The 56,269-nt window shown below is 73.2% G+C and carries 52 protein-coding genes (1 of these 52 cut by a window edge); 26 read left to right on the top strand and 26 right to left on the bottom strand.

Translation table 11 applies throughout. The features are described 5' to 3' along the window. From ABT023_RS22835 to ABT023_RS22820, 4 genes are all read right to left on the bottom strand, one after another. Positions 1-499, bottom strand: the start of a protein-coding gene (locus tag ABT023_RS22835; protein WP_350888420.1) for an ABC transporter substrate-binding protein. Its footprint begins 569 nt before the window's first position; only the first 499 of its 1,068 coding nucleotides appear in the window; it begins with the start codon at positions 497-499; the stop codon falls past the left edge of the window. 584 nt (positions 500-1,083) lie between these two features. Next, positions 1,084-1,383: a BON domain-containing protein gene (locus tag ABT023_RS22830; protein ID WP_350888419.1), complete on the bottom strand. Its 300-nt coding sequence runs from the start codon at positions 1,381-1,383 to the stop codon at positions 1,084-1,086. Between the two features lie 38 nt (positions 1,384-1,421). Further along, on the bottom strand, positions 1,422-1,691 hold the full coding sequence (locus tag ABT023_RS22825; protein ID WP_350888418.1) for a GlsB/YeaQ/YmgE family stress response membrane protein: 270 nt from the start codon (positions 1,689-1,691) through the stop codon (positions 1,422-1,424). 31 nt (positions 1,692-1,722) lie between these two features. Next, entirely contained in the window at positions 1,723-2,169 is a 447-nt protein-coding gene (locus tag ABT023_RS22820) for an STAS domain-containing protein (RefSeq protein WP_350888417.1), read from the bottom strand. Positions 2,170-2,322: 153 nt separating this feature from the next. Here ABT023_RS22820 and ABT023_RS22815 point away from each other — a divergent pair, with 153 nt between their 5' ends. Genes ABT023_RS22815 through ABT023_RS22805 form a run of 3 tightly spaced genes read left to right on the top strand, consistent with a single transcriptional unit; the run spans position 2,323 to position 4,963 of the window. Further along, the gene (locus ABT023_RS22815) at positions 2,323-3,009 is read left to right on the top strand and encodes a response regulator transcription factor (protein WP_350888416.1); all 687 of its coding nucleotides are present in this window, start codon (positions 2,323-2,325) and stop codon (positions 3,007-3,009) included. Further along, a complete protein-coding gene (locus ABT023_RS22810) occupies positions 3,006-4,385 on the top strand; it encodes a sensor histidine kinase (RefSeq protein WP_350888415.1) in 1,380 nt (459 codons plus the stop codon). The genes ABT023_RS22815 and ABT023_RS22810 overlap by 4 nt, the downstream gene beginning before the upstream one ends. Continuing rightward, positions 4,382-4,963 (top strand): GerMN domain-containing protein, encoded by a 582-nt coding sequence (locus tag ABT023_RS22805; RefSeq protein WP_350888414.1) that lies wholly within the window; start codon positions 4,382-4,384, stop codon positions 4,961-4,963. The genes ABT023_RS22810 and ABT023_RS22805 overlap by 4 nt, the downstream gene beginning before the upstream one ends. Before the next feature lie 91 nt (positions 4,964-5,054). Here the strand turns inward: ABT023_RS22805 and ABT023_RS22800 are convergent, their stop codons facing one another. The 3 genes from ABT023_RS22800 to ABT023_RS22790 all read right to left on the bottom strand — a co-directional run bounded on the left by ABT023_RS22800 (position 5,055) and on the right by ABT023_RS22790 (position 10,092). Continuing rightward, positions 5,055-6,059, bottom strand: a complete 1,005-nt coding sequence (locus ABT023_RS22800; protein WP_350888426.1) for a LacI family DNA-binding transcriptional regulator — start codon at positions 6,057-6,059, stop codon at positions 5,055-5,057. 52 nt (positions 6,060-6,111) lie between these two features. Continuing rightward, on the bottom strand, positions 6,112-8,613 hold the full coding sequence (locus tag ABT023_RS22795; RefSeq protein ID WP_350888413.1) for a glycoside hydrolase family 3 C-terminal domain-containing protein: 2,502 nt from the start codon (positions 8,611-8,613) through the stop codon (positions 6,112-6,114). 258 nt (positions 8,614-8,871) lie between these two features. Then, on the bottom strand, positions 8,872-10,092 hold the full coding sequence (locus ABT023_RS22790) for an ROK family transcriptional regulator (RefSeq protein ID WP_350888412.1): 1,221 nt from the start codon (positions 10,090-10,092) through the stop codon (positions 8,872-8,874). A 216-nt stretch (positions 10,093-10,308) separates the two neighbouring features. Here ABT023_RS22790 and ABT023_RS22785 point away from each other — a divergent pair, with 216 nt between their 5' ends. The 7 genes from ABT023_RS22785 to ABT023_RS22755 all read left to right on the top strand — a co-directional run bounded on the left by ABT023_RS22785 (position 10,309) and on the right by ABT023_RS22755 (position 18,843). Next, entirely contained in the window at positions 10,309-11,976 is a 1,668-nt protein-coding gene (locus tag ABT023_RS22785; protein WP_350888411.1) for an extracellular solute-binding protein, read from the top strand. Next, a complete protein-coding gene (locus tag ABT023_RS22780) occupies positions 11,973-13,007 on the top strand; it encodes an ABC transporter permease (RefSeq protein ID WP_350888410.1) in 1,035 nt (344 codons plus the stop codon). The genes ABT023_RS22785 and ABT023_RS22780 overlap by 4 nt, the downstream gene beginning before the upstream one ends. Continuing rightward, positions 13,004-13,981: a carbohydrate ABC transporter permease gene (locus ABT023_RS22775; protein WP_350888409.1), complete on the top strand. Its 978-nt coding sequence runs from the start codon at positions 13,004-13,006 to the stop codon at positions 13,979-13,981. The genes ABT023_RS22780 and ABT023_RS22775 overlap by 4 nt, the downstream gene beginning before the upstream one ends. A gap of 22 nt (positions 13,982-14,003) precedes the next feature. Beyond that, on the top strand, positions 14,004-16,052 hold the full coding sequence (locus ABT023_RS22770; RefSeq protein WP_502890741.1) for a beta-galactosidase: 2,049 nt from the start codon (positions 14,004-14,006) through the stop codon (positions 16,050-16,052). A 122-nt stretch (positions 16,053-16,174) separates the two neighbouring features. Then, positions 16,175-16,555 (top strand): Het-E N-terminal domain-containing protein, encoded by a 381-nt coding sequence (locus ABT023_RS22765; RefSeq protein ID WP_350888407.1) that lies wholly within the window; start codon positions 16,175-16,177, stop codon positions 16,553-16,555. A gap of 13 nt (positions 16,556-16,568) precedes the next feature. Next, complete coding sequence (locus tag ABT023_RS22760) at positions 16,569-17,894, top strand: hypothetical protein (protein ID WP_350888406.1); 1,326 nt, start codon at positions 16,569-16,571, stop codon at positions 17,892-17,894. Positions 17,895-17,985: 91 nt separating this feature from the next. Then, positions 17,986-18,843: an alpha/beta fold hydrolase gene (locus tag ABT023_RS22755; RefSeq protein ID WP_350888405.1), complete on the top strand. Its 858-nt coding sequence runs from the start codon at positions 17,986-17,988 to the stop codon at positions 18,841-18,843. A gap of 10 nt (positions 18,844-18,853) precedes the next feature. On the opposite strand, the gene ABT023_RS22750 is transcribed toward ABT023_RS22755, so the two are convergent. The 6 genes from ABT023_RS22750 to ABT023_RS22725 are packed head-to-tail and all read right to left on the bottom strand — an operon-like array spanning position 18,854 to position 24,891. Beyond that, positions 18,854-19,738: an STM4011 family radical SAM protein gene (locus ABT023_RS22750; RefSeq protein ID WP_350888404.1), complete on the bottom strand. Its 885-nt coding sequence runs from the start codon at positions 19,736-19,738 to the stop codon at positions 18,854-18,856. Beyond that, positions 19,735-21,060 (bottom strand): STM4012 family radical SAM protein, encoded by a 1,326-nt coding sequence (locus ABT023_RS22745; RefSeq protein WP_350888403.1) that lies wholly within the window; start codon positions 21,058-21,060, stop codon positions 19,735-19,737. Before ABT023_RS22745 ends, ABT023_RS22750 begins: the two co-directional genes overlap by 4 nt. After that, complete coding sequence (locus tag ABT023_RS22740) at positions 21,057-21,860, bottom strand: STM4013/SEN3800 family hydrolase (protein ID WP_350888402.1); 804 nt, start codon at positions 21,858-21,860, stop codon at positions 21,057-21,059. Before ABT023_RS22740 ends, ABT023_RS22745 begins: the two co-directional genes overlap by 4 nt. Beyond that, positions 21,848-23,002: an STM4014 family protein gene (locus tag ABT023_RS22735; protein ID WP_350888401.1), complete on the bottom strand. Its 1,155-nt coding sequence runs from the start codon at positions 23,000-23,002 to the stop codon at positions 21,848-21,850. The genes ABT023_RS22740 and ABT023_RS22735 overlap by 13 nt, the downstream gene beginning before the upstream one ends. 1 nt (position 23,003) lies before the next feature. Beyond that, entirely contained in the window at positions 23,004-23,951 is a 948-nt protein-coding gene (locus tag ABT023_RS22730; protein WP_350888400.1) for an STM4015 family protein, read from the bottom strand. A 7-nt stretch (positions 23,952-23,958) separates the two neighbouring features. After that, on the bottom strand, positions 23,959-24,891 hold the full coding sequence (locus ABT023_RS22725) for an STM4015 family protein (protein WP_350888399.1): 933 nt from the start codon (positions 24,889-24,891) through the stop codon (positions 23,959-23,961). 173 nt (positions 24,892-25,064) lie between these two features. Between ABT023_RS22725 and ABT023_RS22720 the strand changes: the two genes are divergently transcribed. Beyond that, positions 25,065-25,493, top strand: a complete 429-nt coding sequence (locus ABT023_RS22720) for a Fur family transcriptional regulator (RefSeq protein WP_350888398.1) — start codon at positions 25,065-25,067, stop codon at positions 25,491-25,493. A gap of 23 nt (positions 25,494-25,516) precedes the next feature. Further along, on the top strand, positions 25,517-27,793 hold the full coding sequence (gene katG, locus ABT023_RS22715; protein WP_350888397.1) for a catalase/peroxidase HPI: 2,277 nt from the start codon (positions 25,517-25,519) through the stop codon (positions 27,791-27,793). A 79-nt stretch (positions 27,794-27,872) separates the two neighbouring features. Here katG and ABT023_RS22710 read toward each other — a convergent pair whose 3' ends face one another. The 3 genes from ABT023_RS22710 to ABT023_RS22700 all read right to left on the bottom strand — a co-directional run bounded on the left by ABT023_RS22710 (position 27,873) and on the right by ABT023_RS22700 (position 31,357). Beyond that, positions 27,873-29,225, bottom strand: a complete 1,353-nt coding sequence (locus tag ABT023_RS22710; protein ID WP_350888396.1) for a coiled-coil domain-containing protein — start codon at positions 29,223-29,225, stop codon at positions 27,873-27,875. Between the two features lie 282 nt (positions 29,226-29,507). After that, complete coding sequence (gene nudC, locus ABT023_RS22705) at positions 29,508-30,428, bottom strand: NAD(+) diphosphatase (protein WP_350888395.1); 921 nt, start codon at positions 30,426-30,428, stop codon at positions 29,508-29,510. Between the two features lie 197 nt (positions 30,429-30,625). Beyond that, entirely contained in the window at positions 30,626-31,357 is a 732-nt protein-coding gene (locus tag ABT023_RS22700) for a dienelactone hydrolase family protein (RefSeq protein WP_350888394.1), read from the bottom strand. A 230-nt stretch (positions 31,358-31,587) separates the two neighbouring features. Between ABT023_RS22700 and ABT023_RS22695 the strand changes: the two genes are divergently transcribed. Beyond that, positions 31,588-32,559 carry an NAD-dependent epimerase/dehydratase family protein gene (locus tag ABT023_RS22695; RefSeq protein ID WP_350888393.1) on the top strand — a complete coding sequence of 324 codons (972 nt, stop codon included), beginning with the start codon at positions 31,588-31,590 and terminating at the stop codon, positions 32,557-32,559. A gap of 142 nt (positions 32,560-32,701) precedes the next feature. Next, entirely contained in the window at positions 32,702-33,199 is a 498-nt protein-coding gene (locus ABT023_RS22690; protein WP_350888392.1) for a GNAT family N-acetyltransferase, read from the top strand. Between the two features lie 63 nt (positions 33,200-33,262). Here the strand turns inward: ABT023_RS22690 and ABT023_RS22685 are convergent, their stop codons facing one another. Further along, the gene (locus ABT023_RS22685) at positions 33,263-33,748 is read right to left on the bottom strand and encodes an iron chaperone (protein ID WP_350888425.1); all 486 of its coding nucleotides are present in this window, start codon (positions 33,746-33,748) and stop codon (positions 33,263-33,265) included. 228 nt (positions 33,749-33,976) lie between these two features. On the opposite strand from ABT023_RS22685, the gene ABT023_RS22680 reads away from it, so the two are divergent. Further along, positions 33,977-34,630, top strand: a complete 654-nt coding sequence (locus ABT023_RS22680) for an MFS transporter (RefSeq protein ID WP_350888391.1) — start codon at positions 33,977-33,979, stop codon at positions 34,628-34,630. Between the two features lie 154 nt (positions 34,631-34,784). Next, complete coding sequence (locus ABT023_RS22675) at positions 34,785-35,219, top strand: MFS transporter (protein ID WP_350888390.1); 435 nt, start codon at positions 34,785-34,787, stop codon at positions 35,217-35,219. 132 nt (positions 35,220-35,351) lie between these two features. On the opposite strand, the gene ABT023_RS22670 is transcribed toward ABT023_RS22675, so the two are convergent. The 4 genes from ABT023_RS22670 to ABT023_RS22655 form a co-directional block, all read right to left on the bottom strand. Further along, complete coding sequence (locus ABT023_RS22670; RefSeq protein ID WP_350888389.1) at positions 35,352-36,011, bottom strand: response regulator; 660 nt, start codon at positions 36,009-36,011, stop codon at positions 35,352-35,354. Next, complete coding sequence (locus ABT023_RS22665) at positions 36,008-37,162, bottom strand: sensor histidine kinase (protein ID WP_350888388.1); 1,155 nt, start codon at positions 37,160-37,162, stop codon at positions 36,008-36,010. Before ABT023_RS22665 ends, ABT023_RS22670 begins: the two co-directional genes overlap by 4 nt. Continuing rightward, entirely contained in the window at positions 37,162-37,995 is an 834-nt protein-coding gene (locus tag ABT023_RS22660) for a CPBP family intramembrane glutamic endopeptidase (RefSeq protein WP_350888387.1), read from the bottom strand. Before ABT023_RS22660 ends, ABT023_RS22665 begins: the two co-directional genes overlap by 1 nt. A 65-nt stretch (positions 37,996-38,060) precedes the next feature. Beyond that, positions 38,061-39,257, bottom strand: a complete 1,197-nt coding sequence (locus ABT023_RS22655; protein ID WP_350888386.1) for a hypothetical protein — start codon at positions 39,255-39,257, stop codon at positions 38,061-38,063. Between the two features lie 310 nt (positions 39,258-39,567). Between ABT023_RS22655 and ABT023_RS22650 the strand changes: the two genes are divergently transcribed. After that, positions 39,568-40,473 (top strand): bile acid:sodium symporter family protein, encoded by a 906-nt coding sequence (locus tag ABT023_RS22650; protein WP_350888424.1) that lies wholly within the window; start codon positions 39,568-39,570, stop codon positions 40,471-40,473. A gap of 382 nt (positions 40,474-40,855) precedes the next feature. Further along, positions 40,856-41,638 (top strand): inositol monophosphatase family protein, encoded by a 783-nt coding sequence (locus ABT023_RS22645; protein WP_350888385.1) that lies wholly within the window; start codon positions 40,856-40,858, stop codon positions 41,636-41,638. A 67-nt stretch (positions 41,639-41,705) separates the two neighbouring features. On the opposite strand, the gene ABT023_RS22640 is transcribed toward ABT023_RS22645, so the two are convergent. Then, a complete protein-coding gene (locus tag ABT023_RS22640; protein ID WP_350888384.1) occupies positions 41,706-42,890 on the bottom strand; it encodes an acyl-CoA dehydrogenase family protein in 1,185 nt (394 codons plus the stop codon). A 228-nt stretch (positions 42,891-43,118) separates the two neighbouring features. Between ABT023_RS22640 and ABT023_RS22635 the strand changes: the two genes are divergently transcribed. Beyond that, entirely contained in the window at positions 43,119-43,871 is a 753-nt protein-coding gene (locus ABT023_RS22635; RefSeq protein ID WP_350888383.1) for a DUF899 domain-containing protein, read from the top strand. Positions 43,872-44,099: 228 nt separating this feature from the next. On the opposite strand, the gene ABT023_RS22630 is transcribed toward ABT023_RS22635, so the two are convergent. Both ABT023_RS22630 and ABT023_RS22625 read right to left on the bottom strand, forming a co-directional pair. Beyond that, entirely contained in the window at positions 44,100-44,966 is an 867-nt protein-coding gene (locus tag ABT023_RS22630) for a helix-turn-helix domain-containing protein (protein WP_350888382.1), read from the bottom strand. Positions 44,967-45,094: 128 nt separating this feature from the next. Beyond that, a complete protein-coding gene (locus ABT023_RS22625) occupies positions 45,095-45,979 on the bottom strand; it encodes an alpha/beta fold hydrolase (RefSeq protein WP_350888381.1) in 885 nt (294 codons plus the stop codon). A 204-nt stretch (positions 45,980-46,183) separates the two neighbouring features. Between ABT023_RS22625 and ABT023_RS22620 the strand changes: the two genes are divergently transcribed. From ABT023_RS22620 to ABT023_RS22600, 5 genes are all read left to right on the top strand, one after another. Continuing rightward, a complete protein-coding gene (locus ABT023_RS22620) occupies positions 46,184-46,522 on the top strand; it encodes a YciI family protein (protein ID WP_350888380.1) in 339 nt (112 codons plus the stop codon). Next, positions 46,519-47,778: an RNA polymerase sigma factor gene (locus ABT023_RS22615; protein WP_350888379.1), complete on the top strand. Its 1,260-nt coding sequence runs from the start codon at positions 46,519-46,521 to the stop codon at positions 47,776-47,778. The genes ABT023_RS22620 and ABT023_RS22615 overlap by 4 nt, the downstream gene beginning before the upstream one ends. Positions 47,779-47,874: 96 nt before the next feature. Continuing rightward, positions 47,875-48,675: an SDR family NAD(P)-dependent oxidoreductase gene (locus ABT023_RS22610; RefSeq protein WP_350888378.1), complete on the top strand. Its 801-nt coding sequence runs from the start codon at positions 47,875-47,877 to the stop codon at positions 48,673-48,675. Between the two features lie 206 nt (positions 48,676-48,881). Continuing rightward, positions 48,882-50,345 (top strand): MFS transporter, encoded by a 1,464-nt coding sequence (locus ABT023_RS22605; RefSeq protein WP_350888377.1) that lies wholly within the window; start codon positions 48,882-48,884, stop codon positions 50,343-50,345. 324 nt (positions 50,346-50,669) lie between these two features. Next, positions 50,670-51,227 carry a pyridoxamine 5'-phosphate oxidase family protein gene (locus ABT023_RS22600; protein ID WP_350888376.1) on the top strand — a complete coding sequence of 186 codons (558 nt, stop codon included), beginning with the start codon at positions 50,670-50,672 and terminating at the stop codon, positions 51,225-51,227. Between the two features lie 319 nt (positions 51,228-51,546). On the opposite strand, the gene ABT023_RS22595 is transcribed toward ABT023_RS22600, so the two are convergent. Together ABT023_RS22595 and ABT023_RS22590 are read right to left on the bottom strand one after the other, a co-directional pair. Continuing rightward, positions 51,547-53,088, bottom strand: coding sequence for a GMC family oxidoreductase (locus tag ABT023_RS22595; RefSeq protein ID WP_350888375.1), 1,542 nt, complete (start codon positions 53,086-53,088; stop codon positions 51,547-51,549). A 221-nt stretch (positions 53,089-53,309) separates the two neighbouring features. Beyond that, on the bottom strand, positions 53,310-53,960 hold the full coding sequence (locus ABT023_RS22590; RefSeq protein ID WP_350888374.1) for a TetR-like C-terminal domain-containing protein: 651 nt from the start codon (positions 53,958-53,960) through the stop codon (positions 53,310-53,312). Positions 53,961-54,056: 96 nt separating this feature from the next. Here ABT023_RS22590 and ABT023_RS22585 point away from each other — a divergent pair, with 96 nt between their 5' ends. Further along, on the top strand, positions 54,057-55,403 hold the full coding sequence (locus ABT023_RS22585; RefSeq protein WP_350888373.1) for a carotenoid oxygenase family protein: 1,347 nt from the start codon (positions 54,057-54,059) through the stop codon (positions 55,401-55,403). A 167-nt stretch (positions 55,404-55,570) separates the two neighbouring features. Next, positions 55,571-56,161, top strand: coding sequence for a hypothetical protein (locus ABT023_RS22580; RefSeq protein ID WP_350888372.1), 591 nt, complete (start codon positions 55,571-55,573; stop codon positions 56,159-56,161). The last annotated feature ends 108 nt before the right edge of the window (positions 56,162-56,269 follow it).

Genomic DNA, 56,269 nt, shown 5'->3' with positions numbered 1-56,269 from the left:
GCCCGGGGTGCTCCGGGCCCGCCGGCACGTCCACCGGGCGGGCGTCGGCCAGCCGCAGCCCGGCGACGCCGAGTGCCCCGGCGAACCCGCGCAGCGCCATCGCCGCCCAGAAGTCGACGGCGATCGGGTGTCGGGGCACCGCGAGCCGCCGGCCGCGCAGCTCGGCGGGGGAGCGGGGACCGTCGCCGGGCCGGATCAGGATCACCTGGCGCTCCTCGATCCAGGTGAGGCCGATCAGCCGGGTGTCCGCGCCGCGCGAGCGGGCCCACAGCGCCGGGACGTTGCCGCCCTCCCGGATCAGGGTGCGGTGCTCGTGGGTGAAGTGCCGCTCGTTGAGCGCTTTCCCGCGGTCGTCCTGGAAGGACCGCACCCGGATTCCGTCGGCGGCGAACTCGGCGTCGAGGGTGCCCCGGTCGGCGGCGATCCCGGTGGCGGTGGGCACCGGGCAGCGGGTGAACCACAGCTCGTCGAGGCGGACGGCGGCCGGGGAAGTGGACATGGCTGGTCTCCGGTTCTGGCAGGCAGGCGTGGATCACGCGCGGGACGGCCACCGGACCGGCGGTCGGGGCGCGCGGCGGGAACGCGCGGGCCGACGGCGTGCCGGGGCGGGGTGCGCGCGGGTTCGGGGCGACGGGGCGGAGCGGGAGCGCGGGTGGGTCAGCGTCAGCGACAGCGACAGCTGCCGAACAGCCCGTGGTCGATGTACCGCCGGGTGGTCAGCGCGGGCCTGCGGAAGGCGGCGGGGAGGGCGGCCCTGGCCGACGACTCACGCGTCATTGGCGCCACACCTCCCCGATTTCCCGACTATCTCTACAGACCTTGTAGGGATTGCTGCTGAGGAGCGTGACACGGGCGCGGCGGGAAAGGCAAGACGCTTCCACCATGCGGTAGCTCACGTCGAGGCCGGCAGTTCGTGGGCGGGCCGGGCCCGGTGCGACGCCGTTTCCTTTCCGGGAACCCGGCCAACCGGGGGCGCGACGTCACCACGGGGCCCGCAGCGCTGGTGCGGGCGCTGCGGGCCCTGCGGTTACGCCCCGGCCGGGTCACTCCGGCGGGGCCGGGCGGCGGCGCGGGGGCTCGTGGTCACCGGCGCGGGCGACGCGGCTCGGCCAGCCGCAGGGCGTTGCAGACGTCGACGACGTCGGCGACCTCCCAGGCCACTTCCCCGGCGGCGCGCCGGGCCTGCGGGTCGGCGACGATCCCGGTGAGGATGACGACCCGGTTCTGCACGCTGACGGTGACCGACCGGTGGCGGACGGTCGGGTCGCCGCCGAGTCGCCGGGCGACGGCGGCGGCGAGCCGGGTGTCCTCGTCCGCCGGCCCGGGCCTGTCGGGCTCGGCGGCCCAGGAGTGGTCGTCGGGCGACGGCCAGGGGATGACCACGGGGGATGGTCCCTTCTCGGTGTGCGGTGTCGGCGGGTCTAGGCGGAGTCGGAACGGCCGGCGGTGGCCGCCACCAGGACGACGCCGACCCCGGCCAGCCCGACCTGCACGAGCAGGTCCTGGAACCCGAAGCCGGCCCCGGCCACGCCGACGAGGCGGGCGAGGATGGTGCCGAGCAGGGCGGCGACCACGCCGACGACCAGGGTGAGCCAGAGCGGCGCGGTCTGCCGGCCGGGGACGACGAGCCGGCCGAGGGCCCCGACGACGAGCCCGACGAGAAGGGCGCTGACGAGCCCGGCGACGGTCACGGGTGCTCCCGGGTGACGAGGGCGTTGAGGCTCACCGCGCCACTCCGGCCGACGTCCCGTCGGGCAGCCCCCGCACCGGCACGGCGGCCCGGCCGGCGGGCGTCGGCCCCGTCCGGTGCGGCCCCGGCCCGGAGGACCGGTCGGGCCGGTCGGCGTCCGGCGTCCGGCCGGCGACGATCGGCAGGACCTGGTCCAGGCGGGCGGACTGCAGGATGCGCCAGATCCGGGGGTTCGGGTCGCGTACGGTGAGCACCGCGTCGGCGCGGGTGAGCCGCCGGTGCACGTCGAGCAGCAGCCCGATCGCGGCGGCGTCGATGTGCCGGCAGTCGGACAGGTCGACCACGACCTGGGCGGGGCGCAGGGCCAGCAGCCGGTCGAACACGGCGCCGGTCGTCGACAGGCAGGCCAGGTCGAACTCGGTCACGGCCACCTCGACCAGGGGAATCGTGCACTCCCGGCGTGCCAGCGGCGTCGTCACGGCCGTACCCCTCTCCTCGCGGACCCCGGACGCCCACCACCGTGCCGGTCGGGCTTGGCGGGCACCACGCGGACGTGTGACAGTTGCGTGACAAATCCGCCATACGCGGGACATGGTTGGCCGTCGGCGGGCGGCCTTGGGGATGATTCCGATATGACGTCCGTACTGGTGATCGAGGACGACGACCGCATCCGGCTGGCGCTGCTGCTCGCGCTGGAGGACGAGGGCTACGACGCCCACGGCGCTGCCACGGCCGAGGAGGGGCTGCGCGCCCAGGGCCGGGACCCGGCCGACTACGTCCTGGTCGACCTGATGCTGCCGGGCCTGGACGGCTTCGAGTGCATCCGCCAGCTGCGCCGTGACGACGACGTGCCGATCGTGGTGGTCAGCGCCCGCGACGACACCCACGACATCGTGGCCGCCCTGGAGGCCGGCGCCGACGACTACGTCGTCAAGCCCGTGGCGATCAAGGAACTGACCGCCCGGCTGCGCGCCCTGCGCCGCCGCGCCCGTGCCGTCGTCCCGGCCGTGGCCGAGCCGGTGCCGGTGCTGGCCTTCGGTGACCTGGAGGTCAGCCCCGAGGCGGGGGAGGTGCGCCGGGCCGGGCACCGTGTGTCGGTGACCCGCACCGAGTTCCGGCTGCTGTGCGAGCTGGCCGAGCACGCCGGCCGGGTGCTGTCCCGCCAGCAACTGCTGCAACGGGTCTGGGGATACGACACCGGCGACGAGCGGCTGGTGGACGTGCACGTCGGCCGGCTGCGGCAGAAGATCGAGCCGGACCCGGCCAACCCCGAGCACCTGGTGACCCTGCGCGGGCTCGGCTACAAGCTGCAACGATGACGGGCCCCCGCCCGCCCGCGCGGCGTCGCCTCGGCCTGCGCGCCCGGGTCACCGCGGCGTTCGCCGCCGGGGCGCTGCTGCTGGCCGCCTCGATGGCCCTGGTCTCGTACGAGCTGACCCGCCGGTCCCTGATGGACGAGCGGGAGCGCACGGCGGTGCGGGCCGCGTACTTCGACGCCGCCGTGGTGCGCAACGGCCTGGACACCGACGACCCGGACGTGGTGGAGGTGCTGCGCTCGCTGGACACCGGCGGCAGCCGGCGGGCGCTGCTGAACCTCGACGGCGACTGGCACGCCCGCACCGCCGACGTCGGGCTCACCGCCGCCGTGCCCGAGGAACTGCAACGGCTCGTCGGCGCGGGGGAACCGGCCGTGCAGCGGGTTCGCGTCGACGGGCAGGCCGCCCTGCTGGTGGGGGTGCCGCTGTCCGGCTCGGCGACGTACTACGAGGTCAACTCGCTGGGGGAGCTGGAGCGGACGTTCCAGGCGCTGGCCCTGACGCTGACCGCCGTGGCCATCATGGTGGCCGGCTCCGGCGCGGCGCTGGGCTGGTACGCCACCCGGCACGGCCTGCGTCCGCTGACCGCGGTCGCCAACGCCGCGGAGAAGATCGCCGCCGGTGAGCTGACCGCCCGCCTCGACCCGGCCACCGACCCCGACCTCACCCGGCTGTCCACCTCGTTCAACCACATGGTCGACCAGTTGGCCCGCCGGATCGAACGGGACCGCCGGTTCGCCGCCGACGTCAGCCACGAGCTGCGCTCGCCGCTGCAGACCCTCGCCGCGGCGGCCAGCGTCCTGCAACGGCGGCGGGAGCACCACGACGAGCGCACCGCCACCGCCGCCGGTCTGGTCGCCGACGAGATCGACCGCTTCCAGCGGCTGGTCAACGATCTCATCGACCTGGCCCGCAGCGACCAGCCCGCCCACCGCGCCCCGGTCGACGTGGCGGAGCTGGCGCGGCGGGCCTGCCTCGAACGGGACCTCCCGGCCTCGCTGGTGCTACTGACGGCCGGCACGCCCCGGACGTGGCGGGTGGAACAGCGGCGCGTCGCGCAGGTGCTGGTGAACCTGCTCGACAACGCGGCCCGCTACGGGGCCGGTCCGGTCGCGGTGCGGCTGTCGCGCGACGGCGACGCCGGCGTGATCGAGGTCGACGACGACGGCCCCGGGGTGCCGGTGGAGGACCGGGAGGCCATCTTCGACCGCTTCGTCCGTGGCCGGGCCGCCCATGCCCGGGGCGCCGGCGACGGCACCGGCCTCGGCCTGGCCCTGGTGGCCCAGCACGCCACCGCGCACGGCGGGCGGGCCGGCGTTCTCGACCGCCCCGGCGGGGGTGCCCGGTTCCACGTCACCCTGCCCGGGAGCCTGCCGTGACGGGCCGCGCCCGGCGCGTCGTCGCCCCGGCCGTCCTGGCCGGCCTGCTCGTCCTGGCGTCCGCCTGCGGGGTGCCCGCCGAGGACCGGCCGAGGGCGGTCGAGGTCCCGCCCGGGCCGTTCCCGTCCCCGGCGACGGCCGGCAGCACCGCCCCGACCGGCCGGGTCACCGAGACGCTGTGCTTCGTCCGGGACGACCGGCTGGTGCCGGTGCCGCGCCGCGTCGACCGCGCGCCCGACGTCGACGCCCAGCTGAGCGACCTGCTCGCCGGCCCCACCGCCGTCGAGCGGGACGCCGGGCTGACCAGCGCGTTGCCGGGGGCGATGAGCGCCGTCGTCGCGGGCGTCGCGGGCGGTCAGGCGCGGGTGACGGTCGGCCAGACCGGCGACGAGACCGGCCGCAGCGACGAGGTCCTGGCGTTCGGGCAGATCGTCTGCACCCTCGACGCCCGGGACGACGTCACCACCGTGTCGTTCCTGCGCGACGGCCGCCCCCTCGGGGTGCCCCGGGCGGACGGCTCGCTCTCCGCCCAGCCGCTGACGGCCGCCGACTACACCGCCCTCACCGCCGTCCGCTGACCGCCGTCCCCCGTCTGCCGGGGTCGGGGCGGTCGTGCTCACCCCTGGGGCCCGGCCCGCCGCCGCGCGCGTCCCGTGCCCCGCCGCCGGGTCAGCGGTGCGGTGCGGTGCTGTCGCGTACGGTCAGCCGGGGTTCCAGCAGGGTGGCGTCCGGCACCGGCTCGCCGTGCACCTTGCGCATGAGCAGCGACACGGCCTGCTGGCCGACCTCCTCGGCCGGCACGGGCACCGAGGTGAGCCGCGGGCTGGCCTGCTCGGCGAACTGGTCGGGGCAGATCCCGACGACCGACACGTCCTCGGGCACCCGCCGGCCCAGAGTGGGCAGCGTGGCCAGCACCGGGCCGACGGCCGCCTCGTTCTGCACGACCAGCCCGGACAGGTCGGGCCACCGCTCCAGCAGCTCGACCAGTTCCCGGCGGACGGCCGCCGTGCCCTCCTCGCAGGGGCGGACCACGGCGTCCACGCCCAGCCGCGCGGCGGCGTCGACGACGCCGGCCCTGGTCCGGTGCGCGAAGCCGGTGCCCCGGTCGTAGACGGCGGCGGGGGCGCCGAGCAGGGCGATCCGCCGGTGGCCCAGCCCCGCCAGGTGCTCGACGCAGACCTGGCCGGCCCGGTGGAAGTCCAGGTCGACGCAGGTCAACCCCGTGGCGTCGGCGGGGAAGCCGATCAGCACGCTGGGCCGCCCCAGTTCCCGCAGCAGCGGCACCCGGGAGTCGTGCATCTCCACGTCCATCAGCAGGACCCCGTCGACCATCGCGCTGGCCGCGATGCGGCTCAGCCCGGCGGGGCCCTCGTCGGAGGTGACCAGCAGGACGTCGTGGTCGACGGTGCGGGCGGTGGTCACCACCGCCATGGCGAACTGCATCACCACCGGCACCTGCATCCCGGAGCGCAGCGGCAGCACCAGCGCGACGACGTTGGCCCGTCGGCTCGCCAGGGCGCGCGCCCCGGCGTTCGGGTGGTAGCCGAGCACCCGGATGCTGGCCCGCACCCGGGTACGGGTCACCTCCGAGATGGCCCGCTTGCCGCTGAGCACGTACGACACCGTGCTGACCGCGACACCGGCGTGCCGGGCGACGTCGGCGATGGTGACCAGGTCGGGGGACTTCGCCGGGCGTACCGCCGTCGCCGGGCGGGGCCCGGCCCGCTCACCGGGCCCGGCCGGCACCGGAGGCCTCCCTGGCCGGCCCCGCGCCGTCGGCCGCCCGCACCGGCCCGCCGGCCGCGCCCCGAACGGACAGGGTGCCGACCAGCCGGATGTCGCCCACGGACCGCCCGACCAGCACACTGTGCGGGGCGTCCTCCACCACGTGCCCGCCGCGCGAGTCGTCCCACCAGCCCAGCTCGGTGGCGCGCAGGCGCAGCCGCACCGTCCCCCGCTCGCCCGGGGCGAGGGTGATCCGGGCGTGGTCGCGAAGCCGACGCAGGGGCTGCTTGACCCGGGACCGGCGCTGCCGGGTGTAGAGCTGGACGACCTCCTCGCCGACGCGGGTGCCGCTGTTGGTGACCTCGACGCTCACTTCGACCTCCCCGTCGGCGGTCACCGACGTCGCGCTGAACCGGAGGTCAGCGTAGTCGAACCGGGTGTAGCTCAGCCCGTGGCCGAAGGGGTACAGCGGCTCGCCCCGGTGGTAGAGGTAGGTGGCGTCGGAGCCGATGAGGTCGTAGTCGAGCAGGTCGGGCAGGTCCGCGGCGTCGGCGTACCAGGTCTGGGTCAGCCGGCCGCCCGGCTCGGCGTCGCCGAGCAGCACCGAGGCCAGCCCCGCCCCGTGCTCCTGGCCGCCGTGCGCGGACCACAGCACCGCCGGCAGGTGGGCGTCGGCCCAGCCGATCGCGTACGGGTAGCTGCTGGTCAGGGCGAGCACGGTCCGGGGGTTGGCGGCGTGCACGGCGCGCAGCAGCGCCTCCTGCCCGGCCGGCAGCGCCAGGTCGACCCGGTCCTCGGTCTCCCGCCCGTTGACCATCGGGTGGTTGCCGAGGGCCACGACCGCCACGTCGGCGGCGGCGGCCAGCTCGGCGGCCCGGGCGGGACCGTCGACGAGCAGCTCCACGGCGAACGGGGTGGCCGCGTCCGGGTCTGCGGCGTCGACGCGCAGCCGCCCGTCCGGCCCGACGGCGACGTACCGGTCGGTGGCGAGGTGACGCAGCAGCACCGTGCCGTCGGGGCCCGGCGTGAACCGGAAGGTCTCCCGGACCACCCAGCCGCCCGGCCCGGGGCGGTCGTTGACGAGGTCGCCGTCGTCGTCGGCCCCGACGTGCCGGCCGTTGGCGACGGCGCGCAGCGCCACCGCGTCCGCGCCCCAGTCGAAGACGTCGAACCAGGTGTCCTCGGTCGCGCTCGGCGCGTCGGCGGCGAGCGGTCCGCCGTCGTCGGCCGTCGCGCGCACGTACCGGCCGCCGGCGCGCAGCGCGATCCGGTCCGCCCCGCTGTGGGTGGTCACCTCGCCCACCGGCCCGGTCAGGGCCGCGCGCAGCGTGACGGCGTACGGCAGGGTGCCGCTGTACCAGTCCGTGTGCACCGCGTCGGCCAGCGGACCGAGCACGGCGAGGCGCAGACCGGGCGCCGGGGCCAGGGGGAGCAGCCCGTCGTTGCGCAGCAGCACGACCGACTGCCGGGCGGCCTCGCGGGCGAGTTCCCGGTGCGCCGGGCAGTCCACCACGTCCGGGGACACCCCCGCCCACGGGTCGGACTCCGGCGGGTCCAGGTCGCCGAGGCGGGCCCGGACGGACAGGACGCGCCGCGCCGCCCGGTCCACGTCGGCGGCGGTGATCAGGCCGCGTTCCAGCGCCTCGGTGAGCCGTTCCACCGTGGGCCGACTGTCGGTGTCGTCCTCGGTGAAGCTGTCGATGCCGGCGCGCAGGGCGGCGGCGAACCCGCTGACGTGGTCGGGCAGGTGGGCCTGCGCGCCGGCGATGTTGGTGGCGGCCCCGGCGTCGCCGACCACCATGATCTCGTCGGGGGCCATCCGGCGCAGCTCGGCCGCGATCAGCGGACTCAGGTGCGCGGGCACGCCGTTGACCAGGTTGTACGAGGCCATCACGGCGACCGCCGCACCGGCGGCCAGCGGTGCCCGGAACGCCGGTAGCTCGTACTCGTGCAACACCCGCGGCGGCAGGTCGCTGGAGGTGGTGGCCCGGTCGGTCTCGTTGTTGTAGCCCAGGAAGTGCTTGAGCGTCGGCGCGGTGCGCAGCCGGTCCGGGTGCCCGCCGCGCAGGCCGGTGGCGTACGCGGTGGCGAGCCGCCCGGTCAGCCCCGGGTCCTCCGACCAGCCCTCCTCGTTGCGTCCCCAGCGGGGGTCGCGCAGCGGGTTGACCACGGGCGCCCAGACGTTGAGGCCGACCCGGCCGGGGTCGGCCTGGTGCTTGGCGCGCACCTCGTCGCCGACGGCGGCGCCGACGGCCCGCACCAGTTCGGCGTTCCAGCTGCTGGCCAGCCCGATCACCTGGGGGAAGACCGTGGCCGTCCCGAGCCAGGCCGCCCCGTGCAGTGCCTCGGTGCCGGTGCGGAACGGCCGCAGGCCGAGCCGCTCGACCGGTGCCTGCCACTGGTGCAGCAGCCCGATCTTCTCGGACAGGGTGAGCCGGGCCAGCAGGCCGTCGACGCGTGCGTCGGGGGACGGGCCGGAGGTCCGGCCGATGCTGTCGGTCATGGCGGATCGGTTACCTTCCATGGGCAAGCGGTCGCCCGGTCGGCGGGTCGAAGCGCTTCGACGGCCGTCGTGACGAGCGACATCACGGTGGTGGTGTGCGGCCGTCGACCCGGATGCGGCGAAGCGCTTCGACGGCCTGCGGAAACAAGCCGCCCCGGCTGCCCGGACGGGACGGCTGCACCGAGGTTGGCACCATCGGGGTGACGCGGTCAAGGGCCGGCGGCCGTGGATCGCGGTCGCCACCGAGTCTCGCCCTGCTCAGCGGGTGGGCAGCCGGCCACTCTCGACGGTGGCCAGCGCGGCGGTCGCGCCCCCGAGCGCGGTCGCCGCCCCGCCCAGGTTCGACGCCTCCAGCCGGCACCCGCCCGCCTGGGACGTGAGGGTCCGGGCGGCGAGTTCGGCCCGGGCCGCGGGCAGCAGCCACGGCCCCAGCGCCGCGTAGTGGCCGCCGACCAGCACCGCCTCGGGATCGACCAGGTTGGCCAGCAGGGCCACCCCGTGCCCGAGGTGGCGACCGATCTCGGCCAGCCCGGCCCGCACGGTCGGGTCGTCCTGCCCGGCGAGGGCCCGGATCCGGTCGAGTTCCGGCAGGAAGTCGGTGACCGGCCCGTCCTCGGCGGTGTCGGGCAGCAGCCGGCGCACCACCGCGGGCAGCCCGGTCAGCGCCTCCAGGCAGCCGGCCTGCCCGCACGCGCAGACGGGGCCGGCCGGGTCCAGGGTCAGGTGCCCGATCTCGCCCGCGAAGCCCCGCCCGCCGCGCAGCAGCCGGCCGTCGGCGATCACCCCGGCGCCGATCCCGGCGCCGCCGGTGAGGTGGACCAGGTTGGCCGCCCCGGCGTGGGCACCGTGCCGCTGCTCGGCCAGGGCGGCGAGGTTCGCCTCGTTGTCCGCCGTGACGGTGAACTCCGGGTCGCCCAGCGCGGCGCGCAGCGCGGCGGCGAGGGGGACGTCGCGCCAGCCGAGCGCGGGCGACAGCGGCACGCAGCCGGCCGTGTCGACCAGGCCGGGCACGCCGACGGTGAGGCCGAGCACGGCCCGCCCCTGGCCGGTGACCCGGGCGACGGCCCGGCGGGCCAGCGCGGCGAGGGCGCGGACCGTCTCCTCCGGCGGGGACGAGGGGGCGGGGAAGGCGCGACGCCAGGTGAGCAGCCGGTTGCCGCCGAGGTCGATCGCGACCGCCACCAGCTCGTCGACGCCGATCTCCAGACCCAGGGCGGCGTACGGCTCGCCGTCGAGCACGAGCATGGTGGCCGGCCGGCCGACGCGGTGCTCGGTCAGCCCGGTCTCGCGCAGCAGCCGACGGTCGATCAGCTCGGCGACCAGGCTGGAGACGGTGGCCTTGTTGAGCCCGGTGTGCGCCGCGATGTCGGCCCGGGAGCAGGGGGCGTGCACCCGGACGTGCCGCAGCACCACGGCCCGGTTGGCGACCCGCACGTCGCCGAGGTCGGTCGGCTGCGGGTCGTTCTGCCTGCTGATCAAGATCTGCCCGCTCCCTGCGCTGCCGGTGCGATCCCGGTCGGTTCGCGCGTCCATCATCGCGTACACCGGACGACCCCGGGCCTCGCCGATGGCGCGGGCGCCGCTCCCTTGTGGGTCGGATCACCGTCGATTAGTTTGTTCGGCTAGTACCCCAACTAATCCTAGCCGGGCGCTCGTGCTCCGCAAGCCCCGCCTGTCAGATGAAGGGAGTGCGCCGTGAAGCCGTCCCTGCCAGGCGCATCCACCGATCGCCGGACCATGCTGCGTCTGCTCGGTCTCGGCACCGCCGCGACGATGGGCGGCGCCACCCTCGCCGGGTGCAGCAAGGAAGCCGGCAGCAAGGGCAGCGCCACCAAGGCCGACGCCATCCGGGCCGTGCTGCCCACCCACAAGCCGGCCGAGCTGCTCAAGCCGGACATCCCGGGGGAGGGGGCGATCCCCGAGGGCTACCTCAAGTACCCCCAGCAGCTCGTCGACGCAGTCACCGAGCAGCCCGGCCGGGGCGGCGGGGCGATCCGCTCCATGAGCCCCTGGTGGGGCCCCACCCCGCCGACCCTGGGCAACAACTCCTACCTGGCGGCGGTCAACGGCAAGCTGGGCGTCGACGTGAACCCGAGCCTGCAGGACGGCACCACGTACGCCGACAAGCTCAACGCCATGCTCGGCGCCCGCGACGTGCCCGACCTGCTCAGCGTGCCGAACTGGGAGGTCGACAAGGTCGCCCGGTTCTCCGACGCGGTCAAGGCGCTGTTCGAGGACCTCACCGACCACCTCAAGGGCGACGCCGCCGCGAAGTACCCGTACCTCGCCGCGCTGCCCACCGGCGCGTGGGAGTACTCGGTCTGGGGCGGACGGCTGCACGCCGTGCCGTTCCCCACCGACGGCCCGTTCGCCTGGGCGCTGTTCCACCGCAAGGACCTGGTCGACAAGGCGGGCCTGGCCGCCCCGACCTCCCCCGAGGAGCTGCACGAGCTGGGGAAGAAGCTCACCGACCCCGGCAAGGGGGTCTGGGCCTTCGGCAGCGTCTTCGACATGGTCCAGCAGTTCTTCGGCTGCCAGCAGATCTGGCGCAAGAAGCCCGACGGCGGCCTGGAGCACAAGTTCGAGAACCCGGCCTACCGCGCCGCGCTGGAGTTCACCGCCAAGCTGTTCTCCGACGGGCTGGTGCACCCCGACACGGTCTCCAGCAAGGGCGCCGACGAGAAGCAGCTCTTCAAGGCCGGCAAGATCCTGATGTTCCAGGACGGGCTCGGCGCCTGGCAGGGCATGCAGGGCGAGCAGTCCAAGGTGCTGGCGAGCTTCGCCATGCAGCCGCTGCCGGTGTTCGGGGTGTCCGGCGGTCAGGCCGTCATCTGGGGCAGCGAGAAGCCGGTCTTCTTCACCTTCCTCAAGAAGGGCCTCGGCGCCGCCCGGGTCGACGAGCTGCTGCGGGTGCTCAACTGGTGCGCCGCGCCGTTCGGCAGCCGCGAGTTCGAGCTGCGCGAGTACGGCGTGGAGGGCAAGCACTTCACCCGCGCGGCCGACGGCAGCCCGATCCCGACCGAACTGGGCCGCAAGGAACTGGGCGCCCAGTACACCCACATCGGCGGCCGGGTCCCGGTGAAGGTCCGCAGCGGCGACACCCCGAACTTCGTCCAGGACTACCTCGACTACTACAAGAAGAACATCGGCCTGCTGGAGAGGGACCTGTTCGCCGGGATCAAGCTGGAGCTGCCCGCCAACTGGTCGAAGATCATCCAGCCGACGGAGGACAAGATCCGGGACATCCTGCGCGGCCGCCGCCCGATCGGCGACCTCGACCAGGTGACGAAGGAGTTCCTCGCCTCCGGGGGCGAGGAGGGGCGCGCGTTCTTCGAGAAGGCGCTCGCCGACAACGGCCGATGAGCGGCCCGGGCACCGCCGGCGCGGTCGACGCGCCGGCGGCGGCCGGCGAGGCCCCGCCCCCCGGGCGGCGGGAACCCCGGCGCCCCGCTCGGCCCCGGCCCCGGGCCTCCCTGCGGGCCCGGCTGCGCCGGGACTGGCCGCTGCTGGCGATGACCGCGCCGGCCGCCGCGCTGCTGCTGGTCTTCCACTACCTGCCCACGCTCGGCAACATCATCGCCTTCCAGGACTACAACCCCTTCGTCGGCGACGACCCGGTCGAGGCGTTCCTGTACAGCGAGTGGATCGGCTTCGGCAACTTCGAGGCCCTGTTCTCCGACCCGCTGTTCTGGGACGCCGTGCGCAACACCCTCACCATCACCGCGTTCCAGATCGTGTTCTTCTTCCCGCTGCCGATCCTGCTGGCGATCCTGCTCAACAGCCTGGTCTCCGGCCGGGTGCGCGGCTTCGTGCAGAGCGTCGTCTACCTGCCGCACTTCTTCAGCTGGGTGCTGGTGGTGACGTTCTTCGTGCAGATGCTCGGCGGGGCCGGCCTGCTGGCCCAGGAGATGCGCGAGGCCGGCCTGCAACCGTGGAACGTCATGACCAACCCGGACACCTTCATCGTGCTGGTCACCGCCGAGTCGGTGTGGAAGGACGTCGGCTGGGGCGCGATCGTCTTCCTGGCCGCGCTGTCCGCGATCGACTCCCACCTGTACGAGGCGGCGGCGGCCGACGGGGCCGGTCGGTGGCGGCGGCTGTGGCACATCACCCTGCCCGGCCTGCGCCCGGTGATCGTGCTGCTGCTCATCATGCGGCTGGGCGACGCGCTGTCGGTCGGCTTCGAGCAGTTCATCCTCCAGCGGGAGGCGGTCGGCCGGGACGCCGCGGAGGTGCTCGACACGTTCGTCTACTACCAGGCCATCGCCACGCAGCAGTGGGGGCTGGGCGCCGCCGCCGGGCTGTTCAAGGCCGTGGTCGGGCTGCTCCTCATCGTCACGGCCAACAAGATCGCGCACAGACTCGGCGAGCAGGGGGTGTACTCCAAGTCATGACCACACAGCTCAGTGGCGTCGGGCCGGTGCCGGCGGGTCCACCGGTGGGCGGCCCGCCGCGCACCCGGCGGCGGGGCGCCCGGCGAGCCCCGTGGGAGGAGCCGCCGTCGCCCGTCGGCGTCCTCGGCAAGGGCGTCGTGCTCGCCCTTCTCGTCGCGGCCGTGCTCGTGCCCCTGTGGGCGGTGCTGGTGACCAGCCTCGCCTCCCGGGACACGATCGACGCGGCCGGCGGCATGGTGATGGTGCCCCGGGAGATCGACCTGTCGGCGTACCTCACCATCTTCAACGGCGGCCAGATCACCCGGGCCGTCTGGATCAGCACCCTGGTCACCGTGCTCGGCACGACGGTCAGCCTGGTGCTCACCGTCCTCGCCGCGTACGGGCTGTCCCGGCCCGGCTCGGTCGGGCACCGGGGGCTGCTGTTCTTCTTCCTGCTGACCTTCCTTATCTTCCCCGGCCTGGTGCCCAGCTACCTGGTGGTCACCGGCCTGGGGCTCAAGGACAGCATCTGGTCGCTGATCCTGCCCAGCGCGATCAGCGTGTTCAACCTCGTGGTCGTCCGGGCGTTCTTCATGAACGTGCCCGGCGAGCTGCTGGACAGCGCCCGCATCGACGGGGCGGGCGAGTTCCGCATCCTCACCCGGATCATGCTGCCGCTGTCGAAGGCGGTGATCGCGGTGGTCGGCCTGTTCTACGCGGTCGGCTACTGGAACGCCTACTTCAACTCGGTGCTCTACATCGACGACAACGACAAGTTCCCGATCCAGCGGGTGTTGCAGAGCTACATCCTGGCCGGCCAGTCGCCGAACGTCTCGGGCGCCTCGATCAGCCTGCCCGGCGTCACGGCGTACCCGCCGACCCTGGCGGTGAAAATGGCCGTGGTAGTGGTGACCGTCGTCCCGGCGGTGATCGTCTACCCGTTCGTGCAGCGGCACTTCACCAAGGGCGTCATCACCGGCGCCGTGAAGGGCTGAACCGGTGAACGGACGGTACGACATGTGGGACGAGGGCCGGCTCCGCTACGGCGGGGACTGGAATCCCGAGCAGTGGCCCGAGCGGGTGTGGCGGGAGGACGTCGACCTCATGCGCCGGGCCCGGGTCAACCTCGTCACCGTCGGCGTGTTCGCCTGGTCCCGCCTCGAACCCGCCCCCGCCCGGTACGACTTCGACTGGCTCGACCGGGCGTTGGACCTGCTGGGCGAGCACGGCATTGCCGCCGTCCTGGCCACCCCGACCGCCTCGCCGCCGCCCTGGTTCTCGCTGGCCCACCCGGGCGCGCTGCCGGTGACCGCCGACGGGGTACGGCTGCACCACGGCAGCCGGGACACCTACTGCGCCGCCGCGCCCGCGTACCGGGCCGCGGCCCGTCGGATCGCCGCCGTCCTCGCCGACCGTTACGCCCGCCACCCGGCGCTGGCCCTGTGGCACGTGCACAACGAGTACGGCACCACCTGCCACTGCGAGCATGCCGCGACGGCGTTCCGGCGCTGGCTGGCCGCCCACCACGGCGACCTCGACACGCTCAACGCCGCCTGGGCCACCAGCTTCTGGAGCCAGCACTACTCCGACTGGGCGCAGGTCAGCACCCCCCGGGCCACCCAGTACCTGGCCAACCCCGGGCAGCTGCTCGACTTCCGCCGGTTCTGGTCCGACACCCTGCTGGAGGCGTACGCCGAGCAGCGTGACCTGCTGCGGGCGGCGAACCCGGCGGTGCCGGTCACCACCAACTACGTCCTCGGCGACTGGGTGCCGGTGGACCACGCCCGCTGGGCCGCCGAGGTGGACCTGGTGGCCGTCGACCACTATCCGTCCGCCGTGGACGGCGGCGCGGAGGAGCAGACCGCCCTGGCGGCGGACCTGGCCCGGGGCTGGGCCCGGCACGGCGCCCGCCGCCGGGCCGGCGTCGGGGCGCCCGGCGACGCCGCCGGGGGCGCGGCGTGGCTGCTCATGGAGACCGCCCCGAACCTGATCTACACCGCCGGGCGGATGCACACCAAGGAGCCCGGCCGGATGGCCCGGCACAGCCTGGCCCACGTCGCCCGGGGCTCGCGCGGCGCGATGTACTTCCAGTGGCGGGCCCCGGCCGGCGGGGCGGAACGCTTCCACTCCGCCCTCGTGCCGCACGCCGGCCCGGACAGCCGGGTGTTCCGCGAGACCGTCGCCCTCGGCGAGGCCCTGGAGCGGATCGCCGAGGCCGACGGCGCGGCTGTCGAGGCGTCCGTGGCGATCGGCTGGGACGCCGCCTGCGGCTGGGCCCTGCAACACCCCGGCCTGCCCGCACAGCGGCTCAACCACCACGAGGAGGTCGCGGCGGCGCACCGGGCGCTGTGGCGGGCCGGCTTCGGCTGCGACGTGGTCCTGCCCGGCGACCCCCTCGACGGGTACGGACTGCTCGTCCTTCCCGCGCTCTACCTGGCCTCCGACGCCACCGCCGAGTGGGTCCGGGCGTACGTCCACGGTGGTGGGCACCTCGTGGTGACCTGGCTCAGCGGGGTCGCCGACGAGCACGCCCGGGTCCGGACCGGCGGCTACCCCGGGGCGTTCCGCGACGTCCTCGGCGTCCGGGTGGAGGAGTTCCACCCCCTGGCCGACGACGACGAGGTTCCCCTGACCGGGGGCGGGACCGCACGGGTCTGGGCGGAGACCGTCGGCCTGGCCGGCGCGCGGACGATCCGGGGGTACGCCGGCGGTGTGCTCGCCGGCCGGCCCGCCGTGACCCGCCACCGGTACGGCGCGGGCACCGCCTGGTACGTCTCCACCCGGCCCGACGACGACACCTACCGGCGGCTGCTCACCGACGCGGCCCTCGGCGCGGGCGCGGCCCCGACCTGCCCGGCCGCCCCCGCCGGGGTGGAGGCGGTCCGCCGCCGCTCCGCCCGGGGAAGCTGGCTGTTCCTGCTCAACCACACCGACCGCCCGCACCGGGTGCCGGCCGCCGGGCTCGAGCTGCTCACCGGCGCGACCGTCACCACCGCCGTGCAGGTGCCCGCCGGGGGAGCCGCCGTGGTGCGGGAGGCCCCGCCGCGCGCCGCGCCGCCGACCTGACCGGAACCCGACACCACGCCGGTCCCGTCACCCGCGCCGGTATTGGTCGGCGCGGGCCCGCGTGGTGTGGAATGGACGGGGAACGCGAGCGGGTCGAAGGAACGGGGGCAGGAGTGTCCGGTGTGGAGTTGGTTCTCGCAGCGGTGGCGGCGGGGGCGACTGCGGGCGTCACGACGGGGATCACCGACGCGACCAGTCTGATGGTCCGCAACGGTTACGCCGGGCTGCGGGATCTGCTGCTGCGCCGGCTGACCGGGCGGGGCAGGGAGGCGTTGCAGGCCCTGGAGGCCGAGGAGTCGACCCCGGGGGTGTGGCAGGTCCGGCTGACGGAGGACCTGCTCCGCAGCGGTGCGGACCGGGACGAGGAGATCCTGTCGGCGGCCCGAGAGCTGCTGGCCCGGGTGGAGGCGGCCGGCCGGACCGAGGTCGGGCACGTCGACCTGCGCGACGCTCGCGGCGTGCAGGTAGGCAGCAACAACACCCAGCACAACACGTTCCGCTGAGGCGGGCCGGCCGATGACGACCGACGGCCGGGCTGCCGGGAACGAGGGCCGGGAGTCGGGCGTCGACGCCCGGCACGGCCGGGGCATGCAGTTCGGCGACCACAACGTCCAGATCAACACCTTCGGTCCGGTGGTGCGTTCGGCGTACCTGGAGCAGGTGCGCAGGATCGCCCCCGCGCGCCTGCGCGACCGCGAGGCCGAGCTGGCGGCGCTCGCGGACTTCTGCGCGGGGGACGGGCCGCACCCGTACCTGTGCTGGCAGGCCACGACGGGGGCGGGCAAGACCGCCCTGTTGTCGTGGTTCGTGCTGCACCCCCCGCCCGGCGTGCGGTTGGTGTCGTTCTTCGGCGACGCCCACGACGGGCGACGCCTCACCGACGCCTACACCGACGTCGTGCTGGAGCAGTTGGTCGAGCTGACCGACGGGGCGATGCCGGCGCACCTGACGAGGGCGACCCGGCATGCCCACCTGCTGGGCCGGTACGCGGGCGCGGCGGCGGCATGCCGCCGCCGCGGCGAGCGGCTCGTGCTGGTCGTCGACGGGCTCGACGCCGGTGGCGCGGCGAAGGCACCCAGCGTCGCCGCGCTGCTGCCGGCCCGGCCGGTGGACGGACTGCGGGTCGTCACGGCGACCGACGGGAACCGGTCGATCCCCGCCGACGTGCCCACCGGGCACCCGCTGCGGGAACGCGCGGCCCGGCCCCTACTGTCCCCGTACGTCTCGCCCGAGGAACGCGCCCGCCGGGAGCGGAAGCGGGAGGACGCGCGCCGGTGGGCCGAGGAGAAAGCCCGCCGCACCGAGCAGGAGGAGCACGACAGGAGGCTCCGGACGGAGCTCGATGCCGCGCGGACCTCCCCCCGGGCCCGCGCCGAGGCGGCCGGCCGCGCGCTGGCCCTCACCGCCGGCTGGACGCTGGCCCTCATCCTGGCCGTCTGGCTCACCTGGGGCTGGTTCGACGCCGGCGTGGCAGGCATCCTCACCGTGCTGCTCCTGCTGGCGGGGGCCGGAGCCGGGGTGGGCCTCGTCCCGTCGGCCGTGGAGCTCGGCGGGGCGTACCACCCGGACCTGCGCTCGCCGGCGGCGTGGCTGCCCGGCGCGCGGGCCGGGCTGATCGGGGGCGTCCAGACGCTCGTCCTCTGGGTGGTGGGGGGTGCGACCGCCCTGGACTACCTCGATGCCCGGCGCGGGCGGCTGACCCTCCAGGACATCACCGGGGAGGGCGGGGTCGGCTTCACCGAGGTGGTGGCGCTGGGGTTCCTGGTGCTGGCCGGCGTGGGCTGCTTCGTCGTCGGCCTCCTGGCGGCGGTGCGGGCCGTGCCGGGTCAGCGGGGCAGGTAGGTCGGCGTCTCGACCCGCCGCCGTGCCAGCCGGTTCCCCCCGCGCGGCAATTCGCTGGACGGCGTCCCGATCATGGGTAACCCTGTCGAACATGGAACATCACGTCGACGTAGCGCCCGGGGTGCGGTTGTGGGCCGAGGAGCGCGGCGATCCGGCCGCCCCGGCGCTGCTGCTCGTCATGGGCGCGCAGGCCTCCGGCCTGACCTGGCCGGACTCCCTGCTCGACGCGCTGGCCCGCCGGCACCGCGTGATCCGCTACGACCACCGCGACACGGGCCGCTCGACCTGGTCCTTCGCCGAGCATCCGTACCCGATCGTCGAACTGGCCGCCGACGCCGTGAAGCTGCTCGACGCGCTGGACGTCGCGCGCGCCCACGTCGTCGGCATGTCCATGGGCGGCATGCTGACGCAGCTGCTGCTGCTCGACCACCCCGAGCGGGTGGCGACGGCCACCTTCGTCGGCACCCCGCCGATGGACGGCGGCCCCGCCGACGCGCCGGGGCCCGACCCCGAGCTGCTGGCGTACTGGGAGACGATGCTCCAGCCGCGCGACCGCGCCGCCGAGATCGCCTGGCGGGTGGAGCACTGGAGCATCCTCAACGGCGGCGAGCTGCCCTTCGACGCCGAGGAGTTCCGGCGTCGGGAGGAGCGCATCATGGACCACGCGGGCCGGCACGACAACACCGGGGCGCACGCGCAGGCCAGCCAGGACGGCCTCGACCGGGCCACGGAGCTGAAGGCGACCACCACCCCCGCCCTCGTGGTCGACTCCCCGGCCGATCCCATCGCCGGCACCGCCGCCGCCCGGCACCTCGCCGCGCTGCTGGGCAACGCCCGGCTGGTCACCGTCCCCGGGCTGGGCCACGCCCTGTCGGAGGCCGTCGGCCCCGGGCTCGCCGAGGTGATCCTCGACCACACCACGGCCCACGAGCCGACCGGGCGGCCCTGACCCGCGCGGGTCAGCCGGGCGGCCAGGCGGCCGGGATGCGTTCCAGCAGCCCGCCGGCGAACACGTCGCGCAGCCCGAGCGGCTTGAGGTGGACGTACCCGATGTGGCAGTCGCAGACCGCGTTGACGCACGCGCGGGGGCGCAGCGCGGCCCGCCACGACCCGTCGTACAGGTTGCCGATCGGCTCCGGGACGAAGTGGCAGCGGCGCACCGTGCCGTCCCCGAGCACGGAGATCGCCGTCTCCCCGGCGTGGCACGGCCGGTCCAGCGACAGGTGCGGGCGCACGCTGTAGCCGAACAGCGGGTCCAGCGCCGTCCAGGTCGCCTCCTCGGCGGCGTCGTAGCGGCGGCCCTCGGCGGCGTTCACCCACAGGTACACCTCGGGCGGCAGCGCGGCGCGCAGGGCCCGCGCCTCGTCGAGGTGCTCCGGCAGGCCGACCACCCCGACGGAGAACCGGACCCCCAGCTCCGCCAGCCGCGCGCAGCGGGCCAGGAAACGCTCCCGGGTGACCTGCCCCGGGTGGTACGTCGTCCACAGCGCCGCCCGGCCCGGGTCGGCGTCGGCCAGCCAGTCGACCCGGGCGGCCAGGTTGGTCTGGATGACCACCCGGTCGACGTGCGGCAGGTGCGACAGCGCCACCATGGCGTCCCGGTACCAGCGGCGGGTCAGCCCCTCGCCCCACGGGGTGAACAGCACCGACAGTCGCACGTCGGCGCTGGCGGCCACCCAGCCGGTGAACCGCGCGAGCGCCGCCCGGTCCTCCGCCAGCAGCTCCGGCGGGTCGCGTCGCTTCGCGAACGGGCAGTACGGGCAGTCGTAGTTGCAGCTCGCCAGGGGCCCCCGGTAGAGGATCGCCAGGCCCGCTGCCCCGCCGCACCGATCGGCCGGGTTCATCGCGGCACGTACCCGGTCATCGCGCTGCGCACCTGCGCGGAGGTCAGCCACGGGCCGACCGCGTCGGAGCGGGCCAGCCCCGCCGGGGTGAGCCGCAGCCCGCCGTCGGCGGCCCAGCCCCGCTCGACCAGCCGCCCCAGCTCGGGGAAGTCCTCGCCGGGCGGGCGGCCGAACCGGGCCCGGTACGCGACCGGGTCCACCCCCTCCGCGCGCAGCAGCGACTTGAGCAGCCAGCGGCGGCGCTGCTCGGTGTCGTCGAGGGTGAACCCGAACTCGGCGAACCGGAAGTCGTCGGCCGGCCGGGCCAGGTAGTCGTCGAGCACGACCCGCACCTCGGACACGCTCACCGCGTAGTCGAACGAGTAGTGCAGGCCCGTGGTGTAGGAGCGCGCGCCGCAGCCCAGCCCCACCATCCCGTCGTCCTGGCAGCAGTAGTCCGGGCCGTCCGGCGTCGGCACGTCGGCCCGGCGGAACTGCCGCATCGACTCCTGCCGGTACCCGGCCGCGCCGAGGACGTCCACCGCCTGCTCGTACAGGGCGAGCCGCTGCGCGTCCCAGTCCGCCCGGCCGTGCGCCCGCCGGCCCAGCCCGGTCAGCGGTCGCACGTACAGCGGGTACAGGTACAGCTCCTCCGGCCGCCACGCGAGGGCCGCGTCCAGGCTCTGCCGCCAGGTGTCGGCGGTCTGCCCGTCGATGCCGTAGATCAGGTCGATGTTGAGCACCGGGATCCGCGCGTCGCGGAGCGCGCCGAGGGCGGCCTCCACCTCCGTGCGGCGCTGCGGGCGGCCGGCGGCGCGGGCCTCGACGTCGAGGAAGCTCTGCACGCCGATGCTCACCCTGGTGGTGCCGTGCGCGGCGAGCACCGCGAGCCGGTCCGGCGTCGCGGTGGCCGGCGAGGTCTCCACCGACAGCGGTACGCCGGGCAGCCGCGCCCCGAGCGTGGACGTGGCGATGTCGAACAGCTCGGTCAGCTCGTCGGCGGTCAGGTAGGTGGGGGTGCCGCCGCCGAGGGCCGTGCGGGCGTACCCGGCGTCGCCGCCGAGCGCGTCGGCCACCCGCTGGGCCTGCCGGCGCAGCTGCCGCAGGTACGCGGTGACCTGCTCGGCGGGGGCGTTGGCCCGGGTGAACAGGTTGCAGAACCCGCACCGCATCTCGCAGAACGGCAGGTGGACGTAGAGGAAGAGCGCGTCGCGTGCCTCGGCCCGCCACACGTCGGCCAGTGACGGCCGGGGCCGCAGCGCCCGGTACGAGGTCTTGTGCGGGTACGCGTACAGGTACTGCTGGTACGGCGAGCCGTCGAGGCCCGTGTCGGTGCTGGTCACCATTCTCCCGGTTGCAGGGTGAAGTGGGCGTACGGGACCGTCCACACCACGTCGTGGCCGATCCGGTGGCCGGTGTGGCCGTCCTCCCCGTACGCCGTGCCGTGGTCGGAGCAGATGATCGTGAACGCCGGTCGGCCGCGCCCGGTGAGCAGGGCGAACAGCCGGCCGAGGCGGCTGTCGACGTACTCCAGGGCGGCGGCGTGGCTGGCCGGGTCGTCGTGTGCGGCGCCGGGGACGTAGTGCCGGTTGGGCTGGTGCAGCGCCGCGACGTTGAGGAACGTGAACAGCGGCTGCCGCGCGGGGACCCGGGGCAGCGCCTCGGCCAGCCGGTCGAGCTGGGCGTCCAGGCAGGTGGGGGAGGTGACCCCGAACTCCGGCTCCCAGTGCGCCTCGGCGAACAGGCCGGGCAGCACCGACCCGAGCGGGCTGCGCCGGTTGAAGAACCCCACCCCGCCCAGGCAGAGCGTGTGGTAACCCTCCCCGGCGAGGGCGGTCGGCAGGTCCGGCGCGTCGAAGACCCAGGTGTCGGAGCCCGCGGTCTCGCTGCCGGGGAACGCCGCCGCATACAGCCGCTCGTGCCGGCCCGGGGTGACCGGGGTGGGCAGGAAGCCGGCGAAGAACGCGTGGTGGGCGGCGTAGGTGAAGCTGGCGGGGGAGTGCCGGCGCTCCCACCGGCCGCCCGGCAGCGCCCGCGCGAGCTGCGGGGTGCGCCCGGCGGCGGCCAGCCCGTCGGCCACGTCCCAGCGCAGCGTGTCCAGGGTGACCAGGCAGATGTCGTGACTGCCGATCAGGCTCCGCACGCGATCATCTCCCGCCCGGTCCGGTCCGGCCGCCCCGCCGGCTGCCCGGCCTCGGGGGCTGTCGCCGACGTGGCCCGCGCCCCGGCCGCCCGCCAACGGTCCCACCGGCCGCTGGTCAGGGCGTGCACCTGCTCGGCGTAGGTGTCCCGGCCGTCGACGAGCACCCCGGGCAGCAGGTCCCCGAACGCGTTGACCTCCGCCACCGCGTGCCGCCGCCAGCCGAGCAGGAACATCAGGTCGACGCCGACGTGCAGGCTGCGCGGGAAGCACGCGGCGGCCCGCTCGCAGGTTTCCATCGCCGCCGACCACGCCGTGGGCCCGGCGGCGTCCCGCAGCTCGGCCAGGTCGCCGCGCGCGTTGCCCAGGTGCAGGTTCGTCATCGGCCCCCGGGCGGCGCGCACCACCGCGTGGCTGGGCCGGCCGGCGACCACCACCACCCGCAGGTCGACGACCCGGTCGCCGAGCCCCGCCTTGGGCAGCCACCGCTCCACGTGCAGCCCTTCCGGGGCGAGCCGGTCGACGAGCGCGGCGACGGTGGCCTCGTCGTCGTAGTGGCGTACCTTCAGCGAGTTGAACAGGCCGTCCGGGGCCACCTCGATCGGGGTGACCGCCCGGATCCGGCCGGGACCGACCGCGAGGGCGATCACCCCGGCCGCCGACGAGCCGTGCGCGGGCTTGACGAACACCCGCGCCCAGCCCGCCTCCGCCATCGCCGCGCGCAGGCCCGCGTACCCGTCGACCGGGGGCAGCGCGCCCGGCACCGCAACCCCGGCGGCGCACAGCAGGGCGTGGCAGCGGCGCTTGTCGCACAGCGCGGCCACGTCGGCCGGGTCGTTGAGCAGCTCTGCGCCGCCGGCGGCGACCCGGCCGAGGCCGTCGACCAGCCCCGCGTACGTGTCGGCGAGGCCGATCAGTTCGCCGTGCCGTGCCGGGCCGGCCGCCCGACGCAGCAGCCGGTCCACCTCCGGGTCCTCGCCGGGGGAGTCGACGCGCACCAGTGCGCCCGCCGGCGGCGGTGCCGCGCCGGTGAGCACGTCGACCCAGGGCAGCACCGCCGGCCGGGGCAGGCCGGCGGCCAGCACGGCCCGGGTGAACAGGCCGACGCGCCGGTTGTCGGGGTTGCCGACGACGGTCAGCCGCATGTCACTCCGACACCGCCGTGTACCGGTACGTCTCGCCCTCGTCCTCGTCCTCCTCCTGCGGGTCGGACAGGTCCACCCACACGCCCGGCAGGGCCGCCTTCACCGCCGCGACGGTCTCCTCGGAGGCGTAGTGGTGGCTCAGGTCCAGCTTGGCGAGGTGGGTCAGCGGCTGCCCGCCGGCCAGGGCGAGGGCTCCTCGGTCGCCGAGGGTGCCCAGCGACAGGTCCAGCGCCTCCAGCCGCTTCACCACCGGCGCGGCGGCGAGGGCCTCGGCGATGTCGTCGGCGATCTCGGAGTTGCACAGCCCGAGCCGCCGCAGCGCGGGGAACCGCTCCCCGGCCAGCAGCGGGGCCAGGTCCGACACGGCGGTCTCGCCGCCGTAGTCGGGGGTGCCGAGCCACAGCTCCAGCTCGTCCAGGGCGGGCAGTTCGGAGTCGAGCACCGCCCGGACGAAGGCGGGGCGCAGCCCGCCGCTCTGCACCTCCAGCCGGCGCAGCCGCTCGTGGCGCACCGGGGAGAACCGGAAGTCCTCCCCGCCGCGCACCCGCAGCACCTCCAGGCCGGGATGGGCGGTCAGCAGTTGGCTGACGTCACCCACCCGCATCCAGGAGATCTCGCACTCCTCGGCGACGATGTCGCCGAGGAAGAGGGCCTTGAGGTTGGGCAGGCGCGGCGCGGCCTCGCAGAGCTGGGCGATCGGGGCCTCGTTGAACGCGGCGTATCCCCAGGAGCCGATCACCAGGGCCTCCACGGACTCGCCCGCCCGGTCGACGAACCGCTCGAACGCGTCGCGGAACTGGGGGTTGAGCTTGTGGTCGGTGCTGTTGTCCCAGTCGTGCGCGGCGATCCGCCAGGCGGTGGGGCCGTCGGCGTCGGGCAGCGGGCCGTCGGCGGGAACCTCGACGACGGTGCGGCCGGCGAAGAAGTCGGCGTGCGATCCGACGGTCATGGTCTGCTCACTCCCCGACCGCGGTGAAGCGGTACTCGCGGCCGTTGTACGTCTCGACGGTCTGCGGGTCCGACAGGTCGACCTCGACGCCCGGCAGGGCGGCGACGATCCGCTCGCGCGCGGGCTCGGAGAGGAAGTGGTGGTGCAGGTCGAGGCGGCGCAGGTGGGTCAGCGGCTGCCCGGCCAGCAGCGCCTCCGCGCCGGCGTCGGTGAACACCCCCTTGGACAGGTCGAGGACCTCCAGTTGGCGGACCACCGGGGCGGCGGCGACGGCCTGCGCGGTCAGATCGGCGAACGCGTCGTTGCTCACCGCCAGGTGGCGCAGCGCCGGCAGCCGCGTGCCGGCCAGCACCTCGGCCAGGTCGTCCACGGTCGTGTCGCCCCCGTAGTCCTGCCGGCCGAGCCACAGTTCGAGGCGCTCCAACGCGGGCAGGTCGCAGCCGCCGACCGCGCGGGTCACCGACCCGGGCAGCCCGCCGGACTGGAAGACCAGCTCCCGCAGCCGGGTGTGCCGCACCGGGTCGAGGCGTAGCTCGTTGGCGCCGCGCACCCACAGCACCTCCAGCGACGGGTACGCCGCCAGTAGCGGGGTGATGTCACCGTGCGTGAGCCAGGAGATCTCGCACTGCTCGCTGACCAGGTCGGCGAGGAAGACCGCCCGCAGCGAGGTCCACTTCTCCGCCGCCGCGACCAGCAGGTCGATCGGCAACGCCTCCTCGTACGCCGAGCCCCACTCGCCGATCACCAGGGCCCGGACCGCGTCGGCGGGCACCTCGTCGCGCAGGGCCGCGACCAGGGCAGCGAACTCCACCGGATCGGCCTCGAAGTCCTCCACCTCCAGCCGCCAGGCGACCGCCGACGGATCGTCGGGCAGGGCCATCCCGGGGGTGAAGGGCAGCACGGGCAGCCCGGTGAACGACGACAGATGGGACCTGATCACGCCAACCTCCGGCTCGACTGGTTCAGCGGCGGCGCGACCGTAACAGCCCGTACCGACAGAAAGATCACCGGCGGGGCCCCGCCGGCTGGTCGGCCAGGTCTCTGCGTCGAAGATGTGCGGGCGAAACTGGGTAAAAATTGATTCGTTCCAGAAGAGTGGACTATGTTCATCGGGTGACCTCCGAATTCGAGGCTCAGCTGCGCGCGGCCCTGTTGCGGGTGACCCGGCCCCGGCTGGCGGTGCTCGCAGCGCTGCGCGACCATTCGCATGTCGACACCGACACGGTGATCGCCCTGGTCCGGGCGGATCAGCCCACGGTCTCCCACCAGGCGGTGTACGACGTGCTGCGGGCGCTCACCGACGCCGGTCTGGTGCGGCGCATCCAGCCTGCCGGTGCGATCGCCCGGTACGAGTCCCGGGTGGGGGACAACCACCATCATGTCGTGTGCCGCTCCTGCGGCGCGATCGCCGACGTCGACTGCGCTGTCGGCCATGCTCCCTGTCTCACCGCCTCGGACGACCACGGCTTCGCGGTCGACGAGGCGGAGGTCGTCTACTGGGGCACCTGCCCCGACTGTGCGACCGAACGCACCTCCCAGTGATCCGCCAGTTCGGAAGGATGCAGATGAGCGACACCCAGGACAACGTTCCCTCCAGCGCGCAGGGCGTGGACAAGAAGGAGGCGGCCGGCTGCCCGGTCGCGCACGACTCCGTGACCGCGCACGGCAGCGAGAGCGAGAACCCGGCGATCGACTCGCCGACGCCGAAGACCGGAGGGCGTCCGCGCACCAACCGGGACTGGTGGCCCAACCAGCTCGACCTCTCGGTGTTGCATGCCCACTCGTCCAAGGGCAACCCGCTGGGGGAGGGCTTCAGCTACGCCAGGGAGGTCGCCAAGCTCGACGTCGAGGCCCTCAAGCGGGACCTCACCGAGGTCCTCACCACCTCGCAGGACTGGTGGCCGGCCGACTTCGGTCACTACGGCGGCCTGATGATCCGGATGAGCTGGCACGCCGCGGGCACCTACCGCATCGAGGACGGTCGCGGCGGCGCCGGCGACGGCGGTCAGCGGTTCGCCCCGCTCAACAGCTGGCCGGACAACGCCAACCTCGACAAGGCCCGCCGGCTGCTCTGGCCGGTCAAGCAGAAGTACGGCCAGCAGATCTCGTGGGCCGACCTGCTCGTGCTCGCCGGTAACGTCGCCCTGGAGTCGATGGGCTTCAAGACCTTCGGCTTCGGCTTCGGCCGGGAGGACGTCTGGGAGCCCGAGGAGATCTTCTGGGGTCCGGAGGACACCTGGCTCGGCGACGAGCGCTACGCCTCCGAGAAGGAGATGGCGGCCGGCGTCGGGGCGACCGAGATGGGTCTCATCTACGTCAACCCGGAGGGCCCCCGGGGCAACGCTGACCCGGTCGCGGCGGCGCACTTCATCCGGGAGACCTTCGCCCGGATGGCGATGAACGACGAGGAGACCGTCGCCCTCATCGCCGGTGGCCACACCTTCGGCAAGACCCACGGCGCCGGCGTCGCCGACGACCACGTGGGCCCCGAGCCCGAGGGCGCCCCGCTGGAGACGCAGGGCCTGGGCTGGCTGAGCACCTACGGCAGCGGCAAGGGCGGTGACACGATCACCAGTGGTCTCGAGGTGACGTGGACCGACCGGCCGACGCAGTGGAGCAACCGCTTCTTCGAGATCCTCTTCGGCTACGAGTGGGAGCTCACCAGGAGCCCCGGCGGCGCGAAGCAGTGGGTCGCCAAGGACGCCGAGGCGATCATCCCGGACGCCCACGACCCGTCGAAGAAGCACAAGCCGACGATGCTCACGACGGACCTGTCGCTGCGCGTCGACCCGGCGTACGAGAAGATCTCGCGTCGCTTCCTGGAGAACCCCGACGAGTTCGCGCTGGCGTTCGCCAAGGCCTGGTACAAGCTGCTGCACCGCGACATGGGTCCGGTCAGCCGTTTCCTCGGGCCGTGGGTCGCGGAGCCGCAGCTGTGGCAGGACCCGGTGCCGGCCGTCGACCACGAGCTGGTGGGTGACGCCGACGTCGCCGCCCTGAAGGCGACGATCTTGAACTCCGGCATCCCGACCGCCCAGCTGGTCTCCACCGCCTGGGCCTCGGCCGCCACCTTCCGGTCCACCGACAAGCGCGGTGGCGCCAACGGCGCGCGGATCCGTCTTGAGCCGCAGCGCAGCTGGGAGGTCAACGAGCCCGAGCAGCTCGCGACGGTCCTGGCGACCCTTGAGGGCATCCAGCGGGAGTTCAACTCGGCCGGCGGCGCGCAGATCTCGCTCGCGGACCTGATCGTGCTGGCCGGCTCGGCCGCCGTCGAGAAGGCGGCGCGCGACGCCGGCGTCGAGGTGACCGTGCCGTTCCGCCCGGGTCGCACCGACGCCACCGCGGAGCAGACCGACGCCGAGTCCTTCAAGGTCCTTGAGCCGCGCGCCGACGGGTTCCGCAACTACCTGCGTCCCGGCGAGAAGACCCAGCCGGAGGTGCTGCTCCTCGACCGTGCCTACATGCTCAACCTGACCGCGCCCGAGATGACCGTCCTCATCGGCGGCCTGCGCTCGCTCGGGGCCAACGTCGGCGGCACGCGGCACGGCGTCCTCACCGAGCGGCCCGGCGTGCTCACCAACGACTTCTTCACCAACCTGCTCTCCCCGAGCACGCGGTGGAAGGCGTCGGAGTCCGAGGAGCACGGGTACGAGATCCGGGACCTGGCCACCGATGAGGTGAAGTGGACCGCCACCGCGGTCGACCTCGTCTTCGGCTCCAACTCCCAGCTGCGGGCCCTCGCGGAGGTCTACGCCAGCCAGGACGCGCGCGACAAGTTCGTGGCCGACTTCGTCGCGGCCTGGACCAAGGTCATGGAGCTCGACCGGTTCGACCTCGCCTGACCCGGCTTCGAACGACGGGCCCCGGCCGATCCACCAGCGATCGACCGGGGCCCGTCCGTGCGTGCCGGAGGCGGCCAGGTCAGGCGCTCGCGGCCACCTCGGGCGCGGCGACGGGCTGCTGCCCGCCGGCCGCCTCGGCGGGCCGGTCCGCCTCCGGGCGGGACCGCACCGTCGGGTACTCGGCGGTCTCGCCGCCCCCGGCCGCGGCGGCCATCACCGCGGCGGCGGCCAGGTCCGCCACCCGCTTCGCCTCCCGCTGCACCCGGGCCCGGACGTCCTTGGCGTGCTGCTCGACGGAGTCCGCCGAACGGCGCGCCTCCTCCAGCCGGCTCGTCTCGGCCGCCAACTCCTGTCGGATCTCGTCGAGGTGCTGCTGCAACTGGTTGACCTGGTGCTCGACCGCGGCCCCCTCCTGGCGGACCCGGGCGAGCTGCTGCTGGGCCCCGTCCAGCTCGGCGTGCAGCTGGGTCAGCGCCTGCCGCTGGCCGCCGACCTCCTGCTGCACGGCGGTGAGCTGCTCCTGGTGCAGGGTCGCCTGCTCGTCGGCGCGCTTGCGCACCTCCGTCGAGTACTGCTGCGCCTCGGCGATCAGCGTGGCGATCTTCTCCTCGGCGGCGGTGAGCTGGCCGGCCACGTCCCGCTCGGCCGCCGCCCGGTGCTCGGCCAACTCCTGCTCGGCCGCCGCCCGCCGCTCGTTGATCTCCCGCTCCACGTTGACCCGCCACTGGGTCAGCTCCTGCTGGCTCTGCGCGCGCGCCGCCTGGACCTCCTGCTGGATCTGCGTACGGGCCGCCTTGGTCAGCGCCTCGGCCGCAACGCGGGCCTGCTCCACCTGCTGGGCGGTCAGCTCGTTGATCCGCTTTGCCTCCTGCTGGGCGTGCGCGTGGGCGGCCTCGCCGTCCACCCGTAGCTGCTCCACCAGCTCCTGGATGTCCGCGAGCTGCGCCTCGGCCGCCGAGCGCCGCTCCTCGTACGCCTTCTCCTGCTCGGCCCGCCGGGCCGACAGTTCCGCCTCCAGGTCGTGCAGCGTCTGGGCGGCGTGCTCCCGCGCCTCCAACAGGACCCGCTCCGCCTCGGCCTGCAACTCGCCGGCCCGCTGCCCGGCGGTCTCCACGATCAACCCGGCCTGCTTCTCGGCGAGCGCGAGGATCTGGTCGACCACCGGCCCCAGGTCCCGGAAGGACGCCCGGTCCACCTGCGCCGGGCGCTGGCGCAGCTCGGTCAGCTCCGCCTGAAGCTGCTGGAACTGGAGGGTGTGGTTGCGGAGTTGGTACTGCGCCCGGTCCCGCTCGGCCGACAGGGCCGCGGCGCCGGCCTCGACCTGCTCGACGTACCGGTCGACCTGCCGCTTGTCGTAGCCGCGCAGCGTCTGCTCGAAGCTCGGCCGCCCGTTCGGCTCGTTGCGTACCGCGAACGACTCCCCGGTGGACATTCCGGCATCCTCCATACGATCGGCGACCTCAGGCCCGACGCGAGACCGCGATGCGGGCATGATGGGGCGCAACGTTACCGCCGTCTCCGCGCCACGAACACCCCACCCCGCAGCCGGCGCAGCTTCGCCGTCGTCGGCGCCAGCGCAACCCGACGGCCGGCACACGGCGACCTACTCGGTGAACGTGGAGGCGTGGCGGAGTCAGTGGTCGTTGTTCGACCACCCGAGCCCAGCCTCCGGGTCAAGGAACTGTCTCCTGACCGGTTGCGCAGACGGGACCGATTACGGTGCCGCGCCGAGCCCGGCCCAGGAGCGCAGCAACCATCCGCCGATCGAGTCGACAGGCCCCGCACCGGGGCCGTTGACGATTCGCTCGACCACCTCGGCGCGGGTGAACCAGCGCGCCTCGAGCAGCTCCGCACCGTCGACGTCGATCCGCTCGTCGAGCGCCTGCCCGATGAACCCGATCATCATCCCGGCCGGGAACGGCCATCCCTGGGAGCCCTGGTAGGTGACGGGGCCGACCGCGACGCCCGCCTCCTCGGCGGCCTCGCGGCGTACCGTGCCCTCCAGGCTCTCGCCGATCTCGACGAAGCCGGCCAGCAACGAGAAGTTGTCCGGGCCCGCGCCGTGGTGACGGGCCAGCAGGCAGCGCGGTTGCGGGCCGGGGATCTCGATCAGCACGATCACGGCCGGCTCGATCCGGGGAAACAGCAGCCGATTGCACTCCGGGCCGGTGCACACCCGGACGTGGCCGGCCTGGGCGCTGCGGGCGGGCGACCCGCAGGCGCCGCAGAAGCGGGCGTGGCGGTTCCAATGGAGCAGACCGCGCGCGTACGCCAGGGTCGCGGCGTGCGGGTGCGGCAGGCCGGCTGCCAGCGTACGCAGATCGGTGCTCGTCTGCGCGGCGCACAACCGCAGCGCGGCGGGCTCGGCGGCGGCGCTCAGGTCGGCGGCGAAGACGGGCGTGCCGTCGTCCAGGCCGAGCAGCACCAGCTCGTCGGCGGCGGCCGCGATCTCTCGGCACCGGGTGCCGGTCGCGACGACCGGGGCGCCGGCGGCGAGAAGGCAGCGGTCCCGCCACATCGGCACCAGCCGGACGTCGGGGCGGGCGAGCTGGCCGGCGACCCACTCGGGGTCAGCACGCCGGCCCGGGACCCGGTCGTGCGGTGTCCCGGTGTAAGCCAGATCGTCGAACGCCACGCCGGGTTTCTACCACGGACCCCGGCAGCCGAGGGCGATGAGCCCTTCCGGCCATCAGCCGCTGCCCGTCGGCAAGATCATCCGGCATCGGACGACCAACTGGAACACGGTGCAGAAGCCCCTTGCCATGATGCGGTGCGGGTCGCGGCCGGTCCGGCGACGCCGGACCGGCCGCAACAGCGGCCATCGCGGAGCTGTCAGCCGAGGTGCCGGGCGAAGAACCGCAGCGTACTGTCCAGCTCGAACGCCGGGATTTCGCCGTGTCTGCCGGGGTTGGCGTGCAGCGTCTTCTCGGCCGAGACGAAGGCGTCGAACAGCGCCAGGCCCTGGGCCCGGGGCACCCGCTCGTCGTCCCACTGCAACAGGTACCGCACCGGGACGGTGATCCGTGCGGCGGCCCCCGCCGACGCGAGCGCCCCGCCCAGGCCCAGCACCGCCGCGCGTACGCGGGTCTCGGCGGCAACGAACGGAACGCCGAGCCCGCAGCCCAGCGACACACCCCAATAGCCGACCGGGCCGGTGCCGACGTGCGCCAGTTGCTGGACCGAGTCCAGGACCGCCTGCCATTCCGGGACGGTCTGGCGGGCCACGAGGGCCTGGAATTCGGCGATCAGCGGTGCCAAGTCCTCCCCGGCATCCACGCGGGCCTGGTTCTCGGTCGCGATCCGGTTGTACTCCTCATCCATCGGCCGGTCACCGTGGCCGGGAACATCGACCGCCACCACGGCGAAACCACACTCGGCCACGAGGCGGCGCGCATGGGCCAGGATGCCGGGGGCCTTCTTGTGCTGGCCGCCGCCGTGTCCCAACAGGACAAGGGGGCGAGTGCCGGTGGCACCTCCCGGCGTCCACAGCACGCCGGGAATCTCACCGAGAATGAAGAGCAGTTCGCAGTTGCCGTCGGAGGAGGTCTCAGAGATGAAGCGCATGGGTTTGAGCCTTTCGGGATGCCTTCTGCGGGCACTCCCTAGGCCATACGGGGGAGGGAGTCCCGACCTGTCACAGCGTTGATCGGACTCACCTCCTTAGTTCGCAGCAGCGTACGCGATGGCGGGCCCACCATGCGGACAGCTCTACCCTAGCTGCACGCGGGCCGTCCCGAGCTGGGCGGGTACGCCGAAGACACGGCCTCACGGCCCCGGACATCGATGGGACAGTCATGCGAGTCGTCGTTATCGGCGGAAGTGGCCATATCGGCACATTCCTCGTCCCCCGGCTGGTGCGCGCCGGCCACGAGGTGCTGAGCATCAGCCGCGGCACCAGCACCGCCTACGCCGACGAGCCCGAGTGGCAGCAGGTGCACCGGGTCGTCGCCGACCGGGAGCGGGAAGACCGCGAGGGCACCTTCGGCGCCACGGTGGCCGGGCTCCGCCCGGATATCGTGGTCGACCTGGTCTGCTTCACCCTGGAATCGGCCACCGCGCTGGTCGGGAGTCTCCGCGGCCGGGCCGGGCACCTGCTGCACTGTGGGTCCACCTGGCGCTACGGGCCCAGTCACCACGTGCCGATCTCCGAAGCGTCGGGCATTGCCCCGTTCGGCGAGTACGGGATCCAGAAGGACCGCATCGCCCGGATGCTGAAGGAGGAGACCGCCTCCGCGGGCCTGGTGACCACGTCGCTGCACCCCGGGCACATCGTCGGTCCCGGCTGGCACCCGATCGGCCCGCTGGGCAACGTCGACCCCGCGGTCTGGCAGACGCTCTCGGCCGGACGTCCGTTGCGGGTCCCCGGTAGCGGCGTCGAGCTGATGCACCACGTGCACGCCGACGACGTCGCCCAGGCCTTCGAGCAGGCAATCGAGCGCCGGGACGCGGCGGCGGGCGAGGACTTCACCATCGTCGCCCCCACCGCGCTGACCGTCCGCGGGTACGCCCACGAGGCCGCCGGCTGGTTCGGGCACACCGGGTCGCTGGAATCGGTGACCTGGGAGGAGTTCCGTCAGGCCACGACGCCGGAGCACGCCGAGATGAGCTGGGAACACCTCTACCGCAGCCACTGCTTCAGCATCCAGAAGGCCAGCACCCTGCTCGGCTACGCGCCGCGCTACGAACCGCAGGCCGCCGTGCTCGAATCCGTCCGCTGGCTGATCGACCACGGAAAGTTGGAGGTAGCCCGACCGCTCACCGTATGAAGCAGGTAAGGCCGGTATCCGTGCCGCGAAGCAGGAATCCACCCGGACGCTTCCTGGGCGGTTGGGCGGCGGCGGCGTCGAGGCCCGGCCGCCACTGAAAGTTCGTCGCGAACGCCTCCGGCCGGTTGTAGTCTCGGCCCTCATGAGTTGGCTGCCCGACGACTTCGTCCATCCCGTCCGTGTGCCCGTGCCCGGCACCGCGCTTCACCTCCGGCCCATCCGCGAGGCGGACACCGCGATCGACTACCCCGCCGTGATGGGCTCCCGGGAACGCCTGTGGGAGATCTTCGGCCCGGCCTGGGGTTGGCCCAGCGAGACGATGACGTACGAGGAGGACCGCGTCGACCTCCTGCGGCACGAGAGGGAGATAGCCGCGCACCAGTCGTTCAACTACGCGCTGCTGGACGAGGAGGAGACGGCGATCCTCGGCTGCGTCTACATCGACCCGCCCGAGCGCACCGGCGCCGACGCGGAGGTCTCCTGGTGGGTGGTGGACGACCTCGTCGGCGGCGAGGCGGAGCGCGCGCTCGACGCGCTGGTGCCGCAGTGGATCGCCGCCGACTGGCCCTTCCAACAGCCCCGCCGCATCGGCCGTGACATCACCTGGCGGGACTGGCTCGCGCTGCCGCCCGCCTCGTGACCCGCCCGGTCGCACTGGTACTGCGACCTACCTATCGCGCGGCCCACCCATTCGCTGATCTGGTCAACTGCGCACGGCCTTCTTGAGCAGCTTCCTGATCGCCGCCTCGCCCTTCTCGCCCAACTCCGTCACGGCGAAAGACGTCGCCCACATGCCGTGGTCCTCATCGAGCGTCGCCTCCGCCGTGAAACCGAACGACGAGTAGCGCTCCTTGTCCACCTGGCCGCTGCGGAAGAAGCACACCACCTTTCCACCGCGGGCGTAGGCAGGCTGGCCGTACCACAGCTTCGGGGCCAGCTCCGGGGCGGCTTCCGCGACGATGGCGTGCAGGCGCTCGGCCACCGCACGGTCCGGCTGCGCCATCTCGGCGATCTTCGCGAGCACATCCTTCTCGTCGGCCGCCGCCTTGTTCGCGCTCTTGCTGCGACGAGCCTCCGCCTTCAACTCCGCCGCGCGGTCCTTGACGGCGGCGCGCTCGACCTCGGAGAAGCTCTCCTCGGGAGACTTGCCCGGTCTGCTTTCCTTGCTGGCCTTCGACGCAGCGCTCACGTAGGTGCCGCTCCTCTCGTCCGTCACCGTGGTCGGCGTGATCATTCACGCTAGCCGCGGGCGACGAGCCGCGCCTTCTCGAATCCTGACCGGTCCACCTGCGGGAGGGCCGCGCCACGCGGCGGGGTCGCCGGGATCTGTGCGATGCCCGTGCCGCAGACCGTGGCCGACGGGGATCGGCTGAACCTGCCGGCCTCTTCCCGATGCTAAGAAATTTAGCACGGGCCGGTGGTCCCCGGTATCGAACGATTTGCTGATTACCCGCCCCGGGTGATCTGGCTAAGTTCGCAGCCGAATCAACGGGGAAAGGATCCGAATTCCGTGCAGGTTTTACAGGGTCAGAAGAACAGCCATCCATCGGGTGGAAACTCGACCGAAGAGGAGGACCGAAAGCCGTCGACGCTGGTCCGGCGGGGGTTGATCCCGGATACGCGTCCGCAACGGATTCTCGCGCTGGCGACGTTCGTCAACATGATCGGCAGCGGCGTCTTCATGGTCAGCGCCGCGCTCTTCTTCACCCGTGTCGTCGGACTTTCCCTGGCTCAGGTCGGCATCGGAATGGGCATCGCGGCCGCCGTTGGCCTCCTGACCGGCGTACCGGTCGGGCACCTCGCCGACCGGCGGGGACCGCGAGAGATCTATTTGTGGATGCTCGTCATTCAGGGCGTGGCGATGACGGCGCTGGTCCTCGTCCAGTCGTTCTGGATGTTCCTGGTGGCGCTCTGCCTGAGCGAACTCGCTCGTTCGGCGGGGGGAGCCGCGCGTGGCCCGCTGGTTCGCGGAGTCGGCGGTGCCGACCTCACCAGATACCGCGCCTACCTGCGCTCGATCGCGAACCTCGCCGGCAGTTGCTCCGCCGTGGCCACCGGCTTCGCGGTGTAGTACGCCTCGCGTCCGGCCTACCTGGCACTGGTGCTGGGCAATGCGCTCACCTTCGCGGCCAGCGCCGCCGTCATCGCCGCGCTGCCGTCGCTGCCGCCCGTTCCCGCACCGCGGACGGCCAGCCGCTGGGGGGGTGCTCAGGGACCGGTCGTACGTGGCCGTGACCGTGCTCGACGGCATCATGTCGATCCACCATCAGGTGCTTCTGTTCGCACTGCCGCTCTGGATCGTCGGACACACCAGCGCACCCCGGTGGCTGATCGGCGCGGGAGCATTCGTCAACACCGCCCTGGTGGTGCTGCTCCAGATCAGGGCCAGCCGGGGAGTGACCGACAGCATCACCGCCGGGAGAGCCATGCGGCGTGCGGGTCTGGCGTTCTTCGTCGGCATGGCCGCGATGGCCGCAGCGGCGGGACTCTCCTCGCGCCTTGCGCTCGTCGGCGTCATCGTCCACACGATCGGTGAACTCTGGCACACGGCCGGCTCGCTGGAACTCCGATTCAGCCTCGCTCCCGCCCACGCCCAGGGGCAGTACATGGGACTGCGGTGGGCCGAACGGACGCGCCCGTACGCGGAGCAGCCCGCCTAGCCGGGCCGGCCCTCCCACCTACGGTCGGCCCGCTCCTCACGGGGGGAGCGGGCCGACGCCCGGCCCTCGCCCGCTCGGTCTTCTCCATGCCTCACCGCAGACTCCGCTACCCGGCCGCTCCCGCCGGCGCTCTCAGGTCACCAGGCCGGCGCGGTAGGCGTAGACCACCGCCTGCACCCGGTCGCGCAGGTCGAGCTTGGTGAGGATGCGCGACACGTACGTCTTGACGGTCTCGTGGCTGATCACCAGCGTCGCGGCGATCTCGCCGTTGGACAGGCCGTCGGCGATGAGGCGCAACACCTCCAGTTCGCGCGGGGTCAGCCCCACGTTCTGCGGCGTGCCCTCGGCGGGACGGATCCGCGCCGCGTACCTGCCCACGAGCTGCCGGGTCACCTCGGGCGCCAGCAGCGCGGCCCCGCTCGCGACCGTGCGGATGCCGTGCAGCAGTTGCGCCGGCGGGGCGTCCTTGAGGAGGAACCCGCTCGCTCCCGCGCGCAGCGCCTCGTACACGTACTCGTCGAGGTTGAACGTCGTGACCACGAGCACCTTGACGGGGTGGGCCACCCCGGCGCCGGCGAGCAGGCGGGTCGCCCCGATCCCGTCGAGCACCGGCATCCGTACGTCCATCACGACCACGTCCGGGTGCAGCCGGCCGGCGAGGTCGACCGCCGCGCGCCCGTCCCCGCACGCGCCGACGACCTCGAGGTCGGGCTGCGCGTCGATGATCGTGGCGAAGCCGGTGCGAATCAGCGCCTGGTCGTCGCAGACCAGCACCCGGACCGGCGCGGTCACGATGGGCTCCCGGTGGGAATGGTGGCCCGCACGACGAAGCCGTCGCCCGCCCGTTGTCCCGCGCTGAACTCACCGCCGAGCACGCCGACGCGTTCGCGGAGCCCGGCGAGGCCGCGCCCGCCCCCACCGGGGGCCGTGGCGTACGAGCCCGAGCCGTCGGTGCTGACCTCCACGGTGATCTCCCTTTCGCCGTGGCGCACGTGGACAGTGGTGCGGCTGCCGTGGGCGTACTTGAGGGTGTTCGTCAGCGCCTCCTGCACGACCCGGTACGCCGCGAGCTCGGCGCCGCCGGTCGTCCCGGCCGGCGTGCCCTCCTCGGTGAACTCCACCGGCTGCCCGGCCTGCCGGGTCTGCTCCACGAGGGCGCGGAGTTCGCCGACGGACGGTGTACGCGGCTCGGCGCTGTGGTCGGGGTTGAGCAGGTCGAGCAGGTGCCGCAGGTCGGTGATGGCCCGCCGGCCGGTGTCGGTGATGGCCGTCAGGCTCGTGTCGAGGCGTTCGGGGGCGGCGGTCAGGTAGCGCGCCGCCTCGGCCTGCACCACCATCGCCGTCACGTGGTGGGTCACCACGTCGTGGAGTTCGCGGGCGATGCGGGTGCGTTCGGCGGCGCGGGCGGTCACGGCGACGTGACGGCGGCGCTCGGCCTCGGCGGCCCGGGACTGCCGCAGCCAGGCCCCGATGCCCCAGGCGATCGCCAGCGCCAGGTAGAACGTGGCGAAACCGGTCACGCCCTCGGTCGACCCGAGCCGGTCCAGCGCGACGGCCAGCGCCACGTACGCGGCGGAGCCCACGACCATGGTGGTACGCCGACGGCGTTCCAGGTGGGCCCCCGCGCTCACCAGCGCGATGGCCAGCGCGGAGCCCGCGACCGTGTGATAGGCGCGGAGCTGGTCGATCGCGAAGCCGAGCGACACCAGCGCGAGGCAGACGGCCGGCCAGCGTCGGCGGACGGCGAGCGGGAGGCACTCCAGGGCGACCACCCCGACGGTCAGCGCGTCGAAGGGACGCCCCGGCAGATCGCCGAGCTGCGTACCGTGGTTGTGCAGCGCCGGCACCACCGACGCGAGGACGAGCAGCAGCGCCAACGGGAGATCCCGGACCGTGACGTCCCACCGCCGCCATGAGCCCGGGACCGTCTGAAGGCCGATCATCAGGAAACCGTAGCGGTCGCCCGCTCGACGCCGACCGCGCGGCGACGCGGGACGAGGTGACCGCGGCGGTGGGCCAGCCACATGAACACCAGGGTCAGCGCTACACCCGCCGCCAACGTGTACAGGCTTCCCTCAGGCCCGAAGTCGCCGCCGGTGAGTACGGCCGGGCCCGACGTCGTGGCGTCCAGCAGCCCTTTCGACTCGCCGTTGCCGGAGACCACGACGCTGAAGATGCCGCCCGCGGCGAAGTTCCAGCCGAAGTGCAGGCCGATCGGCACCCACAGGTTGCGGGTGGCGGCGTAGCAGGCAGCGAGCATGAAGCCGGCCTCGATCGCGATGGCGACCGCGCCCCACAGGCTGGCGTCCGGGTTGAGCAGGTGCATCAGGCCGAACACCACGCCGGTCAGCAACAGCGCGATCCAGGTACCCGTGCGTTCCTCGACGATGCGGAACAGGACGCCCCGGAAGAGCAACTCCTCGGTCGTGGCGGCGGCGGCCATGAACCCGAGCAGCCCCACCGCACCCGTCACCGAGCCCAGGCCGTGGACGTGGTAGCCGCCGACGAAGGCGATGTTGAGGATGACGGCCGCGAACATCCCGACCCCGATCAGCGCCCCCCGGGCGATCCGGGCGCCGGCGCCGGCCCGGGCCACCTCCGTGACCTCGCGGCGCTCGGTGCGCCGCACCACCCACGCGTAGACGAAGATCGCGGCCACCGCCGTCAACACACCCAGGGGCAGGGCGAGCCAGGCGCTCCCCGCCACCGCGGCGACGGCCTGGCTACCGACCAAGGCGACCGCTACAACGGCCAGGAACTGCTTCGAGAAACGCATGATGACTCCTTCAACGAGGTCCGGCCGGAGCGCAGCGGCCACGTCGAACGCTATGGAGTCGCCGGTCAGGAATCGTCACCACGCGGTGGACACTTGCGGGTAGCTCGCGCGGGGGACAAGCCCCCACCCCACCCCACCCCACCCCCGCGATCTTGCACTTTCGGCCCCCGTGGTGAGGCTTTTGCATCTTTTGTTCGGGCCCGAAGTGCAAGATCGGCAGAGTCCGGGGGTGGGGCAGGGCCGTGCCGGTGTCGGAGAGCAGACGGGCCCGCCGAGGCGCGTGTCGCGCTCCGACGGCCGGCGGCGGCGAGCCCCATTTCCCAGGTGGCGATGTAGTCGTGCAGGTGGCCCTGCTGACGCTGCTGGGTGGTGAGCGCCCAGACGAGTTGCCACACGACCAAATGCCAGTGCCGCGCCCGCGCCACGCGGGCTGCGGCCAGCAGGCACGCGTACTCGGCCTGGAAGCAGTCTCGGGCCTCGGCCGTCTCGGTCAAGGTGAGCGGACCGGCCCCCGAGACCGGAGGACCGACGTCGACGTGCCGCCGGTGCGGGTCGAGCACCTTGGCGCCGCTGAGCGCGGTGTGCAGGTAGAAGTCGATCAGCCGGCGGACTTCGTCCTTGCTGTCCGGGCCGGCCTGCTCGATGGCGAGGAGTCGGATCAGGTCATGCATCCGGTAGCGGCCTGGCCGGTGCTGGTACACGAGGTGGGCGTTTTCCAGACGGCCGAGCAGCGCGCGAGCGCGGGCGACCGGTTCGGCTGTGAGCCGGGCGGCGGCCGTGAGACTGATGTCTGGGCCGGGCGCGACGCCGAGCAACCGGAGCATTCGCGCCGATCCGTCATCCAACCCTCGATAGGACCACGAGATGACGGCGCGGACGTTGCCGGAGAGATCACCGCTGTCGAGACCGTCGAGTCGGGCCGACTCGACGCGCAGTTCAGCGCATACCGCCCGTAGAGGCAGGGCGGGGCGGGTGGCCAACCGGATCGCGACGACGTTGATCGCCAAGGGCAGACCAGCGCAGAACCCCACCAGCTCGGCTGCGGCGTCAGGCTCGGCCTCGACCCGGTCAACGCCGAGGTGCGCGACAAGTATCCGCCGGGATTGCTCCGCGTCGAGTACGTCGAGGCGTACCAGCCGCGCGCCGCGCAGATACAGGCCGGGAAGTTCGTTGCGGGCCGCGACCAGTACGACACAGCTCGGGCTGCCAGGGATCAGGGGCTCGACCTGGGTGCTGTCACGGTCGAACCCGCGCAGATTCACGTAGAGTTGCCCGGCTGGAAAGCCTTTTAGTGGAGGACCGGCATCTTGTCCATGTCGTTGAGGGTGAAGCCGGCATGGACGCAGACGTCCCGAATTCTCGCCTCGTCGAGTGCTTCCCGGAGGAGCTGGCGCAGCTTCCGATCGCTGTCCGTCCAGGGTCTCGGCCGCTCCACCTGCCGTTTTGCGTGGTCTTGGTCCACTGTGCACCTGGCGTGGATACCGGCCTCGCACAGGGCAAGTTTCGAGAAGCATGGTGTCGATCGCCGATGTGAAACTCATGGATCTCTTACGAGCAGAAGGCAGAATGATTATGAGTAGCGGTGCGGTCCTCATACTTTTCCCCATCATCGTGGGCATCATCATGCTCGGGCTCGGCCTTACCCTGACCCTTGAGGACTTCCGCCGAGTGGTGAGATATCCCAAGGCGATGGTGGTCTGCCTGGTCTCCCAGATGCTGATCCTGCCGGCGATCTGCCTGGGCCTGGTGGTCGCGTTCAACCTGCGCCCCGAGCTGGCGGTCGGCATGATGCTGCTCGCCGCCTCGCCCGGCGGCAGCACGGCCAGCCTCTACAGCCACCTGTTCAAGGGTGATTTGGCGCTCAACATCTCGCTGACCGCAGTGAACTCGGTGCTGGCGCTGTTCACGCTGCCGATCATCGTGAACCTGTCGGTGTCGGCCTTCGTCGGATCGGACAGCTCGCTCGGCCTCCAGTTCGACAAGGTGATCCAGGTCTTCGCCCTGGTCCTGATCCCGATCGCCATCGGCATGGCCATCCGCGCGAAGTTCACCGCCGCCGCCCAGCGCTTGGAACGCACCGTCAAGATCCTGTCGGTGGTGGCGCTGATCGTGATGATCTCCGGCGTGATCGCCGGCATCGGCGCGGAGGTGTTCGACATTCTCGGGGAGATCATCCTCGCGGTGCTGGCGTTCAACCTGATCAGCATGGCGATCGGCTACTTCGGCCCGCGTTTGCTCAAGGTCGGCGAGCGGGAGTCGATCGCCTCGGCGTTCGAGATCGGCCTGCACAACGCCAGCCTGGCCATCACCATCGGGATGAGCCCGACGCTGCTCGACAACTCCACGATGGCGATGCCGTCGGTGACGTACGGCTTCGTCATGTTCTTCACCGCCGCTGTCTTCGGCATCATCGTCTCCCGCCGCGTGCGGGCAACGAACCCGACCGGCGACCTGTCGGCGACCCCGAGCCGGGTGTGAACCGGGCCCCCGCCGACAGGATCGATTGAGAGCACAGACCGAAGAGCGCGCCCGGCGACCCCGCCGGGCGCGCTCTTTCTCGTGGTACGACCTCAGCGCGCCGTACTGCGCCCCGGCAGCCAGAGGCAGGACGCGAATAGAGATGGTGGGTAGCTCGGGCCGACCCGGGGGAGACCACCGTGTCTCCCGGGGACGACCAGCACGTACGCCGCCGGTCTTCCGCGACCGGCGGATGCCCGGCGGTGCCTGCCGGACGCCGACCACGACGGCCCCTGTGCCCGCCGCCTGCGCCGCTGGGGACCGGGTTCACGGGGGCGAGTGGTGCCCGCCCCGCCCCGGTGCGACGATCATGATCGTCCCCGAACGTGGCGAGGAGAGCGCGATGATCAGTGACGCTGAGCTGGACGACTGCCGGCGGGTCGCCGAGGAGGCGGCGCGCCTCGGCGGGCGGGAGCTGCTGCGGCGCTTCGGCGACCACGGCCGGGTCGACTACAAGACGGCGTCCACCGACCCGGTGAGCGATGCGGACCGGGCCAGCGAGGCGCGGATCGTCGAGCTGCTGCGTGCCCGCCGGCCCGACGACGGCATCCTGGCCGAGGAGGGCAGCGGACACGTCGGTGGCTCCGGGCTGCGCTGGGTGCTGGACCCGCTGGACGGCACGGTCAACTACGTGTCCGGGATACCGTTCTGGTGCGTCAGCGTGGCCTGCGAGGAGGAGACGGCCGACGGCTGGCAGCCGGTCGTCGGGGTGATCCTCGACCCGGTGCACGACGAGCTGTTCCACGCCGTCCGGGGCCGGGGCGCGTACCTGGGCGACAGCCCGCTGGTCCGGCCCGCCGGCACCGCCCTCGACGAGGTCATCCTCGCCAGCGGGTACGCGTACGACGTCGCCCACCGCAGGGTGCAGGCGGCTGTCGTTGCCGACCTCGCCGGTGACGTACGCGGGGTGCGGATGCTCGGCACCACCGCGCTGGCCCTGTGCTGGGTGGCCGCCGGGCGCTGCGACGCGTACGTCGAGGATCGCGCCTTCCGCTGGGACTGGGCCGCCGGCCTGGTGATCGCCACGGAGGCCGGCGCGGCCGTCGAGGTGCACGGCAGTCGGGTGCTCGCCGCGCCGCCGGAGTTGATCGACGATCTCCGGCCCCGGGTCGCCGCGCTGGGCTGACGCCGAAGAGTGCGACGAGCCGCCCGGCGGGGGGTTGCGCCGGGCGGCTCGCCACGTCGGGGAAGGCTTAGAGGAAGAGGGTGTTCGGGCCCAGTCCGCAGACGACCCGGCCGTACAGCTCGGTGTTGGTGTCGGCGTTGATGAGCCCGTGCAGGCTCATCGCGTTGATGTCCCGGGCGATCCGCTGGATCGGCACGTCACGGTAGATGGACGAGCCGCCGCTGGCGGAGGCGAAGATGTCCACCGCCTCCTTGGCCAGCCGGGTGGCCCAGCCGTGGTCGGCGCGGACCCGGGCCCGCTCCTCCAGCGTCCACTCCGCGCCGCTGGCCGCCTTGCTGTCGACCAGGTCGGCGGCGTGGTACGCGTGGAACTCGGCCTGGTCGATCTTCATGAGCGCGGTGCCGATCTTCAGGTGGGTGACCGGCGCCTCGCTCTGGTTCTCGTAGTTGGTGTAGGTGATTCCCCGGCCGGGGAGCCGGTCGAGGAACTCGTCGCGCGCGGACTTGGCCACGCCGACCGCCGCGCCCACGCCGGACGCCGCCGCGTTCAGCGCGGCCGGGGTGCGCCAGACGGAGGAGTCGGCGTTGCCGTGCGACAGGCCCTGCGGGATCATGGCCGCGCTCATCGGGATGATGTGGCTGCTCGGCACGAACACCTCGCGGGCCACCGTGGTGACGCTGCCGGTGGCGGTCAGGCCGGTGGTGTACCAGTCGTCGACGATCTCCAGGCTGCCGATCGGTATCAGCGCCATGATCGGCTCCGGCTCGGCGTCCGGGCGCAGCAGGACCGCCGCGATCTCCTGCCACTGCGCGTGGTGGGCCCCGCTGATGAAGTGCCAGCTGCCGTTGACGACGACGCCCCCCTCGGTGGGGACGGCCGTGCCACCGACGCTGTTGGTGCCGCACACCCGCGCGTTGGGGGTGGCGAAGACCTCGTCCTGGGCCTCGTCGGGGAACAGGCCGGCGAGCCAGGTGGGGATCCACAGCACGGAGGTGACCCAGGCGGTGCTGGCGTCGCCCCGGCCCAGCTCGGTGGCGACCGCCACGAGCGTGCGGGTGTCCACCTCGTACCCGCCGTAGCGGCGGGGCGTGCGGAGCTTGAACAGCCCCGCCTCCTCGATCGCGGCCACCGTCTCGTCGTGGAGGCGACGGTTCTCCTCCTGCCACGCCGCGTGTTTGCGGATCAGCGGGACGAGGTCCGCGGCGCGCTGGACGAGTTCCTCGCGGCTGGGTGCTTCGGTGATCGTGGGCACATGTCCTCCTCAACGGGCGACCGGATCGGCCGGAATCCTGTCTGCCAAGCGCCATCGACGCTGTCACATCCCGGCTGTCGCGGCCTCTTCCGGATTGCTCGTTGCCGGCGTGGGTCCGGCCGGTGAAAAAGGCACGAGCGGAGAAGTCGGCCCCTCCGTGGCCGTGTCAGGGTCGCAGGTGTCGCCCGGTCTCCGTGTGGGCCGGCGGCGACCGTCGAGGGAGGAACGATGAGTTTTCCGCAGATCGTCTCGCGTGAGGAATGGACCACTGCCCGGGAAAGGCTGCTGGAGGAGGAGAAGGCGCTGACCCGCGCCCGCGACCAGCTCAGCGCCGCGCGCCGGGCCATGCCCGTGGTGCCGGTGGAGAAGGAGTACGTGTTCGCCTCGCCCTCCGGTGAGGTGACGCTGCTCGAACTGTTCCAGGGGCGTCGCCAGTTGCTCGTCCGGCACTTCATGTTCGCCCCGGACGCGAAGGAGGGCTGCGTCGGCTGCTCGATGCAGGCCGACAACGTCGGGGACCTGTCGCACATGCACGCTCGAGACACCTCGTTCGTGATGATCGCCCGGGCCCCGCTGGAGAAGATCGAGCAGTTCAAGGCCCGAATGGGCTGGAGCCACATCCCGTGGGTGTCCTCGTATGGCAGCGACTTCAACTACGACTTCAACGTCACCATGGAGAAGGGCGAGCTGCCGGCGGTCAGCTCCTTCATCCGTGAGGGCGAGAAGATCTTCCACGCCAGCTCGGTGTTCGACCGGGGCGGCGAGGTGTTCATCAACACCTACAACTACCTCGACGTCACCCCGCTGGGCCGGCAGGAGGAAGAGCTGGCGCACCCGTGGGACTGGTGGCGGCACCACGACCGCTACGACGCCGAGAATGCCGCCAACCCGGGCGAGAACTGGTGGACCGGGCTGAACAAGTTCCAGGTGCGCCACGAGAGCCCGGCCGAGCAGCAGCCGACGGAGGCCGCGCCGCAGTGACGGCGGCGCGGTGGGGTGCGGCGGCACTCCACCGTCCGCGGCGGCCGGTTCCCGGCCGGCGGCTTCGGCCGTCGCCGGGAGCCGGCCGCCGGCGCGTGGGGCCGAACGCCCGGCCCCGGTCGCCGCGCCGACGCGGCGACCGGGGCCGGCGTTCTGCGCGTGCGTCGTTCCAGCCGTGCGTCGTCCGGGTCGCGGTCCGTTCGGGCCGCGCCGGGGCGGCGCGCGGGATCAGGAGGAGACGGCGACGCTGTGCCGCTGGACCGGCACCGGGGCCGCGCCGCGCCGGGGGACCCCGCCGAGCATCCGCAGCGCCGCCGCCGACGGCGAGCCGGCCTCGACGGTGAAGGTCACCAGCATCAGGTTCGGGGCCTCCTCCAGCCGCAGCGTGTGCTGGTTGACCGTCAGCGCGCCGACCACCGGGTGGGCCATGTCGTAGGTCATCGTCTCGCAGGTGCTGACCGGGTGCTCGGCCCACATCCCGGCGAACTCGGGGCTGCGCGACAGCAGCTCCTCGACCAGCCCGACGACCCGGCGGTCGTCGCGGTAGCGGCCCACGGCCATCCGCAGGTACGCCACCACGGAGCGGGCCTTGCCCGGCCAGTCTGTGTACAGCTCGCGCATCCGGGGGTCGAGGAAGACCGACCGGCTCATGTTGGGCGCCTCGTCGAGGTGCCAGGCGAGCAGGGCGTGGCCCAGCGGGTTCCAGGTGTGCACGTCGGTCGCGGCGCTGAGCACCATCGCCGGCACGTCGGGCATCATCGCGAGCATCTGGCGCAGGGCCGGCGGCGCGGAGCTGGCCCGGACCGCCCGCTCGGGCGCCGTCCGGCCAGGGCGGGCCAGCGTGAACAGGTGCGCCCGCTCGTTGCAGCCGAGCTGCAACGCTCGGGCGACCGCGTCGAGCACCTCGTCGGACACGTTGTGTGCCTGGCCCTGCTCCAGCCTGGTGTAATAGGAGACGCTGACCCCGGCGAGCTGGGCCAGCTCCTCGCGGCGCAGCCCGGACACCCGCCGGCGCTCGCCGTAACGGGCCAGGCCGGCGTCCTGCGGCCGGATGACACCGCGTCGCGATCGGAGGAACTCGCCGAGCGGATTCATGCGACTCAGTATGACGGACCAGCATGACACTGTCAGTGGTACCCACCGTGGAAGTACCAACGGTTTCCGGCCGGGCGGGGAGGGGAATCCGCCGCGCCCGGCCGGGGCCGGTCAGCCCTCCGGACCGGTCAGGCCGTCTCCGCCAGGAAGCGCATGATGTGGTCGTTGGTGATCTCCGGCTGCTCGGTGAGCGGGACGTGTCGCGAGTCGGGGACCAGCGCGCCGACCGAGCCCTTCGGCAGCGCCTCGACGATCCGCGCGAGCTTCTCCTCGTTCATCGCGAACGCGACGTCCTGGACGCCGAAGATGTTCAGCGTCGGCTGGCTCGGCAGGGCCCCCCACAACGCGGCCTGCTCGGCCGCCCACTCGGGGCCGCCGAACGTCGTGGCGGGGAAGTTGGTGCGGTACATGCCGAGGGCGGCGTTCAGGTTCTCCGGCGTGCCGAGGGCGGCCCGGATGTCGGCCAGGTCCTGGGTGACGTCGTAACCGTCCCTTGAGTACTTGTGCAGCATGAACTCCAGGAAGGCAAGGTCGTTGGCGGCGACCAGCTCGTTGGCGGCGGCCATCTGGAAGAACCAGAAGTGGGCCTGGACGTTGATGCCCCGGGGGTCGAGCAGGTACTCGCCGAAGAACTGGAACGGCGGCACGTCGCAGGCGACCAGCCGCGACCACCGCTGCGGCTCCTGCACCACCGCGCTCCACGCGACGGCGGCCCCGAAGTCGTGCCCGATCAGCACCGCCCGCTCATCCCCGCCGAGCGCCTCGTGCAGGGCGTTGACGTCGGCCACCATGTCGCGGATGTGTTCGCCGCCGGGCGGCGGGACCGAGCTGGGGGCGAAGCCGCGGGTCCACGGGGCCACGGCCCGGTAGCCGGCGTCGGCCAGCACCGGCATGAGGTGCCGGAACGAGTTGGGAGTGAACGGGAAGCCGTGCACCAGCAGGGCCAGCGGCCCCTCGCCCAGCTCACGGTATGCGATGTCGACACCGTTGACGGTGACCTGTGATTGACGCATGGGATGCCTCCTCGGCGGGCATGGATTGATCCAAGACTGGCCGAGCCGACGGTGCCCCGCTTCTCCGTGCGTGCTGCCCGTACCACGACTCGACGCCCCTCGTGCGGCATCGACCGGGATGTCCCCCGATCAGGTGAAAGACCGGGTGGTCGCGTCTGTCCCGGTCTCCCCGTCGTTGTATTGCGCGGACCTGGGAGGGGGACCGTGGAGTACGCACTGGTGATCTTTCACGACGAGACCGGCGAGCTGAGCCCGGCGGAGATCGACGAGCATCCCCGGCACCGGGCCTGGCTGGACGAGGTGCGCCGGCGGGGGGCGTTCGCGGGCGGGCAGCGGCTGCGCCCCGGCCGCGCCGGACGGACCGTCCGCACCCGGGCCGAGGGCACGCTGGTCACGGACGGGCCGTTCGTCGAGGCCCGGGAGCAGGTGGGCGGGTTCGTCCTGCTGAACTGCGCGGACCTCGACGAGGCGACCGAACTCGCCGCCCTGCACCCGTTCGCCGAGCTGGGTGCCATCGAGGTGAGGCCGGTCTGGACCTGGTGACCTTCACCGTCGACGCCGCCGTGGCCGGCGCGTTCCGCCGGGAGTACCACCAACTCGTCGGCGGCCTCGTCGACCTCACCCGGGACCGGAGCCTGGCCGAGGACTGCGTGCAGGAGGCGTTCGCCGCCGCGCTGGAGCGCTGGCGGTGCGAGGGCGTGCCGCGCCGGCCCGGGGCGTGGCTGACCACCGTGGCACGCAACCGGGCCGTCGACCGGCTGCGCCACGAGACCGTACGTGCCGCCCGGCTGCGGGAGGCGGCGGCCGTCCTCCCGGCGTACGACGAGCTGCCGCCGGTGCCGTCCCTGATCCGGGACGTCCAGCTACGCCTGATCTTCACCTGCTGCCACCCCGCGCTGTCGCTGCCGTCGCAGGTCGCGCTGACCCTGCGTACCGTCGTGGGGCTCGGCCCGGCGGAGATCGCCCGCGCCCTGCTGGTCCCGCCGGGGACCCTGGCCCAGCGGCTGGTGCGGGCCCGGCGCAGCGTCCGCGACGCCGGCCTGCGCTGCGAGCTGCCACCGGCAGCCGAGCTGCCCGGGCGGGCCACGGCGGTACGCGCGGTGCTGTACCTGCTGTTCACCGAGGGGTACGCCGCAACGGCCGGCGCGGACCTGGTGCGGCGCGGGCTGTGCGCGGAGGCGGTCCGGCTGGCCCGGCTGCTGGCCCGGCTGCTGCCCGACGACCCGGAGACGCTCGGCCTGCTCGCGCTGCTGCTGTTGCACGAGGCCCGGCGCGACGCCCGGACCGACGCCCACGGCGACCTGGTGCCGCTGGAACGGCAGGACCGCCGGCGGTGGGACCGGGGCCGGGTGGCCGAGGGGGTGGGCCTGCTGGACCGGGCCCTGTGCCGTGGCCGGCCCGGCCCGTACCAGGTCCAGGCGGCGATCGTGGCCTGCCACGCCACCGCCCCGGACGCCGCGCGCACCGACTGGGCCCAGATCGCCGGGCTCTACGCCGAGCTGGCGGAGCTGGCGCCGTCGGCCGTGGTGCAGCTCAACCGGGCGGTGGCGGTCGGGATGGCGCTCGGCCCGCAGCGGGGCCTGGCCCTGCTGGAGCAGGTGGAGCGCTCGGGCGAGCTGGCCGGGAACCACCTCGTCCCGGCCGTCCGCGCGGATCTGCTGCGCCGGCTGGACCGGCACGGCGAGGCGGCCGGGGCGTATCGGCGGGCGCTCGACCTGGCCGGCAACGACGCCGAGCGCCGGTACCTGCGGGGGCGGTTGGCGGAGGTGACCGGCCCGCCCCGGGACCAAGCAAAATAAAGCACCAGAAAATGTATATTTCCCCAAGAGCTGCCCGTCGGTCTGACGAACCCGGTCCGGTACCGCCGGCCCGGCCCACGACGAGGGGAATCAGACATGTTGCTGGAGAGCAGGACCGCGATCGTCTACGGCGCCGCGGGCGCGCTGGGCGGCGCGGTGTCGCGCGCCTTCGCCCGCGAGGGCGCCACCGTCTACCTGGCCGGACGCCACCTCGACCGGGTGGAGATGCTCGCCAAGGAGATCACCGCCGAGGGCGGCCGGGCGTACGCCCACCAGGTCGACGCGCTCGACCAGGAGTCGGTCGACGAGCACGCGGCGCTGGTCGCCGGGCAGGCCGGGAGCATCGACGTCTCGTTCAACGCCGTCGGCCTGGACCACGTGCAGGGCGTCCCGCTGCGCGAGCTGGACCTGGACGACTTCCTGATGCCGATGAACACCTTCGTCCGCACCCAGTTCCTCACCTCCACGGCGGCGGCGCGGCGGATGGTCGAGCAGCGCTCCGGGTCCATCGTCATCCTGTCCACGTCGGCGGCCCGGGCGCCGATGCCCTCGGGCGGGTTCGGCGTGGCCTGCGCCGGCATCGAGTCGCTCTCCCGGGAGCTGGCCGGGGAGGTGGGCCAGTTCGGGGTGCGGGTGGTCTGCCTGCGGCCCGACGCCATCCCGGAGAGCGTGCAGCACGGCTCGTACGTCCGCGACACGTGGCGGCGCGCGGCCGAGGCGAACGGGGCGACGCTGGAGGACATGCTGGCCGCCAAGCCCGGTATGCCCGACCCGCTGCTGGGCCGGGCGGTGACCCTGGCCGACGTCGCCGGCACCGCGGTGTACCTCGCCTCGGACCTGTCCAGCGGGCTCACCGGATCGATCACCACCGTCGGGTGTGGAGTCCTCGTCGACTGACCGACCGACGGCCGACCGCCCGGGTGCGAGGTCGCACCCGGGCGGCCGGCCCTCCCCGCCATGTGAGAAATAGAGCAAGTTCGAAGAGGGCCGGGGCGGGGTAGCGTTGGGTGGGCCCCCACGGCGGGTGCTCAGGGTGCCACTGCCAGTGGTACGCACGGCAGGGAGATGGGTACCCCGACCGTGGAAACCTAATGTTTGTCATCATGGCGGAGAATCAGAGCACGTCGGAGCAGCTCAGCTCCGCGCAGAAACTTGCCCTTTTCGTATTGCTCGGCGCGCAGTTCATGTTGTCGGTCGACTTCTCCATCCTCAACGTGGCCCTGCCGCGGATGGGTGAGGGCGTCGGGCTCAGCCTGGCCGACCTTCCCTGGGTCGCCAGCGCGTACGCGCTGCCCGCGGCCGGCTTCACGCTCCTGTTCGGCCGGATCGCCGACCTGTTCGGCCGGCGGCGGCTGTTCCTGACCGGCATCGCGCTGCTCACCGTGGCCTCGCTGCTCGGCGGCTTCGCGACCAACGCCACGATGCTGCTGAGCGCCCGGGTGCTGCAGGGCTTCGCCAACGCGATCGCCATCCCGGCCGCGATGGCGCTGCTGATCACGACCGTGTCCGACGAGCGGGCCCGCGCCCGGGTGCTCGGCCTCAACGGCGCGCTGCTCTCCGGTGGCTTCACCATCGGCGCACTGGTCGGTGGCAGCCTCGTCAGCGCCCTGGACTGGCCCTGGGCGTTCTGGATCAACGTGCCGGTGGCGGTCGCCATCCTGGTGCTGACCCCGCTGGTGATCAAGGAGAGCGTCCGTCCGGCCGGCGTCAAGCTGGACGTGCCGGGCGCCGTCACGGTCACCGCCGGCCTGCTCGCCCTGGTGTACGGCGTGAGCATGCAGAACTGGATCGCGCTCGTCGTCGGCGCGGTGCTCATCGCCGCCTTCTGGTTCGTCGAGCTGAAGGCGAAGGCGCCCCTGGTGTCGCTGACCCTGCTCAACCGGCCGAACATCAAGTGGGGCAACTTCGGCGGCATGGTCGCCTTCGTGATGGCCAGCGGCATCAACTTCGGCCTCACCCTCTACATGCAGGACGTGCTCAAGCTGGAGCCGTTCACCACCGGCCTGGTGTTCGGCGTGCCGGGCCTGGTGGCCGTCGTCGCCGGCGTCATCGCCGGCCGGATGATCGGCCGCTTCGGCTACCGCAACGTGCTCGCCGTGGGCCTGCTGGTGCAGGGGCTGACCACCGTCCCGCTGCTGCTGACCGGCACCTCCACCACCCCGGGCCTCCTGCTGATCGTCCCGTCGCTGTTCCTGATGTACTTCGGGCACGTCACGGCCGTCGTCGCCTACACGGTGACCGCCACCTCCGGGCTGGACGACTCGCAGCAGGGCCTGGCGACCGGCCTGGCCACCCTGGCCCAGCAGATCGCGGTCACCATCGGCATTCCGATCTTCGGGGCGATCGTCGCCGCCCGCACCGACGTGCTCGACGGCGTCCACCTCGCCATGCAGGTGCAGATCGTCGTGATCCTGGTGTCCGTGGCGCTGATCTGGTTCGGCCTGCGCGACCGGGGCACCACCGCCGGGCCGTCGGCCACCGGGCGGCAGGAGCCGGAGCTGACCCCCGAGGCGCAGCAGCCCGCGCCGGTGCCGGTGCCGCGCACCGTCAGCGAGAACCCGGTCTAGGGCCGGCACCGGGGCCGCCGTGGCGGCTGATCCACCCCCTCGGCTGGTGCCGAGACCGTTGACCGGCGAGGCCCCCGGCGGATGGTTCATCGATGATGACCATCCGCCGGGGGCCTCGCCGCCGTCGCCGTGATTGCGGGGACGGGGATTCGTTCGGGTAGGCACGCTCAGAGAAGGAGCGGCCTCCACGCCTCGCCAAACTTGGTCAGTGTGGACATGCCCACCCGGAGGCGCGGGAGATCGGACCGCGGCGGAGGGTGCGCACCGTGACGGAGTGGGCGTCGTCTGCGCCGTCGTCGCTCCGCTCGTACAGAAGGGGCACCCATGGACTACCCGGAGATAGCGCGCCTGGTGAACACCGACCCGGTGGTACGGATCCTGTTGGAGGCGCCGATCCTGATGCGGCTCGGGTACGTGGGGCTGGACGGCCACCCACGCTCGATCCCGGTCGCCTACGTGTGGAACGGCAGGGCCTTCGTCTTCGCCAGCCCGACCACGGCGTACAAGGTCAGGGCGATCGCCGCGCATCCGCAGGTGTCCTTCACCGTGGACACCATGGCGGCAGAGCCCCGCGCGAAGGTCGCGGCGGCGCTCGGTGCGCCGGTCGCCGACTACACGCCGCTGATGATGCTGGTCCGCGGCACGGCCTCGATCGAGGTCGAGCAGGGGCTGCCCCAGGTGCACATCGACGCGTCCCGCCGGATGATCGGTGAGCACAACGTGCCGGAGTGGGAGCGCAGCAAGCGCGAGCACACCAGAGAGATGGCCCTGGTCACGATCGTGCCGACCCACGTGACCGTGTGCGACTTCATCACCCGGTTCCCGCCGCCGGTCGAGGTCAACGCCCCCGCCCACGGGGCGTCCCCGGACCCGGTGCACTGACCCGCCCGTGCACCGGCCCCGCCGTGCACCGGCCCGGGCGAGGGCGGTCCACCCGCCCGCTCCGGCCCGGTCCGCTGAGGGCACTGTGCGCCGCACGTCGGCCTCCGCGGGCCGTCCGCCGCCCGGCGGGCGGCCCGTTCGGCGTCCGGCCGTCGACGTCGCGTGCGCCGGCAGCAGGGCCGGGCACGCGCGGGTTTCGCGCCCGCGGTGGCTGCGGTGGGGGAGCGGCGCCAGGCGCTGCCCCGGGCGGGGCAGGGCAGCACGACGGGCGCCCCGCCGGATTCACACCGCGCGGGACGCCCGTGTCCGGTACGACCGGTCAGGACTGCCTGAGCCAGTCGGCGAGGCGCTCACCGATCATGATCGAGGTGAGGTTGGTGTTGCAGTTGACGATCGACGGCATGACGGAGGCGTCGCAGACGTACAGGCCCTCGATGCCGTGCACCCGCAGCCGCTCGTCGACCACCGCGCCCTCGTCGCCGGTCGCGCCCATCCGGGCGGTGCCGACGGGGTGGTAGCCGCTGTCCAGGCTGAGCCGGACGTAGTGACGCATCAGCTCGTCGTCCTCGGCCATCTCCTCGCCGAGCACGACGAACCGCTGGCCCTTGTCCTGGATGCCCGCCGTCTGCATGAACTGCCAGCACTGGCGCACGGCGGCGATGAGGGTCTGGATGTCGTTCTCGGTGTCGAGGAAGTTGAGCACGACGTCCGGCGGTGCGGTGGGGTCGGCCGAGGTGAGGGTGAGCCGCCCCCGGGACTCCGGCCGCTGGTGCACGACCATCACCCCGAAGATCGTCTTCGCCGCGGCCAGCATCTGCAGCTCCGGGAAGAGCGTCAGGTCGAAGTGGTTGATCATGTAGTACTGGAGGTCGTTGAACTCCGTGGACCCCGGTGCGGTGGTGCGCAGCAGCATCTGCAAGAAGGCGTCGTCGGTGTTGAACGTGCCCGGCTCGGGCACCATGAACGCGCCGGTGCGCGGGTGGTCGATCAGGTCGGCGCCCACCCCGGGGCGATCCAGCAGCACGTCGATGCCCAGCCGCCGCAGGTCGCCGGCGGGCCCGATGCCCGAGCGCATGAGGATGGCCGGGGAGTTGACCGCGCCGGCGGCCAGCACGACGGCGCCGGCCTCGATCACCTCGGTGCCGCCGCCGGGCTTGGCCACCTCGACGCCGCGCGCCCGGTTGCCGGCGAACAGCACCCGGTTGACCTGGACCCCGGACCGGATCTCCAGGTTCTCCCGCCCGCGGGCCTCGCCCAGATACCCCATGGCAGTGGAGAACCGGGTGCGGGTGTCGCGGCGGTTCGACGGCATCGGGCCGACGCCGCTGGCCTCCGGGTGGTTGTGGTCCTCGATGGCGGGGAAGCCGGCCTTGAGGCAGGCGTCCTGGAACACCTGCTGCACCGGGGTCAGCTCGTCGCCCGAGAACCGCCGGATCGGGATGGGACCGCCCTTGCCGTGGTACTCGTTGTCGAAGTCCAGGTCGTCCTCGAGCCGCTTGTAGAACGGCAGCACCTCGTCCCAGGCCCAGGCCGGGTTGCCCATCTCGGCCCACTCGTTGAAGTTCACCGGATTGCCGCGCAGCGCGATGGTCGCGCCGACCGCGGAGGACCCGCCGGTGACCTTCCCGCGCGGGTAGATGATCCGCCGCCGGTCGGTGATCTCTGCCTTGTAGTGCCAGTCGTGGATGTCCATCGACATCGCGCTGCCGTTGAGCAGGTCGGGTGGCGTGTCGGCGACCGTGGCGAAGTCGGGGCCTGCCTCCAGCAGCAGGACCTTGCGGTGGGGATCCTCGCTCAGCCGGGCGGCCAGCGCGGCTCCGGCGGAGCCGGACCCGACCACGAGATAATCGATTCCGTTCATCATCGGCGTCCTTCGGTACGTGGAGGGTTGGCGATCCTGTCGGACTGACCCACAGGAGTGGATGCGCTTCCATTACGGACGTGCTCGGGACCCGCCACGAGCATCACACCGGGCTCCGCCCGTCGCTTCTCCGCCGTTGCTCACCGGCCCCCGGGCGTTCCCCGGGGACGCGTTTCCGTCAGGAGGCCGCCGCGTGCCGTCGGGCCGGCGGCACGGACGTCTCAGGTGCGCGGGGAGCGCCGCCGCCGGGCCCGGGCGAGGGAGGTGGCCGTCGCCTCGTGCTCGTCGCCCGCGCCGACCATCAGCGAGCGCAGCTGCGCCTCGAAGCACACGTCGGCGTCGTACGGGTCGATCAGGTAGCCGCCGAGTTCGAGGCTGACCAGCCCGTGCAGGGCGATCCACATGTTCTGCGCGACCAGCAGCGGGTCGCCGGCGCGGAACCGGCCCTGCTCGGTGGCCCGGGCCACCGCGTCGACCAACGGCTGGAGGGTGTACTTGCCGTGCTGCCGGTCGCCGTCGGCGAGGGCGAACCCGCCGAGCGCCGCGCTGCCGAACATGACCTGGTAGAGCTGCGGGTGGTCGAGCGAGTTGGCCCGGTACGCGTACCCGAGGGCCATCACGTCGGCGACCGCGTCGGGGGTGGCCCGCACGGTGGACATCCGCCGGTGCAGCCGTGCGAAGCCCTCGTGCACCATCGCCCGCACCAGGTTGTCCATGCCGCCGAAGTGCGTGTAGACGGCCGTGGTCGAGGCGCCCACGGCGGCGGCGAGGCGGCGCGTGGTGAGGCCGGCGGCGCCCTCCTCGGCCAGCAGTCGGGCTGCGGCCTCCAGCAGGGTGGTCGCCAACTTCGGGTCGATCCGGCGCGGACTCACGTTGACATGATCTCACGTCGGGCGTACGTTCGATGAAGTAACGCTGTTACGTAACTGCGATACACCAAAAGATCGCGCCAGCTCGTGGAGGTCCCAATGAGCGTCGTCGCCCTCGCCCCCCAGACCCTGCCCCAGCACGACAGCCGGCGCCCCGTCGCCGCCGAGGCGACCGAGCTCGACCTGACGGTCACCGGCCGGCTGCCCGCCGAGTTGAACGGCTGCTTCGTCCGGATCGGGCCGAACCCGATGGGCGGCGGCCGGTCCGGCCACGCCCTCGTCGGCGACGGCATGGCGCACGGGGTGCGCCTGCGCGAGGGCCGCGCGCTGTGGTACCGCAACCGGTGGATCCGCACCGACCGCACCACCCGTGCCCTGGGCGAGCTCGCCCTGCCCGGCCCGCGGCACGGGCTGTCCGACAACGCCAACGCCAACATCATCCGCCACGGCGGGCGCACCCTGGCCCTCGGCGAGGCGGGGGTGCTGCCCGTCGAGCTCGACGACGAGCTGGAGTCGGTGGCCCGGATCGACTTCGACGCCACCCTGCCGCACGGCTTCGCCGCGCACGCCGAGTGCGATCCGGTCACCGGAGAGCTGTTCGCCGTCGCCTACTACCACGAACTGCCGTACGTCGAGCACCTCGTGCTGACCCCCGAGGGGCGGGTGCGCCGCAGCGAGCGGATCGAGGTGTCCGGCCCGCCACTGATGCACTCGCTGGCGCTGACCGACCGGCACTCGGTGCTGTTCGACCTGCCGGTCACCTTCAACCCGGCGCTGGCCCGGGCGGGCTCGCGCTTCCCGTACGCGTGGTCGCCGCAGCGGCCGGCCCGGCTCGGGCTGCTCCCGCGTGAGGGGCGCGGCGCCGACGTGCGCTGGTTCGACGTCGACCCCTGCTACGTCTTCCACCCCGTCAACGCCTACGAGGTCGACGACCGGTGCGTGGTCGACGTGGTGCGCTACGACCGGGTCTTCGACCGCGACCTGCACGCCCCGGGCGAGGCCGCCCCGACGCTGTGGCGGTGGACGCTGGACCTGACCCACGGCACCGTCGGCGCCGAGCAGCTCGACGACATCCCGCAGGAGTTCCCCCGCATCGACGACCGCCGCAAGACGATGCCGCACCGGTACGCCTACACCGTGGCCATGCAGTCCGGGGCCGGGGTGCTGGGCGGCTCGGCGCTGCTGCGCCACGACATGGTGCGCCGCGAGGTCGCGGTGCACGACTTCGGGCCGTACCGCGAGGCGGGCGAGGCGGTGTTCGTCCCGCGTGGGCCGCTGTCCGCCGAGGACGACGGCTGGCTGCTGACCTACGTCTACGACGGCCGGACCGACCGCAGCGACCTCGTCGTGCTCGACGCGGGTGACTTCACCGGCCCGCCGGTCGCCGTCGTGCACCTGCCGGGCCGGGTGCCCAGCGGATTCCACGCCAACTGGCTCGTGTCCTGAGCCGTCACCCGCGTGGCGCCGGGAAGAGGCAGATTGCCGACAGCAACTGAGCAATTTGGAGGAACCGTGGAACAGGATGGGCGGTTAGCTTCGCGGCAAGCCGCTGTCCCCGTTCCCACGGGTCGTACGGCGGACTCCCCCCGCGTTTTGACGGAAGGTGCCTGAAGATGACCCAACCCCTTACCGCCGCTCCGTCGTCCGGGCTGCTCGCGCGGCTCAACGGAGCCCATCACAAGGCGGCCCTGAACGGATTCCTCATCATCGTGCTGGCGCACTGGGCCGAGCACCTGGTCCAGGCGTACCAGATCTGGGTGCTCGGCACGCCACGGCCGCAGGCGCGCGGCGTGCTGGGCCAGTTCTATCCCTGGCTGGTCTCCTCCGAGTGGCTGCACTACGGCTACGCCATCGTGATGCTGGTCTTCCTCTTCGCGCTGCGCCGCGGCTTCGTCGGCCGCGCCCACACCTGGTGGGTGGTGGCACTGGCCATCCAGTTCTGGCACCACATCGAGCACTTCATGCTGCTGTGGCAGGTGCAGAGCGGCACCATGTTCTTCGGCCAGAAGGTGCCGACCAGCATTCTTCAGCTCGTGCTGCCCCGGGTCGAGCTGCACCTGTTCTACAACTCGATCGTGTTCATCCCGATGGTGGTCGCGATGTACCTGCACCTGCGGCCGAACCGGCGCGAGCAGGAGCTGATGACGTGCAGCTGCATCGGGCACCGCGTGTCCAGCCAGTCCGTCGTGCCCCATGCCGCGTGAGCTGAGCCTCCCGTCCGGCGGCCGTCGACAGGCGGCCGTCGCCGCCGTGGTCGCGGCGGTCGTCGGGCTGCTCGTGCTCACCCCCGGCGCGGCCCGGGGCCCCCGCCG

Source organism: Micromonospora sp. NPDC002296, assembly GCF_040296145.1.
GTDB lineage: Bacteria > Actinomycetota > Actinomycetes > Mycobacteriales > Micromonosporaceae > Micromonospora.
This window is presented reverse-complemented; position numbering and strand designations above follow the sequence as displayed.

Excerpts from the sequence above, each read along its gene's own strand:
- ABT023_RS22600 (WP_350888376.1), top strand. The coding sequence starts at position 50,670 with ATGGACTACCCGGAGATAGCGCGCCTGGTGAACACCGACCCGGTGGTA.
- ABT023_RS22650 (WP_350888424.1), top strand. The coding sequence starts at position 39,568 with ATGAGTAGCGGTGCGGTCCTCATACTTTTCCCCATCATCGTGGGCATC.
- ABT023_RS22700 (WP_350888394.1), bottom strand. The coding sequence starts at position 31,357 with ATGCGCTTCATCTCTGAGACCTCCTCCGACGGCAACTGCGAACTGCTC.
- ABT023_RS22760 (WP_350888406.1), top strand. The coding sequence starts at position 16,569 with ATGACGACCGACGGCCGGGCTGCCGGGAACGAGGGCCGGGAGTCGGGC.
- ABT023_RS22625 (WP_350888381.1), bottom strand. The coding sequence starts at position 45,979 with ATGCGTCAATCACAGGTCACCGTCAACGGTGTCGACATCGCATACCGT.
- ABT023_RS22735 (WP_350888401.1), bottom strand. The coding sequence starts at position 23,002 with ATGCGGCTGACCGTCGTCGGCAACCCCGACAACCGGCGCGTCGGCCTG.
- ABT023_RS22690 (WP_350888392.1), top strand. The coding sequence starts at position 32,702 with ATGAGTTGGCTGCCCGACGACTTCGTCCATCCCGTCCGTGTGCCCGTG.
- katG (WP_350888397.1), top strand. The coding sequence starts at position 25,517 with ATGAGCGACACCCAGGACAACGTTCCCTCCAGCGCGCAGGGCGTGGAC.
- ABT023_RS22605 (WP_350888377.1), top strand. The coding sequence starts at position 48,882 with ATGGCGGAGAATCAGAGCACGTCGGAGCAGCTCAGCTCCGCGCAGAAA.
- ABT023_RS22695 (WP_350888393.1), top strand. The coding sequence starts at position 31,588 with ATGCGAGTCGTCGTTATCGGCGGAAGTGGCCATATCGGCACATTCCTC.
- ABT023_RS22580 (WP_350888372.1), top strand. The coding sequence starts at position 55,571 with ATGACCCAACCCCTTACCGCCGCTCCGTCGTCCGGGCTGCTCGCGCGG.
- ABT023_RS22780 (WP_350888410.1), top strand. The coding sequence starts at position 11,973 with ATGAGCGGCCCGGGCACCGCCGGCGCGGTCGACGCGCCGGCGGCGGCC.
- ABT023_RS22610 (WP_350888378.1), top strand. The coding sequence starts at position 47,875 with ATGTTGCTGGAGAGCAGGACCGCGATCGTCTACGGCGCCGCGGGCGCG.
- ABT023_RS22585 (WP_350888373.1), top strand. The coding sequence starts at position 54,057 with ATGAGCGTCGTCGCCCTCGCCCCCCAGACCCTGCCCCAGCACGACAGC.
- ABT023_RS22750 (WP_350888404.1), bottom strand. The coding sequence starts at position 19,738 with ATGAACCCGGCCGATCGGTGCGGCGGGGCAGCGGGCCTGGCGATCCTC.
- ABT023_RS22660 (WP_350888387.1), bottom strand. The coding sequence starts at position 37,995 with ATGCGTTTCTCGAAGCAGTTCCTGGCCGTTGTAGCGGTCGCCTTGGTC.
- ABT023_RS22630 (WP_350888382.1), bottom strand. The coding sequence starts at position 44,966 with ATGAATCCGCTCGGCGAGTTCCTCCGATCGCGACGCGGTGTCATCCGG.
- ABT023_RS22775 (WP_350888409.1), top strand. The coding sequence starts at position 13,004 with ATGACCACACAGCTCAGTGGCGTCGGGCCGGTGCCGGCGGGTCCACCG.
- ABT023_RS22710 (WP_350888396.1), bottom strand. The coding sequence starts at position 29,225 with ATGTCCACCGGGGAGTCGTTCGCGGTACGCAACGAGCCGAACGGGCGG.
- ABT023_RS22770 (WP_502890741.1), top strand. The coding sequence starts at position 14,004 with ATGTGGGACGAGGGCCGGCTCCGCTACGGCGGGGACTGGAATCCCGAG.
- ABT023_RS22730 (WP_350888400.1), bottom strand. The coding sequence starts at position 23,951 with ATGACCGTCGGATCGCACGCCGACTTCTTCGCCGGCCGCACCGTCGTC.
- ABT023_RS22635 (WP_350888383.1), top strand. The coding sequence starts at position 43,119 with ATGAGTTTTCCGCAGATCGTCTCGCGTGAGGAATGGACCACTGCCCGG.
- ABT023_RS22595 (WP_350888375.1), bottom strand. The coding sequence starts at position 53,088 with ATGAACGGAATCGATTATCTCGTGGTCGGGTCCGGCTCCGCCGGAGCC.
- ABT023_RS22665 (WP_350888388.1), bottom strand. The coding sequence starts at position 37,162 with ATGATCGGCCTTCAGACGGTCCCGGGCTCATGGCGGCGGTGGGACGTC.
- ABT023_RS22815 (WP_350888416.1), top strand. The coding sequence starts at position 2,323 with ATGACGTCCGTACTGGTGATCGAGGACGACGACCGCATCCGGCTGGCG.
- ABT023_RS22810 (WP_350888415.1), top strand. The coding sequence starts at position 3,006 with ATGACGGGCCCCCGCCCGCCCGCGCGGCGTCGCCTCGGCCTGCGCGCC.
- ABT023_RS22795 (WP_350888413.1), bottom strand. The coding sequence starts at position 8,613 with ATGACCGACAGCATCGGCCGGACCTCCGGCCCGTCCCCCGACGCACGC.
- ABT023_RS22645 (WP_350888385.1), top strand. The coding sequence starts at position 40,856 with ATGATCAGTGACGCTGAGCTGGACGACTGCCGGCGGGTCGCCGAGGAG.
- ABT023_RS22755 (WP_350888405.1), top strand. The coding sequence starts at position 17,986 with ATGGAACATCACGTCGACGTAGCGCCCGGGGTGCGGTTGTGGGCCGAG.